Origin of the sequence: Photobacterium sp. SP02, assembly GCF_038519165.1 — a bacterium.
Taxonomy (GTDB): Bacteria; Pseudomonadota; Gammaproteobacteria; order Enterobacterales; family Vibrionaceae; genus Photobacterium; species Photobacterium halotolerans.
The window spans coordinates 57,672-114,524 of the sequence record NZ_JASJOJ010000003.1; the positions used below are offsets into that span (position 1 = coordinate 57,672).

Annotated in this window: 58 protein-coding genes (2 of these 58 running past the window's edge); 31 read left to right on the forward strand and 27 right to left on the reverse strand. The window is 47.9% G+C overall.

Going from position 1 to position 56,853, the window contains the following annotated elements; translation table 11 throughout:
• On the reverse strand, positions 1-195 hold the 5' portion of the coding sequence (locus tag P0Y67_RS02125; protein ID WP_342390545.1) for a YceH family protein. The gene continues 483 nt to the left of window position 1, outside the view; only the first 195 of its 678 coding nucleotides appear in the window; it begins with the start codon at positions 193-195; the stop codon falls past the left edge of the window.
• Between the two features lie 150 nt (positions 196-345).
• The gene (locus P0Y67_RS02130; RefSeq protein WP_342390546.1) at positions 346-1,293 is read right to left on the reverse strand and encodes a diguanylate cyclase domain-containing protein; all 948 of its coding nucleotides are present in this window, start codon (positions 1,291-1,293) and stop codon (positions 346-348) included.
• Positions 1,294-1,559: 266 nt separating this feature from the next.
• Here P0Y67_RS02130 and P0Y67_RS02135 point away from each other — a divergent pair, with 266 nt between their 5' ends.
• From P0Y67_RS02135 to P0Y67_RS02145, 3 genes are all read left to right on the forward strand, one after another.
• Entirely contained in the window at positions 1,560-2,012 is a 453-nt protein-coding gene (locus P0Y67_RS02135) for a DUF3069 domain-containing protein (protein WP_027251114.1), read from the forward strand.
• Between the two features lie 164 nt (positions 2,013-2,176).
• Positions 2,177-4,573, forward strand: coding sequence for a fatty acid cis/trans isomerase (locus P0Y67_RS02140; protein ID WP_342390547.1), 2,397 nt, complete (start codon positions 2,177-2,179; stop codon positions 4,571-4,573).
• A gap of 165 nt (positions 4,574-4,738) precedes the next feature.
• Positions 4,739-5,560: a DUF2797 domain-containing protein gene (locus P0Y67_RS02145; RefSeq protein ID WP_342390548.1), complete on the forward strand. Its 822-nt coding sequence runs from the start codon at positions 4,739-4,741 to the stop codon at positions 5,558-5,560.
• A 69-nt stretch (positions 5,561-5,629) separates the two neighbouring features.
• On the opposite strand, the gene P0Y67_RS02150 is transcribed toward P0Y67_RS02145, so the two are convergent.
• The 4 genes from P0Y67_RS02150 to P0Y67_RS02165 form a co-directional block, all read right to left on the reverse strand.
• Positions 5,630-6,268 carry a putative ATP-dependent zinc protease gene (locus P0Y67_RS02150; protein WP_342390549.1) on the reverse strand — a complete coding sequence of 213 codons (639 nt, stop codon included), beginning with the start codon at positions 6,266-6,268 and terminating at the stop codon, positions 5,630-5,632.
• 58 nt (positions 6,269-6,326) lie between these two features.
• Complete coding sequence (locus P0Y67_RS02155; RefSeq protein ID WP_342390550.1) at positions 6,327-7,232, reverse strand: phosphotransferase; 906 nt, start codon at positions 7,230-7,232, stop codon at positions 6,327-6,329.
• A 189-nt stretch (positions 7,233-7,421) separates the two neighbouring features.
• Positions 7,422-7,664 carry a DUF3389 domain-containing protein gene (locus P0Y67_RS02160; RefSeq protein WP_342390551.1) on the reverse strand — a complete coding sequence of 81 codons (243 nt, stop codon included), beginning with the start codon at positions 7,662-7,664 and terminating at the stop codon, positions 7,422-7,424.
• Positions 7,661-8,098 (reverse strand): hotdog fold thioesterase, encoded by a 438-nt coding sequence (locus P0Y67_RS02165; protein ID WP_342390552.1) that lies wholly within the window; start codon positions 8,096-8,098, stop codon positions 7,661-7,663. The genes P0Y67_RS02160 and P0Y67_RS02165 overlap by 4 nt, the downstream gene beginning before the upstream one ends.
• A gap of 105 nt (positions 8,099-8,203) precedes the next feature.
• Between P0Y67_RS02165 and P0Y67_RS02170 the strand changes: the two genes are divergently transcribed.
• Entirely contained in the window at positions 8,204-9,001 is a 798-nt protein-coding gene (locus P0Y67_RS02170; protein ID WP_342390553.1) for a M48 family metallopeptidase, read from the forward strand.
• Positions 9,002-9,088: 87 nt separating this feature from the next.
• Here the strand turns inward: P0Y67_RS02170 and P0Y67_RS02175 are convergent, their stop codons facing one another.
• Complete coding sequence (locus tag P0Y67_RS02175) at positions 9,089-10,075, reverse strand: OmpA family protein (protein ID WP_342390554.1); 987 nt, start codon at positions 10,073-10,075, stop codon at positions 9,089-9,091.
• Positions 10,076-10,500: 425 nt separating this feature from the next.
• Between P0Y67_RS02175 and P0Y67_RS02180 the strand changes: the two genes are divergently transcribed.
• Positions 10,501-11,988: an FAD-dependent oxidoreductase gene (locus tag P0Y67_RS02180; RefSeq protein WP_342390640.1), complete on the forward strand. Its 1,488-nt coding sequence runs from the start codon at positions 10,501-10,503 to the stop codon at positions 11,986-11,988.
• A 64-nt stretch (positions 11,989-12,052) separates the two neighbouring features.
• Here P0Y67_RS02180 and P0Y67_RS02185 read toward each other — a convergent pair whose 3' ends face one another.
• Positions 12,053-12,439, reverse strand: a complete 387-nt coding sequence (locus tag P0Y67_RS02185) for a cupin domain-containing protein (protein WP_342390555.1) — start codon at positions 12,437-12,439, stop codon at positions 12,053-12,055.
• Positions 12,440-12,444: 5 nt separating this feature from the next.
• Positions 12,445-13,116 (reverse strand): chromosome segregation ATPase, encoded by a 672-nt coding sequence (locus tag P0Y67_RS02190; RefSeq protein WP_342390556.1) that lies wholly within the window; start codon positions 13,114-13,116, stop codon positions 12,445-12,447.
• A 324-nt stretch (positions 13,117-13,440) separates the two neighbouring features.
• On the opposite strand from P0Y67_RS02190, the gene P0Y67_RS02195 reads away from it, so the two are divergent.
• On the forward strand, positions 13,441-14,307 hold the full coding sequence (locus P0Y67_RS02195) for a DNA ligase (RefSeq protein ID WP_342390557.1): 867 nt from the start codon (positions 13,441-13,443) through the stop codon (positions 14,305-14,307).
• 47 nt (positions 14,308-14,354) lie between these two features.
• Here the strand turns inward: P0Y67_RS02195 and P0Y67_RS02200 are convergent, their stop codons facing one another.
• A complete protein-coding gene (locus P0Y67_RS02200; protein WP_342390558.1) occupies positions 14,355-15,041 on the reverse strand; it encodes a VC0807 family protein in 687 nt (228 codons plus the stop codon).
• A 255-nt stretch (positions 15,042-15,296) separates the two neighbouring features.
• Between P0Y67_RS02200 and P0Y67_RS02205 the strand changes: the two genes are divergently transcribed.
• Complete coding sequence (locus P0Y67_RS02205) at positions 15,297-15,836, forward strand: hydrolase (protein ID WP_342390559.1); 540 nt, start codon at positions 15,297-15,299, stop codon at positions 15,834-15,836.
• A gap of 131 nt (positions 15,837-15,967) precedes the next feature.
• Positions 15,968-17,107 (forward strand): N-acetylglucosamine-6-phosphate deacetylase, encoded by a 1,140-nt coding sequence (gene nagA / locus P0Y67_RS02210; protein WP_342390560.1) that lies wholly within the window; start codon positions 15,968-15,970, stop codon positions 17,105-17,107.
• A gap of 66 nt (positions 17,108-17,173) precedes the next feature.
• Here the strand turns inward: nagA and P0Y67_RS02215 are convergent, their stop codons facing one another.
• Entirely contained in the window at positions 17,174-17,536 is a 363-nt protein-coding gene (locus P0Y67_RS02215; protein WP_342390561.1) for an NADH:ubiquinone oxidoreductase, read from the reverse strand.
• Positions 17,537-18,107: 571 nt separating this feature from the next.
• On the opposite strand from P0Y67_RS02215, the gene P0Y67_RS02220 reads away from it, so the two are divergent.
• Positions 18,108-19,058, forward strand: coding sequence for a chemotaxis protein CheV (locus P0Y67_RS02220; RefSeq protein ID WP_342390562.1), 951 nt, complete (start codon positions 18,108-18,110; stop codon positions 19,056-19,058).
• Between the two features lie 162 nt (positions 19,059-19,220).
• Here the strand turns inward: P0Y67_RS02220 and P0Y67_RS02225 are convergent, their stop codons facing one another.
• A complete protein-coding gene (locus P0Y67_RS02225) occupies positions 19,221-19,406 on the reverse strand; it encodes a hypothetical protein (protein ID WP_342390563.1) in 186 nt (61 codons plus the stop codon).
• 9 nt (positions 19,407-19,415) lie between these two features.
• Positions 19,416-20,174, reverse strand: coding sequence for a sortase-associated OmpA-like protein PdsO (gene pdsO, locus P0Y67_RS02230; RefSeq protein ID WP_342390564.1), 759 nt, complete (start codon positions 20,172-20,174; stop codon positions 19,416-19,418).
• 241 nt (positions 20,175-20,415) lie between these two features.
• On the opposite strand from pdsO, the gene pdsR reads away from it, so the two are divergent.
• Together pdsR and pdsS are read left to right on the forward strand one after the other, a co-directional pair.
• Positions 20,416-21,102, forward strand: a complete 687-nt coding sequence (gene pdsR / locus P0Y67_RS02235) for a proteobacterial dedicated sortase system response regulator (protein ID WP_342390565.1) — start codon at positions 20,416-20,418, stop codon at positions 21,100-21,102.
• Positions 21,090-23,282 carry a proteobacterial dedicated sortase system histidine kinase gene (gene pdsS, locus P0Y67_RS02240; RefSeq protein WP_342390566.1) on the forward strand — a complete coding sequence of 731 codons (2,193 nt, stop codon included), beginning with the start codon at positions 21,090-21,092 and terminating at the stop codon, positions 23,280-23,282. Before pdsR ends, pdsS begins: the two co-directional genes overlap by 13 nt.
• Positions 23,283-23,284: 2 nt before the next feature.
• On the opposite strand, the gene P0Y67_RS02245 is transcribed toward pdsS, so the two are convergent.
• Complete coding sequence (locus P0Y67_RS02245; RefSeq protein WP_342390567.1) at positions 23,285-23,581, reverse strand: hypothetical protein; 297 nt, start codon at positions 23,579-23,581, stop codon at positions 23,285-23,287.
• Between the two features lie 234 nt (positions 23,582-23,815).
• On the opposite strand from P0Y67_RS02245, the gene P0Y67_RS02250 reads away from it, so the two are divergent.
• From P0Y67_RS02250 to P0Y67_RS02265, 4 genes are all read left to right on the forward strand, one after another.
• On the forward strand, positions 23,816-24,727 hold the full coding sequence (locus P0Y67_RS02250; protein ID WP_342390568.1) for a DUF368 domain-containing protein: 912 nt from the start codon (positions 23,816-23,818) through the stop codon (positions 24,725-24,727).
• A gap of 155 nt (positions 24,728-24,882) precedes the next feature.
• A complete protein-coding gene (locus P0Y67_RS02255) occupies positions 24,883-25,311 on the forward strand; it encodes a hypothetical protein (protein WP_342390569.1) in 429 nt (142 codons plus the stop codon).
• Entirely contained in the window at positions 25,308-25,901 is a 594-nt protein-coding gene (locus tag P0Y67_RS02260; protein ID WP_342390570.1) for an SCO family protein, read from the forward strand. Before P0Y67_RS02255 ends, P0Y67_RS02260 begins: the two co-directional genes overlap by 4 nt.
• Positions 25,902-26,126: 225 nt before the next feature.
• Positions 26,127-26,390: an Lpp/OprI family alanine-zipper lipoprotein gene (locus P0Y67_RS02265; RefSeq protein ID WP_027251090.1), complete on the forward strand. Its 264-nt coding sequence runs from the start codon at positions 26,127-26,129 to the stop codon at positions 26,388-26,390.
• A 126-nt stretch (positions 26,391-26,516) separates the two neighbouring features.
• Here P0Y67_RS02265 and P0Y67_RS02270 read toward each other — a convergent pair whose 3' ends face one another.
• Both P0Y67_RS02270 and P0Y67_RS02275 read right to left on the reverse strand, forming a co-directional pair.
• Positions 26,517-27,458, reverse strand: a complete 942-nt coding sequence (locus P0Y67_RS02270) for a L,D-transpeptidase family protein (RefSeq protein WP_446728789.1) — start codon at positions 27,456-27,458, stop codon at positions 26,517-26,519.
• A 293-nt stretch (positions 27,459-27,751) separates the two neighbouring features.
• Positions 27,752-28,876, reverse strand: coding sequence for a fatty acid desaturase (locus P0Y67_RS02275; protein ID WP_342390571.1), 1,125 nt, complete (start codon positions 28,874-28,876; stop codon positions 27,752-27,754).
• Between the two features lie 251 nt (positions 28,877-29,127).
• Between P0Y67_RS02275 and P0Y67_RS02280 the strand changes: the two genes are divergently transcribed.
• From P0Y67_RS02280 to msrQ, 3 genes are all read left to right on the forward strand, one after another.
• The gene (locus P0Y67_RS02280; protein ID WP_342390572.1) at positions 29,128-29,811 is read left to right on the forward strand and encodes a cupin domain-containing protein; all 684 of its coding nucleotides are present in this window, start codon (positions 29,128-29,130) and stop codon (positions 29,809-29,811) included.
• Between the two features lie 133 nt (positions 29,812-29,944).
• A complete protein-coding gene (gene msrP, locus P0Y67_RS02285; protein WP_342390573.1) occupies positions 29,945-30,955 on the forward strand; it encodes a protein-methionine-sulfoxide reductase catalytic subunit MsrP in 1,011 nt (336 codons plus the stop codon).
• A complete protein-coding gene (msrQ, locus tag P0Y67_RS02290; protein ID WP_342390574.1) occupies positions 30,955-31,614 on the forward strand; it encodes a protein-methionine-sulfoxide reductase heme-binding subunit MsrQ in 660 nt (219 codons plus the stop codon). Before msrP ends, msrQ begins: the two co-directional genes overlap by 1 nt.
• An 18-nt stretch (positions 31,615-31,632) precedes the next feature.
• Here msrQ and P0Y67_RS02295 read toward each other — a convergent pair whose 3' ends face one another.
• Positions 31,633-31,866 carry a hypothetical protein gene (locus tag P0Y67_RS02295; protein WP_342390575.1) on the reverse strand — a complete coding sequence of 78 codons (234 nt, stop codon included), beginning with the start codon at positions 31,864-31,866 and terminating at the stop codon, positions 31,633-31,635.
• An 89-nt stretch (positions 31,867-31,955) separates the two neighbouring features.
• Here P0Y67_RS02295 and P0Y67_RS02300 point away from each other — a divergent pair, with 89 nt between their 5' ends.
• Positions 31,956-32,603, forward strand: coding sequence for a hypothetical protein (locus P0Y67_RS02300; protein ID WP_342390576.1), 648 nt, complete (start codon positions 31,956-31,958; stop codon positions 32,601-32,603).
• Positions 32,604-32,695: 92 nt separating this feature from the next.
• On the opposite strand, the gene P0Y67_RS02305 is transcribed toward P0Y67_RS02300, so the two are convergent.
• Positions 32,696-33,535 (reverse strand): isopenicillin N synthase family dioxygenase, encoded by an 840-nt coding sequence (locus P0Y67_RS02305; protein ID WP_342390577.1) that lies wholly within the window; start codon positions 33,533-33,535, stop codon positions 32,696-32,698.
• A 227-nt stretch (positions 33,536-33,762) separates the two neighbouring features.
• A complete protein-coding gene (locus P0Y67_RS02310; protein ID WP_027251082.1) occupies positions 33,763-34,065 on the reverse strand; it encodes a hypothetical protein in 303 nt (100 codons plus the stop codon).
• Positions 34,066-34,666: 601 nt separating this feature from the next.
• Between P0Y67_RS02310 and P0Y67_RS02315 the strand changes: the two genes are divergently transcribed.
• The 5 genes from P0Y67_RS02315 (at position 34,667) to ltaE (ending at position 40,235) form a co-directional block, all read left to right on the forward strand.
• The gene (locus P0Y67_RS02315) at positions 34,667-35,602 is read left to right on the forward strand and encodes an IS30 family transposase (RefSeq protein ID WP_342390578.1); all 936 of its coding nucleotides are present in this window, start codon (positions 34,667-34,669) and stop codon (positions 35,600-35,602) included.
• 222 nt (positions 35,603-35,824) lie between these two features.
• Entirely contained in the window at positions 35,825-36,574 is a 750-nt protein-coding gene (locus P0Y67_RS02320; RefSeq protein ID WP_342390579.1) for a glycosyltransferase family 2 protein, read from the forward strand.
• Complete coding sequence (locus tag P0Y67_RS02325) at positions 36,567-37,259, forward strand: TVP38/TMEM64 family protein (RefSeq protein WP_342390580.1); 693 nt, start codon at positions 36,567-36,569, stop codon at positions 37,257-37,259. Before P0Y67_RS02320 ends, P0Y67_RS02325 begins: the two co-directional genes overlap by 8 nt.
• Positions 37,222-38,943 carry an ArnT family glycosyltransferase gene (locus P0Y67_RS02330; RefSeq protein ID WP_342390581.1) on the forward strand — a complete coding sequence of 574 codons (1,722 nt, stop codon included), beginning with the start codon at positions 37,222-37,224 and terminating at the stop codon, positions 38,941-38,943. Before P0Y67_RS02325 ends, P0Y67_RS02330 begins: the two co-directional genes overlap by 38 nt.
• A 287-nt stretch (positions 38,944-39,230) precedes the next feature.
• Positions 39,231-40,235: a low-specificity L-threonine aldolase gene (gene ltaE, locus P0Y67_RS02335; RefSeq protein WP_342390642.1), complete on the forward strand. Its 1,005-nt coding sequence runs from the start codon at positions 39,231-39,233 to the stop codon at positions 40,233-40,235.
• Positions 40,236-40,279: 44 nt separating this feature from the next.
• Here ltaE and P0Y67_RS02340 read toward each other — a convergent pair whose 3' ends face one another.
• The gene (locus P0Y67_RS02340; RefSeq protein ID WP_342390582.1) at positions 40,280-40,807 is read right to left on the reverse strand and encodes a cytochrome b/b6 domain-containing protein; all 528 of its coding nucleotides are present in this window, start codon (positions 40,805-40,807) and stop codon (positions 40,280-40,282) included.
• A gap of 236 nt (positions 40,808-41,043) precedes the next feature.
• Between P0Y67_RS02340 and P0Y67_RS02345 the strand changes: the two genes are divergently transcribed.
• A complete protein-coding gene (locus tag P0Y67_RS02345) occupies positions 41,044-42,630 on the forward strand; it encodes a phosphoethanolamine transferase (RefSeq protein ID WP_342390583.1) in 1,587 nt (528 codons plus the stop codon).
• A gap of 43 nt (positions 42,631-42,673) precedes the next feature.
• Here the strand turns inward: P0Y67_RS02345 and nhaD are convergent, their stop codons facing one another.
• Complete coding sequence (gene nhaD / locus P0Y67_RS02350) at positions 42,674-44,116, reverse strand: sodium:proton antiporter NhaD (RefSeq protein WP_342390584.1); 1,443 nt, start codon at positions 44,114-44,116, stop codon at positions 42,674-42,676.
• A gap of 182 nt (positions 44,117-44,298) precedes the next feature.
• A complete protein-coding gene (locus P0Y67_RS02355; RefSeq protein ID WP_342390585.1) occupies positions 44,299-45,612 on the reverse strand; it encodes an endonuclease in 1,314 nt (437 codons plus the stop codon).
• Positions 45,613-46,037: 425 nt separating this feature from the next.
• Between P0Y67_RS02355 and P0Y67_RS02360 the strand changes: the two genes are divergently transcribed.
• A complete protein-coding gene (locus tag P0Y67_RS02360) occupies positions 46,038-47,270 on the forward strand; it encodes a D-alanyl-D-alanine carboxypeptidase family protein (RefSeq protein ID WP_342390586.1) in 1,233 nt (410 codons plus the stop codon).
• A gap of 18 nt (positions 47,271-47,288) precedes the next feature.
• On the opposite strand, the gene sgrR is transcribed toward P0Y67_RS02360, so the two are convergent.
• A complete protein-coding gene (gene sgrR / locus P0Y67_RS02365) occupies positions 47,289-48,986 on the reverse strand; it encodes an HTH-type transcriptional regulator SgrR (RefSeq protein WP_342390587.1) in 1,698 nt (565 codons plus the stop codon).
• A 275-nt stretch (positions 48,987-49,261) separates the two neighbouring features.
• A complete protein-coding gene (locus P0Y67_RS02370) occupies positions 49,262-49,936 on the reverse strand; it encodes a hypothetical protein (RefSeq protein WP_027251075.1) in 675 nt (224 codons plus the stop codon).
• A 309-nt stretch (positions 49,937-50,245) separates the two neighbouring features.
• Here P0Y67_RS02370 and P0Y67_RS02375 point away from each other — a divergent pair, with 309 nt between their 5' ends.
• The 3 genes from P0Y67_RS02375 (at position 50,246) to P0Y67_RS02385 (ending at position 52,981) form a co-directional block, all read left to right on the forward strand.
• Positions 50,246-51,100: a lipase family protein gene (locus tag P0Y67_RS02375; protein ID WP_027251074.1), complete on the forward strand. Its 855-nt coding sequence runs from the start codon at positions 50,246-50,248 to the stop codon at positions 51,098-51,100.
• Positions 51,101-51,201: 101 nt separating this feature from the next.
• Positions 51,202-51,717, forward strand: a complete 516-nt coding sequence (locus P0Y67_RS02380) for a hypothetical protein (RefSeq protein WP_342390588.1) — start codon at positions 51,202-51,204, stop codon at positions 51,715-51,717.
• Between the two features lie 265 nt (positions 51,718-51,982).
• Complete coding sequence (locus tag P0Y67_RS02385; protein WP_342390589.1) at positions 51,983-52,981, forward strand: sphingomyelin phosphodiesterase; 999 nt, start codon at positions 51,983-51,985, stop codon at positions 52,979-52,981.
• An 82-nt stretch (positions 52,982-53,063) separates the two neighbouring features.
• Here the strand turns inward: P0Y67_RS02385 and P0Y67_RS02390 are convergent, their stop codons facing one another.
• The gene (locus tag P0Y67_RS02390) at positions 53,064-54,245 is read right to left on the reverse strand and encodes an amino acid aminotransferase (RefSeq protein ID WP_027251071.1); all 1,182 of its coding nucleotides are present in this window, start codon (positions 54,243-54,245) and stop codon (positions 53,064-53,066) included.
• A 235-nt stretch (positions 54,246-54,480) separates the two neighbouring features.
• On the opposite strand from P0Y67_RS02390, the gene P0Y67_RS02395 reads away from it, so the two are divergent.
• Positions 54,481-54,792, forward strand: coding sequence for a DUF3081 family protein (locus tag P0Y67_RS02395; protein ID WP_027251070.1), 312 nt, complete (start codon positions 54,481-54,483; stop codon positions 54,790-54,792).
• A gap of 244 nt (positions 54,793-55,036) precedes the next feature.
• On the forward strand, positions 55,037-55,198 hold the full coding sequence (locus tag P0Y67_RS02400) for a hypothetical protein (protein ID WP_169449965.1): 162 nt from the start codon (positions 55,037-55,039) through the stop codon (positions 55,196-55,198).
• Between the two features lie 112 nt (positions 55,199-55,310).
• Here the strand turns inward: P0Y67_RS02400 and gcvT are convergent, their stop codons facing one another.
• A complete protein-coding gene (gene gcvT, locus P0Y67_RS02405; RefSeq protein ID WP_342390590.1) occupies positions 55,311-56,429 on the reverse strand; it encodes a glycine cleavage system aminomethyltransferase GcvT in 1,119 nt (372 codons plus the stop codon).
• A gap of 224 nt (positions 56,430-56,653) precedes the next feature.
• A protein-coding gene (locus tag P0Y67_RS02410; RefSeq protein WP_027251068.1) for a helix-turn-helix domain-containing protein crosses the window boundary here: on the reverse strand, positions 56,654-56,853 show its end. The gene runs 430 nt beyond the window's last position; 200 of the gene's 630 nt are visible here — the last part of the coding sequence; its start codon lies off the right edge, out of view — the gene reads right to left on this strand; it ends in the stop codon at positions 56,654-56,656.

Here is a 56,853-nt window from a genome sequence, read left to right on the forward strand (position 1 = left end):
CTTCGATTTCAGACTTTCAAGCGTGTCCATGACCGCTGCTTCATCAAGCGACATGACAGGGTCCCGGTTACTTTTTTGATTACAGGCAGTCGTCAGAGCATTCAGGGTTAATGGATACTGATCCGGAGTTGTGACTTCTTTTTCCAGCAGACAGCCAATCACTCGGGCTTCAATGTGGGTAAGGGACATATCCATACTTTTTATCCTTTCTTCTTATCAATATCTGGCAACTATGCCGACAGGCATGATGTGAAGAGAGATTAGCATGGTCAAATAATCCGACAAGCGGAAACGTCGCCATCAGGTCAGATGGTGACCAGCGTCAATGCGTTAGCCGTTGCGTGATCAGGTAAATTCAGCTGCTATGTAACAATTTCGGCCCTGCTCTTTTGCCTGATAAAGAACCTTATCAACAATTTGATAAACGTATTCAGGCGACTCCAACCCGGTTGGCGTCCAGGAAGCCATCCCCTGGCTGACAGTGATTATCTTTGCTGTCGGGGAGTACTGATGCGGGATTTCCAAACTTTCTATACATTTTTTCAGCCGTTCGCATTCTTTCACTGCTCGCCGCTGTTCACAATGGCTCAATAAAACGACAAACTCTTCACCGCCATAACGGGCAACCAGCTCGCCGGCCCGGCTAAAATTGTCTTTAAGCGCTTTCGCAACTAACTGCAGACAGCGGTCGCCTTCTAAATGCCCATAATGGTCGTTGTATGATTTGAAGTGATCAACATCAATCATAATCATGGTCAGAGCTTGATTATTGCGGCCATGCAGCGCAATAAATTCTGCCAGTTTCTGATCCAGGTAGCGGCGATTCGCAATCTTAGTCAGCCCGTCTTCATTTACCTGTTCAGACAGCTTCTCGTTTGCCAGCCTGAGTTGTTCAGAAGCTGATTTCAGCTGATGGCGCATATTCGCAATACGTTGCATCGCTTTGAGTTTCGATACCAGTACGGTTTTATCGACTGGCTTCACCAAGTAATCATCTCCCCCCATATCAATCGCTTTTGCAATCATTTCAGGTTCTTCATGACCACTCAAAAAGATAATCGGCACCCATTCAGTATGTTGAACACGAAGCTGCCTGACCACCTCGACACCGTCCATATCAGGCATGCTGATATCCATCAGTACCAGATCAGGTTCAAAAGCAGGATAGCGCGCAATCGCTTCTGCACCCGACCCAACGGCTTCGACGCTATGGCCAAGTCGCTGCAGCCGCATTGCCAATTGCAGGCGCTCGACCTGAACATCATCCACCAGCAATATCCGCATTGCATCCATCAGGTTATCCTATTGAATTTATTTAGCATTGGCTTGATCCATTTATAGCACACAGAGTTGGCTACGTGATTTATCATTACTCCACACCGGTCACAACCTCTCAATTTATTTCCGCATCTCTGCTTGCCGGTTTTGGTCTGAATATCACATTGTAAATACCTCAGTCAGTATCTCTGCATCCGACAGGAAAAAGTCATCTATATTGACTTTTGGTGCCATGTCATTAGGATTCGCTTCCTTTACTTTTTACATGCTTAGGAATTTGTATGTCTGAGATTGAAAAACAAGACCTGGATCAGGTTGAAAACACAGAATACACACTGGACGATTGTTCGCCGGAACTGCGCCAGGTTGTTGAATTCGAAAAAGTGCCTGACGAACTGCTCAACATGCTGATCAATGTGTACAAAGTCTCAGAGACGACATCACGTGAAGCGTGGGATGAGCTGCCTGGCAGCGCGCAAAATATTTTAGACAACTTTGAACAGTTTCATGCGCTTGTTGCATTAAGCCAAAGCTATGCCGGTGTTGATTTTCTGACCGAAATGCAAGAAACACAACTGCCGGATCACATGAGCGAAGAAGAGCAAAGTGAATACAAAGCAGTGCTTCTTGATAAAGTGCTGCGCAGCTGTGTTAAAGACCTGTGCAAGCAATTGAAACAGGCTCGCCGTCATCCGCCAATGAAGAAAGAGTTCCAAGCTATTTTCAATCAGTAACATCCAGGGGGCATTATGCTCCCTGTTTTTCTCTGTTCCCCCAGCAAGTGCAAACCTGACCACCATCTCGACAGCCTGCTCAATCGAACATTGTTTATATGAGTTCTTGAGATAACCGACTCTTTGCTTATACTTATTGCTTTTATGGCAGATATTTATCTCATATGACTGTTCATTTTTCCAAACTGACACGACGTCCGCTGTTACTCCTCCTGGTGTTGATCGTATCCGGTTGTGCTACTTATGCTGGGTTTAATCTCGACCAGATGTATGGCAAGCCGGCGCCACAGAAAAGAATTCTGCCCGCTGAAACAAGCCTGGCTCAACGGTATCTCAATGAAGTCAAACCCTTGGTGGAAAATCGCTGCGTGGTTTGCCATGCCTGTTACGATGCGCCCTGCCAGTTAAAAATGTCGTCTGCAGAAGGCATAGACAGAGGGGCAAACAAAGAAAAAGTCTATCAGGGCACCCGTCTGATTGCCGCTAACACAACCCGTATGTTCGTGGATGCCCACAGCACTGAAGAATGGCGCAGAAAAGGATTCACTGCGGTACTCAACGAAAGAGTACAAAGTGCAGAAGCCAATACACAGCTCAGTGTTATCTCCAGAATGTTAATGTTGAAACAAAACCATCCTCTGCCTGATGAGCAGGTTTTGTCTGGCAACTGGGATTTCTCTCTGGACAGAAATGAGCAATGTCCGACCATTGAGGAAATGTCGGCTTACGAGCAGAGTTATCCACTATGGGGCATGCCGTACGGGCTGCCTAAGCTAGCAGATAATGAAAACCAGATTCTGATGGACTGGGTTGCTGCCGGTGCGCCGATGGCATCGCAATATGAAATACCTCAGGAAGTAAAACCTCAAATAGCAGAGTGGGAAGCTTTTCTCAATGCAGATGATTTCAAACATCAGCTTACCGCCCGCTATCTGTATGAACACTGGTTTGTTTCGCATCTCTATTTTCCTGATGCACAGCAGTCATCTGAGCACACCCCATTTTTCAGGGTTGTACGTTCACGCACAGCACCAGGAAAACCGGTAGATATCATTGCCACCCGTCGCCCCTTTGATGATCCTGGCGTTAAGCGCCTTTATTATCGAATCCTGCCGGTTCGGGAAACCATTATAGACAAAACCCATATGCCATTTGCTCTGACCGGCGAACGCATGGCCCGCCTGAAAGCGCACTTCATTGACCCAAACTACACAGTGAGCGCCCTGCCCGGCTATACCCCGGAGCTGGCTGCCAACCCCTTACTCGCCTTTGAGCAGCTACCTGTTGGTGCCCGTTACCGGTACATGATCGACAATGCTCAGCACACTATCATGGGGTTCATCAAAGGTCCTGTCTGTCGGGGTCAATTGGCATTGAATGTCATCAATGACAGGTTCTGGGTTGTCTTCGTCGATCCGGATATCGCTGACTCACCGCAAGTGGCAGCCTTTTATGCCACCCAGGCCGATAATCTTCGCCTGCCGGCAGAAAAAAACAGCACCACCCTGCCTCTGCATAATTGGGTGACATACTCAAAACAACAAGGACGATTTCTGAGGGCTAAAAATGCCTATCTCAATGATGCTTTCAAAAATGGCCAGCATCTGACGACCGATTTAATCTGGGATGGAGATGGTACTAACGATAACGCTGCCCTTACTATTTTCCGCCATTTTGACAGCGCAACCGTAGTTAAAGGCTTAGTGGGTGAACAACCCAAAACCGCTTGGGTGCTTGACTATTCATTGATTGAGCGTATCCACTATCTTCTCGTTGCCGGCTTTGATGTGTACGGCAACTTTGGTCACCAGTTACTGACCAGGATGTATATGGATTTCCTGCGTATGGAAGGTGAGTCAAACTTCCTGTCGCTCCTCCCTCCTGCGACCCGTCGTACGGAACTTGCCCACTGGTATCAGGATTCGAACCAGAGCCTGTTGCATTACCTGGAAGGTGATATCAACGACTTCTCACAGCCGTCAGGCATTGAGTATACGACATCAAACCCCAAAGCCGAGCTGCTGGGAATACTGCAATCCAAGCTCAAAGAGGTCGATCAGAATAACACCCGTTACTCACTGGACAATGTGCAACTCAGTAAAGCCAGTCTCAATCAGTTACGTGCTTTAGCGCGGATACAAGGCCGCCAGGCCACACTGTTTCCTGAACTGACCTTTATCATGATTGAGCCCACAGCGCCAAATACACCACCACAGTTGCTGACCCTGGCGCGTAACAGCGCGCACAAGAACATTTCCAGCCTGTTCGACGAGGAGAAAAACCGATTACCGTCAAACGATAATCTGACACTGGTCAACGGCTTGCTGGGTAGTTATCCGAGCGCCTTCTGGCATATCAGAGAAGCCGATCTGCCGGATGTTGTTTCGCAGGCAAAGAGAATCTACAGTGAAGAGGATTACCGGGCACTGTTGGATAACGTCGCCGTTCGTCGTACCGATCCCGCCTTCTGGGCATTCAGCGATAAGTTAAATCAAATCAATCGCCAGAACAGGCCAGTTGAAAGTGGCTTGCTGGACTACAACCGCCTGGAAAACCGCTAGTTCCGTACAGTTTCTGAACCGGCCCGTGTGAAGCGCCCAATTGTTGATAAAAAATGCAACTGGCCCACTTCACCTGGGCCGGTTTTTCTTGTTGAAGACCGAAATGATACACTCACCCTACAGGGGCAAAGATCCCATCTTAAGCAATGTAAGCAGAGAATTATCATGCAAGGTACATTAAGTAAAATGCGTTCATCGCTTGGCGATGTCGTCAGTTATCAACTGCTGGTTGGAGAGCAAACTCTCGATCTGAACCCGCTGATTGGTCATCACCTGCAACTCACTTTCAGCGGCAATATTTTCTGTGATGCCTGCGGAAGAAAAACCAAAAAGAGCTATTCGCAAGGGCATTGCTTTCCATGTATGAAAAAACTGGCCCGTTGTGACATGTGTGTAATGAAGCCAGAAACCTGCCACTATGCGCAAGGCACATGCCGGGAGCCTGAATGGGGTGATTCACACTGCATGGTGCCTCACTATGTTTACCTGTCCAATACTTCCGGCCTTAAAGTTGGGATCACCCGTCATAGCCAAATTCCGACACGCTGGATTGACCAGGGTGCCACACAGGCTTTACCGATACTGAAAGTGAAAAACCGTCATCTTTCCGGGTTAGTTGAAGTTGCATTAGCCGAATTTATCGCCGATAAAACCAACTGGCGGGCAATGCTGAAAGGTGATGCAGAGTCGATCGATTTGACCGCGGAAGCAGAAAAACTGCTGCCAGCAATTGAAGAAAAGCTACAGGACTTATTGCTGCATTTTGGGGCAGATTCCATTGAACGTCTTAATCAGGACATAGTCGAGATTACTTACCCGGTAAGCTTGTACCCCAAGAAAATACAGTCGCACAATTTCGACAAAGAACCTGTTGTTGAAGGGATATTACTTGGCATCAAAGGGCAATATCTGATTTTCGACACTGGTGTGATTAATGTGCGTAAATTCACCAGCTATGAAGTCTCAGTACAGACCAGATCTGCGTAATCGCACCAAGCCAGGCAGTTTGCGGCTGCCTGGCTCTGTGACATCAAAATTGCGTCTTGCTTTGTATCTTCATTTCTTCTTTTTAGGCTGAACAAAGTCGCGGGTTGAATCGACAATCGCTACATCTTTGGTGAAATTCTCACCCAGCACAACATCTTTGCCTTGCACCAAAGCAAAATCGGTTAGTGCGTTAAGATCACCCAGAATGGTTCTTACCTGGACAATGGCTGACTTAGTGTCCTCTTTTCCCGACCACCGGGTCACAGGTAATTCAAAGTCCATACCGCGAGCAGTGAATTTGACCCATTCATTGCCATCACGCTCGAAAGGAACCAGTGATGTCACGCCAAGAGTCGATGCTTTTTGTTCCTGGTTAATCCGTACTTTGACGAACTGCTTTGCCGGACTCAGCCACACCCACTCGTGCTGACCCAGTATCAACTTCCCGTCACGGGTTTTCACTTTCTTTGGCTGCGCCTTACCGGCAGGGGGTTGAGTGTTAGCTGTTTGAGACGTGGTTTCAGCAGGCGTAACAGCAACCGGTGCGGACGGAACCACCTTGACTGATTCAGATTGCTCCTCCGGCACTGAGGTTATGGCTTTACCCGTTTGAGCCACATCCTCATTCTGCGTTGAGGGCGGAGTCGAAGGAGAAGACACACAACCCGACAAAAGGGTTATCACAAACAAAAAGAGCGCTTTTTTCATACGGCTGCCACTAAAGGTCGAAAATACGCGCATATTGTAAACAATTTAACGGCATCTCTCAAAGCATCCTGCCAGTCCTTTTAGATAAGCCATGGTATTTCTGCAGTTTATAAATGAAGCTTTGCTCATCATACCAACCAATATTCGAGGCATGTTTGGCATCATCCCAGAGACTTAAATACCAGCGTCGTTTTTCATAACCTTCGGCAAGGGGATATTTCGCCACATAACGAGCAATGAGATTCAACTCGGGACGAATATCATTTAAATGAAACACATCAAACTCCCGGTGCTTTATACCGGCATCGGCAGGATCAAGAATGGCCGCTACTTTAAACGTTTTTGCATCGAACAGGACATTCGCTAAATGACAATCATCATGCACAAAAGATGGCTGTTCATTCATGGGTGCCAATACATCCTGACGCTCATCCCAGAGTTTTTCGAAATGGTTTTTCAGCTCCGCTGAGAAAGGGGAATCTGTGTCTAATACGTACTGTAATACCGGATCCATCCATATTTCAAATGCAGGTGTTATCTGAGAATCATACTTATTCTCTGCTATTTCAAACCCTTGATCATGAGGTTGATTGTGCATATTAATAAGAAGCTCTGTAAAGTGATCCGAAAATACCTTCAGTGCATGTGGTTCAGTCGGTAATTCATGTGCCGGGACACCATTCACCCACTCCATAACGATGAATTCATGTCCTTCCTCACAGCCAAAAAATAAAATTTCAGGCACTTTACAATCAATCATTGATCTTAAACGGTTGACAGAATTAATTTCCTGACTCAGCCGGCCAGCCTGACGACAAAACTTAATAACCACTCGTCGTTTCTCTGTAGCAAGAAATGCAACCCAGCCATAAAAAGTAGATTGTAGATTACAAAAATCAGGGCAACTGTTAAACAGAGCACGAAAAGCGTTAACCGCAATTCTGTTAAGTTGAGGCTCTTGCATAGATATCCTTTCTTATAGCCACATCAATAAATAGCTAATCTGCAAGCTCTAAATACATCGAAAAATTAAATATAATGTTTCGATTTTGTAGAAAAATGATCAGATATAAAAGCCATTAAGCTTAACTTCGCGATATATCCCTCAAAAAAGATAAAAGTGCGGCTACTAGATATAAAAAGGAAATAATCTCTAATTATGATGAGAATCAATAGCAATACCCATACAGTCCGACAGAGCTTCGAGTTGTGCATCATCATCCAAATGTATTGACCATTGCACACCACTCCCTGTTGCTGTAATGATATTTGGTTGTCTTAGCAACCGGATATCATCGGCTCTTGCCTGCAAAGTCACTTTACCCGTCCCTTCAAGACGAATAACCAGCTCATGCTGATTAGCAACAATCCTGCCCTGGCTGAATGTCAGAATCATGCTTCGTCCTTCTTTTTATGTTTCAGTACCGCCATAGTTAACCGGCTTGTACACACAAGATTATCCCGTTCATCGGTGATAGTAATCTGCCAGACTTGGGTCGTGGCCCCTAAGTGCACAGGGCTGGCTGTTCCTTTCACAAAACCCGTACGAACAACACGGATATGATTGGCATTGATATCAAGACCAACACAGTACTTATCGTCACTGACACACATGTTGGCAGCAATCGACCCCAGCGTTTCCGCCAGAACCACAGATGCTCCGCCATGTAACATGCCAAAAGGCTGGTGAGTTCTTGAATCTACTGGCATTATTGCCGTCAGGCTATTGTCATCAAAGGTACTGTATTCGATGCCGAGGTGTTGAACCAGGGTGTTCACTGAGGTTTGATTTAAGTCGTTAAGATCAAATTTCTTTCGCCAAATCGACATTGCTATTCCTTATAACAAGCTAGATTGCGCCAGCATAACATCTATATAAATGGCTGATAAGCGATGTACAACATGGCATATACTAAAAAGCGAGGAGTGAGAACTATGATAGCATTTCGCCATTTACCCGTTACCAGTTTGCTGGCAAGTGCATTACTGCTGGCTGCTTGCAGTAATTCACCCACTGGCCGGCAACAGGTACTGCTGTTCTCTGAACAGGACATGTCGCAACTGGGCGCACAGTCCTTTGAAGAGATGAAAACAAAGGAAAAGATCAATACTGATCCTCAGGTTAACACCTATGTTCAGTGTGTCACTCGTGCTTTAACTGCATCACTTGGCCGCCAGCCAGAAGCACCAAGCTGGGAAGTGGTTGTATTCGACAGTGATCAGGTGAACGCCTTCGCGCTGCCCGGCGGAAAAATCGGCGTGTATACCGGCCTGCTGAAAGTTGCAACGAATCAGGATCAACTCGCGACTGTTATCGGCCATGAAATTGGCCATGTCCTTGCCAAACACAGCAACGAGCGCTTGTCCCGCTCTCAGTTAGCCAACCTTGGTTTGCAAATTTCCAGCGTCGCCCTCGGTGGCACTGAGTATCAGGAAATGGCCATGGCCGGGCTCGGGCTTGGTGTACAGTACGGCATTCTGATGCCTTATGGCCGTGCGCAGGAATCGGAGTCCGATATCATCGGGCTGCGCATGATGTCACAAGCTGGTTTCGATCCGAATCAAAGCGTGGCGCTTTGGCAAAACATGAGCAAAGCCAGCGGCGGCGGGCAACCCCCTGAAATTCTGTCGACCCACCCTTCCCATGCATCACGCATTGATGATTTACGGCGTGAAATCGGCCGCTTGCCCGTTTCAACGACAACACCTCCCAACTGTAAAGCGCCAGGCTGATAATCTGGATATTGGATTATTTTTGCTCTGAGCAGAAAAAGCCTCCCATCAAGGAGGCTTTGCAGAGTAAAGGTAAAAATGCTGAAACTACTGGCTATTATCCGTCATACCAGGCATATAAGCTTCTACCCGGCGGTTTTGCGCTCGCCCTTCTTCGGTGTTGTTCGTTGCAATAGGATCCCGTTCACCAAAGCCTTTAATCTCAATCCTGTCCATACCAATACTGAAGTAGCCCGCCAGATAGCCCGCGACGGCTGCTGCACGTTCTTCAGACAGTTTCTGATTATAAGCCGGTGTACCTGATGCATCTGTGTGGCCTATCACCTGAAGTTTACTGTCAGGATAATTCACCAGGCGATCCGCAATGGGTTGTAACTTAGCAACATAATCTTCTGTTAACTGGCTACTGTCGAAGTTAAACGGTAATGCCACCCGGACAGGCTGAATAGTCGCAGCAGGCAAAGGCGCGGGCTCTGGCAGCGGAGCTGCCTCTTCAACAACGGCCGCGGCTGCTGGTGCTCCCCAGTGATATACCAAGCTCAACCCGTAGAAATGAATATCTGTCTTACCAGGTTCACTGCGCCCAACCTGATTGTAATATTGATATTCTAACCGTGTTGAGACGTTGGGATTCATATAAAATTCAGCCCCAACCCCTGCAGTGCCCGATGTACCACTGTCATCTGCACCATTTACCGTGTTATCAACATTAAAGAAAAAGCCACCCGCTTTGGCATACAGATCAACAACATCCGTCACAGGCCATGTCAGCTTGGCAACTAAATCCAAACCGTAAGCTTCAAAGCCGCCACTGCCTAAATCATAATCGGCTTCACCAAGGTAAGTGTACCCGCCTTCTAAGCCAACCATAGGAGAGAACTGGTAACCCAGAAAAACACCCCCGCCCCAGTCATCTTGCCCGTAGTCACTTTTCTGGCCGTCAATCGCACCGTCAAAATTGTTAAAATGTGTGCCACCCACCCGGGCGCCGAAATACCACGGATTCTCTGTCGCGGCAACAACTGAACCAGACAAAAAAATCGCCAACGGAACAAATTTGATTATTCGAATCATAAAATTTTCCTTGTTATTAGTTCACCACTACCTCTAAGGGTTTAGACAGAGATATCAATTTTAGCAAGGTAATAAGCAGGTTATAGCGCGCCGATATCTTTATTAAGACATCCAGCTGGAGCGATTTTTAAGCACAATCTATGACAGTGTCCGAAAACAGCCCTTTCTGAGTCATACAAGTCAAAAAAATACCACTGCCAACAGGTAAACCAGCCAGGTTGCCGGATCAGGCTTTTATCAATCAAGCAGATCACAACCCACCCCCATATGCACACTCAGGTGCATAATGTTTACATTGTAAATTCACACTGACAGAAAAATGAACAATCAATGAGTTTGTTTATGTTCACTGTTTCAAACGAAGCGCCAGACAAGTAAAATGTCCGGCATGAGAACTGATTACAAAAATGTTGAATTTACCGCTGATGACGATTGAAACTGGCACAAACAGACCTTTTAGCCATCTGAAAATTGGGGTTATTGGCGGAGGAATGGCAGGTTCTACCATTGCACTTCGGCTTGCCGAGCAAGGTTTCTCTGTCAACCTTTTCGAAGAAGGGCCAAGCCTGGTTAATGGTCCTCCTATCTGCCACTTGCACGCAGGTGGCAATTTGTATCGTGACATTTCAGATGAGCAGTGTCTCCAACTGCTGACACAGTCTGTCGATACGTTAAGAGTCTATAAACACAGCGCTAATATTCGCCCCACCGTCATCGCTGTTCCGAAACAGGATCCCGGCCATCCCGACTTATTGCTCCCCCGGCTGACTTTGCTTGAGCAACACTATAAAACTTTGGTTCAGAAGGATGCGGCAAATGCCGTATTGGGCAAGCCGGATGATTATTTCCGTCTCTATTATCGCGAAGATCTGGAAAGACTGGCTCAACGCACTGTGCCAAACCGGGCAACAGCGCCTGATGATTGGATGGTTCCGGTCGCAAAACACCTTGACCTTGATAATTTTAAATTCCCCATCGTACTTGTTCAGGAGTACGGTGTAAGCGTCTTTCGGTTAGCCGCCACTGTCACTCTGGGACTGGATGCACTTCCCAACAGCCAGGTCAGAACACGCACCAAGGTAACGCATATAGAGCAGGATAATCAGACCCATAAATGGCAAATTACTTACCGTTGTCTGGGTGAAGGCAGTAGCAATTGCAACAGCCACAAAGAGGAAGTGGATTATCTGATCAATGCCTGTGGTTACCGCACCGGCACCTTAGATGATATGGCGCATTATAAGCGTAAACGTTTGGTCGAATTTAAAGCGGCCTATGTCACCCGATGGGAAGACAGCAAAGCAGAATGGCCTGAAATTATTTTCCATGGTCAGCGTGGCACCCCGCAGGGAATGGCTCAGCTGACTCCCTACCCGGACGGCTACTTCCAATTACACGGCATGACAGAAGACATCACACTCTTCAAAGACGGCCTGGTCAGCAGCAATGAACAAAGTGCTCAGCCCGTATTAAATCCTATATACAAAAATATGCTGAGAAACGGTTGGCAGCCCAGTGATATAGAGCAACGAACGCACAGGGCTATTGCGCATATTGCCAAACATCTGCCAGCGTATAAAACAGCCAGTGTAGGCGGTCCGCCACTGTTTGGGGCGCAGCAGATCCCGGGAGAAGACCCCTCTCTTCGCGCTGCCGATGTCTCGTTTGATGGATACCGCTATGCCCGCACCGAGATCGTCAAAGCGTCCTCTGCATTAACCGCCGCAGAGATCATCGTCAAAAAGCTGGTAGCAGACGGATTGATTAACGCTGAACAAAGTGGCCTGACATTACCTCTGGAAGCTCGCTTTACAGTCACTCAGCAGCTTGGCGCTGCCACTATCACCGAAAAAGCCGAGGCACTGGCGAGAGCTCGTCAGTTTCCAGTCGCTTTAGCTCTGCCGGTTGGCTAAACCTTATCTGGCAGCACGGTGAAAATCAGACAGCAACAGCACCGGTATCTTCTGGATGCCGGTTTTATTCAGGCAGAATTGACAGGTCATTGCAGTCTGGCGGAAAAAATACGGCCAGCCAGATGGTATTCGCGCCGGGCGCCGTCCAGCTGACCCGATGACGGCAGTGTGCAGGGAGATAAATACTTTGGCCTTCACCTAGCCGAACAGGCAAACGGCCATCGTCGAATGCCAGCTCGGCGGCCCCCTGAATGACCATCACCCACTCATCTTCATGTTGATCGTACCACTCATCAGGTGGTGTCTGGTGACCCCGCGAGATGATTCGCTCAATACGTACACCAGACGTATTAATCAGAGTCTGAAACAGCTCTTCCGGCAGCTTATCAGGTATGTCTGATAACACATCCTGAATGCTCAGGCTGCCAGGTTGACACTTGTTGATCGTCATGAACATCACTCATCTTTTGGCAAAGTAACATTGATTTTTTCATTCAGTTCATCAAGTTCGTTCTGAAGCGCCGTTCGTTCCACTTCCGCTTCCGCCACTTTGGATAATTTTGCTTCATAACGATCGCAATCAGCCTGAGAAACCCAGTTCCAACTTTTGCCGGATTTAAACTCGTCGCACGGCTTTTTGAACTCTTCAGCAACACGCCGCGCTTGTTTCACATCAGCCTCTACCTGGCTGAGCTGCTTTTGCAGCCCCAGTTGCTGCTGATATAACGCTTTAGAGTTGGACAGCACAGTCTGCTGTTTTTGGGTTGCTTCAGTCAGCGTCTCAACTTTGGTGTCTAATTGTTTTTTGGTGACAACCAGCTGCTTTTTCTGTTGCTTAAGGGCCGCCATTTGCTTTGCATGCTCTTCACGTACTGAAGATAACTCCAGTGTTTTCTGCTCAAGTTGCTGCTGTAACTCTTTAAATTCAATTGCTTTTCGAGTTTCCATTGACGCCATCGTTTCTAACCGCGAGCTCAGGCTTTGTATTTGCTCCGCCTGCTCAGTGTTTATCTCACGAAGGTTGTCCATTTCCGCAACCGTTGGCTGATGCTGAAGGTGCCCTATTGCCGATGCCAGTAGCATTCCTGCAACTAAACCGGCAACCAAAGTCACTTTCCAGTTCGACATCAACTCCATTCCTTTCTCCTAACAAACTACCCAGTTCAATACGTGATTAAGCATCGATAAACAGCCCAATATACCCAAATGACGTCAAGAGCCCTGGGTAGCTAAGTGGCAGAGACACAAACTACCACAACCGATGCGAACCGATGTCAGAGCTTTATCAAGCTTCATTGAGGCTTCATTCGCAAAGTCTATGATAGCGATAGAAAATTAGCTATTCCGAATCACATTCCTGCCGCACTCTTTCGCTTTTTCCCTCGGAATAAAATCTGGATATGACAGTGTCGGGTTACTTTTTGCCCTTGTAGCCCCCGGAGGAAAACTAACATGAAGCAATCTGAGCTGGCGATGATCATCACCTTAATGCTGAGCCCAATCAGTTATGCCAAAGAAACGGTAACAATGAGAGCCACTTCTGCTGCCTGGCAAGATGACTCATTTCTGCTCCCTATGGGTACAAGAATGACCGATTATTGGGTCAGCGAAAAATTAGATGGCATCCGCGCCCACTGGAATGGCCAGCAGCTGCAAACCCGTACAGGGCACGTTATTCATGCACCACAGTGGTTCACCGCTGGCTTGCCTGACCAAGTGTTAGAGGGCGAATTATGGGCCGGAAGAGACGCTTTTCATCTGGTATCACAAACAGTGCTGGATTCATCACCCAACCCTGAACAGTGGGAAAAGATCCGATTCATGGTATTCGATGCCCCCGCACATCCTGGTTCATTTGATGAGCGCCGGCGCCATGTCACCGCACTGGTCGATACATTAAATCATCCATACATCAACGTCATAGAGCAGCGAAAACTGACCTCAATAGCCATGGTAAAGAACTGGCTGTCGGAAATAGAAGCCGATGGCGGTGAAGGAATAATGTTACACCATGCTTCGCAACCCTATGTCGCAGGCCGGTCAGACAGCTTAGTAAAAATAAAACGCTTCGAAGATGCAGAAGCTGTCGTGGTTGGCTACGAGCCCGGGAAAGGGAAATATCAGGGATTGATGGGGGCGCTCTGGGTAAAGATGGATGCTCTGCCGCCCTTTAAAATCGGTACGGGTTTTTCAGATGCAGATCGTGCCGTTCCCCCTGAAATCGGAAGTATAGTCACCATCAGATATAACGGCTTTACACATAACCATATCCCTCGCTTTGCCCGATATTTGCGAACAAGACCGGCATCGACTCTGTGATACGCAGATGTAAAAAGGGCTTACTCAGTGGTAAGCCCTTGGCGGTATTACTGCATCTTGAAAATCTGGTTAGCTTCAAGATTGGTCATGCGCCGGATAGAACGCCAGACGTAATAAAAGATACCGAACATCATCAGCATGGACGGAATCGCGATCATCGGATAACTCAGCAGCGTCATTTCACCCAGCTCTTCGTTAAAAGCTTCTGACCCTGCCGGGCTGGTCACTATGGTGGTGGCCAGTACGTAATTCATTATTGAGGAAAACACGAAGGTACTGGCAAACAAATAATTAGACTGTGCCAGACACTTGTTGAATTCAGTTAGTTTGCCGTTTTGTGTCAATTTCTCTTTGATCAGCGAAAGATTCAGAACGGCATCGTTGAAAATCATTTTGGTTACAACAGGATACTTAGTGAATGTTGAGACAAACACCACAAGTCCAATCAAACCAGGAATCAAAGCTTCTTTAATTGCAAGCCATTGATTATCAAGTTCAAGTAAACCTATTCCACCGGTCAGTAATACACTGACAAAGCCCAATAACGAAATGAAGTTAAACTTCTTGTGTTTGATCAGTTCATAGCCACCCAGCACAATCGGGAAAGCCAGTGCCAGCATCAATGCATTAACAGGGCCCAGTTGTTCCTGGCCACTCAGCTTCATCAGTACCACAGACGGTACGATGACATTGAAGATAAGATCAGTAAGAGGATTCGATTTTTTTTCAGTCATGGTTTTTCAGGTACGTTTCAATATCGGGTCATTGTTCCGTCATTTACCCATAATGTAAAGATGAAACAAGTTACAAGGCTTTTCGCTTTGGTCGACTTCACCAAACTATTTTAGCTTATGGGGCAGACAAAATACCAAACCGACTTGACTTTATGGTCAGATAGAACCATGTTCTGCCTTACAACCAAGGAGCAATCACCGCTAAACTTTTCATGTAAAAGCACATAACGGTGAATTTAAGATAAGGACATTCCTATGCTGGATCGCAATAAAACCGCACTGGTGATCGTTGATGTTCAGGGTAAGCTGGCCAGCCTGATGTCAGACAGTGATACTCTCTATCAAAACCTGTCTGTCATGACGCAAGGGGCAAAAGCGCTTCAATTACCTGTCATCTGGTTAGAGCAGTTACCCGATAAGCTTGGGCCCACTATTGCGCAGATTGCTGAGCACCTCACTGATCAGGCGCCGATCGCCAAAAATTGTTTCAGCGGTTGCCAGTCGATCGACTTTATGGACGCTTTAGTTTCCACAGGCTGCAAGAACGTGCTGCTGGTCGGTATCGAAGCGCACATTTGTGTCTATCAAACCGCCATGGATTTACTTCGCAAAGGCTACCATGTCGAAGTCATTTCTGATGCTGTCTCTTCACGGAATGCGGCGAACAAAACAGTCGCCCTGAATCGCATGCAACAGGCAGGCGCCTCTGTCTCGTGCACAGAAATGGTACTTTTTGAGTTACAAGGCGTTGCTGAAGGGGAAAGCTTCAGGCAGATCTTAAACCTCATCAAATAATTAAGTCACAAAGTTGACATTAATTGCACTGATAAATTGATCCCGGATTCAATGCAGGCTATCTTATTTTCATAAAAAAAATAAGATAGCCATAGGTTAATCTCCTCCTCGGCATTTTCGGAGTCCGGCCCATGTACGCCATAACCCACATCAGCGTGTTTGATGGCAGCACGATTGCTGAAGATCAAGCCATTTTTATTGACAGAGATACCATCTCTGCCGTCATGCCCATGTCGCAAGCCAAGTCCCGGCAATTACTCCCGACCGACTGTCTGGACGGGACAGGGTTACTGGCCACCGCGGGCTTCATAGATATTCAGCTAAACGGTTGTGGCGGCGTCTTGCTAAACACAGACATTGCCAAATCCACCCTGGATACCATGAATGCCACCAATCTTCGCTACGGTACCACCCAATATCTTCCCACTTTTATCACCAGCGAAGCCGAACCGCTTAACGAAGTCATTCAGTTGATTGAAAGCATTGATACCCCTGAATCTGAAGGAGTGCTGGGACTGCATTTAGAAGGCCCTTTCATCAACCGCCAAAAGAAAGGGGCCCATCGGGAACAATGCATCAGGGATCTTGATGAAGAAACCGCGGAGTACCTCATCAGCCATGCCCATTGCATAAAAGTGATCACACTGGCGCCTGAGTCTTGTGAGCAATCGGTGATTAACCAGCTGACAGAGGCGAACATCATAGTGTCTATGGGTCACACCAATGGCCGGTACACCGACTACATCGCCAAACAGGGCATCAGTATGGCCACGCATCTGTTTAACGCGATGAGTCCGCTGGATTCCCGTGAGCCAGGTGCTGTCGGCTATATCTTTGATCGCAAACCCCATACCGGCATTATTGTTGATGGTATTCATGTGAATTACGCCTCAATCAGAATCGCCCACCAGCTTCTGGGAGAGAAACTTTTTATGGTTACCGATGCTGTGACACCAGCGGGTACTGACCTCAAAGAGTACGATATGGCAGGCACCAAGGCCTATGTCACCGACGGTAAATGCCATTATGCCGATGGCACGATTGCCGGCGCGGCCATTACCATGATTGAAGGGGTACATAATCTGATTAACCATGTGAGTGTCAGCAAAGAAGAGGCATTGCGGATGGCAAGCCTGTACCCGGCCAAAGCACTGGGGCTGGATGCACACTATGGAAGGGTTAGAACAGGATATAAAGCCAATCTGGCATTACTGACGGCGGATCTGCAAGTAAAAGGCACGGTGCAGATGGGGTTGCGGCATCACGTTTAAAGCGACGGTATGCAATGTTCGCGAAGTAAAAAGACAAAGGGCCACTCATCTGTGGCCCTTTGTGCATTATGCGTTGGCGAGTTTGAGCGTTTCAAGCCGGGTAAGTTGATATTCGCGCAGCTTGAAGTAGCCGTAAGTCGCGACAATAGAAAAGAAAAGGTATGACAGAGCAAATACCAGAGGTGAGTTAATCACCTGATTTTCCAGCCCCCACATTACCCCTGCGACAGTGACGCCCATTTTAGCCATTAACCCGGTTAGCAGCAGCATGAATGCCAATTGAGGATAACGCGTTGCCCGGAATGCCAGCCAGTAGGCCGTACCTACCGCCAGAGACGCTATGCCAAAACCGGCCATAAATGAATGAAGATGCTCACCTGAGAAAACACCGGCAACAACCGATACAGCGAGAATGATCAAGAACTTCATAAGAACCTCACTCAAAAACCCGACGTTAATGACAGTGGGCGCCAACTCTTTCACCGGATCGCCCTTTTGCGGCTATTGTTTCAGGTTTTACTGAGGTTTAACAGTGGTCACTCTTCCCAGCATTGTTACTAAAATGTTTCACTTTCAGTCATTTACATTCTGAAACATTATAAACACCTAACAGGAAACAACTTCCCGCGAAAAGTTACAAAACAGTTAACAACTTTGCCAGCAGCAGGATATCGCTGCAAAGGCCATATCTGAAAAATAAAATTCACAATTTGAGTGCTAGTAGCATGGAAGATCAATGCCATAACACAGTCCTTCGCATGAAAAGCAGGATCTAATACTGAATTTTCACTTCAGAGCCCAACAAAGTGAAAAGTGTGACAAACCTTTAGTACGAACCAATCGCAACGGTAAGAAACAAGAGTGATGCGCTTTTCTTTTGGCGCATTCACTATGAAACTGGGATGTTGCTCTTACCTTTGTAACCTTCGTTAGGAATATTGGCTTCCTCTCTCTATAATTTGCTGAAATTCAGAACAAAAACCACATTTACGGGCATTTTATGACGACCATTCTTGATGCAGTCGATCTTCGTACACAACTTGTTGGAGAGAACCGCCTTGAATTGCTGATTTTTCGGCTTCATTCTGCTCAATTATTTGCGATTAACGTGTTCAAAGTGCGTGAAATCGTCAAGCAACCGCACCTGCACTCGCTGCCCGGCAGTCATTCCAGTGTCTGTGGTGTTGCCAACATTCGCGGACAGTCGATTCCAATCATTGATTTACGAAAGGCTATTGGTGTAAGAGCCACGGAAGAGAGCACTGAAACCAACCTCATCATTACTGAGTACAATCGAAGCGTTCAGGGCTTTCTCGTCGGACAAGTGATGAACATTGCCAATATGACCTGGCAGGACATTCAGCCGCCACCCAGTCAGGTCGGTAAAAACAATTATCTGACCGCCATTACCAGAATCCAAAGAGAGGGTGTTGAGAGGCTGGTCAGCATAGTCGATGTCGAAAAGGTGCTGGCTCAGATTGTGTCATACAACACGGACATTTCTGACGATATTCTCGATCAGCATTTAGTCAGCCAGTTTCATGGACGCAAAATTCTGATTGTCGACGACTCTTCAACCGCGAGAGCACAAATCAGGGATACCCTGTCGCAGCTTGGCCTGGAAATCATAGAAGCCATTAATGGGCAAAAAGCACTGGATATTCTCAAAGGCTGGTGCGATGAAGGAAAAGAGGTCAATCACGAGATCCTGATGATGTTCACCGATGCCGAAATGCCGGAAATGGATGGTTATCGCCTGACCCACGAAATCCGCAGTGATGAGAGGATGAAAGATTTGTTCATTGCACTAAACACCTCGCTCAGCGGAAGCTTTAACCAGGCAATGGTCGATAAAGTAGGCTGTAACCGTTTCATTTCTAAATTCCAGCCGGATCTGTTGGTTGAAGTCGTCCAGGACAGACTGAGAGAAGCCTTAAAGCAGCCCGTGTAATTCGCCACGGGCTTACTCACGACGTTTGGCAGACAAAGGTTAAAAGGCGCGTAGTCTTATCAGCAATACACCAGACTCAAATGCAGTAATGTCAGCTTCAGCAGTGCTCCCGGCCAGGAGTCAGGGGCCAGTCCAACCCGGCTCCCCTGATACTGAACCAAACTACTGATTAGGTGAAAGACTGTCCATATCTTGCCAGATACCATCATTGAATCCCTTCGCTTCAATCTGATGACTGACTGACAATGTGCGATCATCGCTTTTCATTGCCAGCTGCATAGTAAACAACACCAAAACCGCTATCGGTATTAAGCAACTGCTGAGCGTAAACTGAGCTGTCGATTCCATACATCCCCCTTAATGCGACTGCGCTGTCTGAACCGGTCCCTGCTGACTACGCAAAGTGACACGACGGTCAAAAAAGTCATACTCCCAGCTTTCATCCATTTTGAGCGGCTCTTCTTCGCCATAAGCAATGGTGACAATCTGCAATGGATTCGCGCCCCGAGATTCCAGATAATCCCTGACGGCAGTCGCACGCTCTTCAGAAAGAACCTGGTTACGCTCCGACCCGCCACGGCGGTCTGCATAGCCTGATAATTCCCAGTTTATTTCTGGCGATTGCTTCATCAGTTCTGCAATTTCATCCAACTGAGCCTGAAAATGGGGCTCAATCACTGCCGAGCCGGTTCGAAAATGTACGTTCATTGCCAACGCCATATCATGCTTCTGTTGTGTCTCGCGCAGGCTGGCCATTTCATGCTGCATGTCCTGATAGCTGTTTAGCACAGGCTCCAGTTCAGCGTTACGCTCATTCAGAGCAACAATGGTTTTCTGCTGCTCACTCAAACGCGCTGTCTGGCTGGCGATATAACCTTCCTGGCCAACGGCCGTCCCCATAATCCCGCCGACCATTGCACCAATCACAGCACCGACCGGACCACCAACCAGACCGCCGACTGCGGCACCGGAACCCATACCAATCCATTGTTCTTGCTGTGCAACCGGTTCAGTGTTTGCTGTACTCTGCTGGCCCGCATGAACCTGAGTGCTGGCGCCCATCACCGCTGTGGCGACCAGAAGGGAAAGAGCCTGTTTTTTCATCATGTCGTTCATCTGATTTTCCTCATCATTTCTGTGTTATCCGAAAAAGCATCTGAGGCCGTTAATGCAGCTCTCGTTTGCCGATGAGAGAATTAAAACAAAGTGTTCAGGCAATAAGAGGGAGAGAAAAAGGCAATGTGCTGATCAAATGTGGCAACATTATGGCAATTGACTTTGAAGGCGGATTTGCACTTTTTTAGCCTGCCAGTTCAGGTATAGTCAGTTTTCTCCAAGGTGAATGATGAAGCAATCAATGAAACATATAGCCATTGTTGAAGACGAAGCGGCGATTCGGGAAAACTACATGGATGTGCTGAAAAAGCACGGTTACAAAGTGCAGGGCTACGCTGACCGCCAGCAAGCCCAGCAAGCGTTCGAACTCAAACTGCCCGATCTGGCCATCATAGATATCGGCCTGGGCCATGAGATAGATGGCGGATTCGCACTTTGTCAGTCGTTACGCGCACTCTCCCCCACTGTACCCATCATTTTTCTGACTGCACGCGACAGCGACTTCGATACGGTGTGCGGACTGCGGATGGGGGCAGATGACTATCTCACCAAAGACATCAGCCTGCCCCATTTAATGGCAAGAATTGCCGCGCTATTCCGGCGCAGTGAGCTGATGTCTGCCCCTGCGACCGAAGAGACACTGCTGCACAGGGGAGCTTTGACCATTGACCAGAACAAAATGCAGATCTTCTGGCAGGATCAGCACATTGATTTAACTGTGACTGAGTTCTGGATGGTGTACGCGCTGGCAAAACGCCCGGGCCATGTCAGAAGTCGTCAGGATTTGATGGAGGATGCCCACGTCGTGGTCGATGACAGTACCATCACCTCTCATATCAAGCGGATACGCAAAAAGTTTGCCCAGAATGATGCCGACTTTGATCATATTCATACTGTCTACGGAATGGGATACCGATGGGGAGCCTGACCGCACGACTCACCGCAGGACTTCGCGTTAAGATTGTTATCATCGCCAGCCTGTTGCTCACCCTGCCCTGGTTCGGGTACCGGTTTGTTCTTGAAATGGAAAAACTGCTCCGTCAGGGACAAGAGCAAACCCTGATTGGCACAGCCAGAGCCATTGCCACCGCGCTGAACGAACGGCCTGCGCTGTTCAGCCAGCAAGCCAGTTTTCTGCCTCGTGTTCAGCATGGCCGCGATTTATACGTCTACGACTTGCCCGGTTCAATCACCATTGACGGAAGCCTGGCAGACTGGCCTGAGGATCTTGATGCCAAGATGCATTATTACGGACGTCAGTATGTCCGATTCAGCCAGCGCCCTTACCAGCAGGGACAAACCGATTTTTATCTGATTACCGGGCGACACAGCCAGCAATTTTATGCCGCCATGAAAGTGAAGGACAGGCACACCGTTTTGCGCCGTGCCAACAGTCATCAGGTCGACAGGAACGACCATCTGATATTGGCACTGACAACCCCACAGGGTGAGTTCGAACGCTATCTGATTGCACTTGAACAAGATGGCCAGACTTCGGCCTGGATGATCACCGATGAGCTTGACGAGCCGAACCTGATCTCTGCCACGAACCTGATTACAGCGCAGTGGCAACCAAGGCAGGATGGCTACTCGCTGGAAATCAGCATGCCCTTGTCACAGCTCGGCCAACGGCTGTCGGTGTCTGTTTATGATGTTAACCACGATACCCACCGTGATGTTGAGACCATCATAGGCACAGCCAACAGCAAAACGGCGGCTGATTTGGGTACAGTGCTGCTGCCCTCACCGGAAATTGAGCGCATAGTCAAAGGCATGGGGCACAGCAGTTCACGTATCTGGGTGCTGGATCGTCATCAGCGCGTATTAGCGCAATCCGGCGACATTCAGCATTCCGACGGGGTGTGGGCAACATCTGTTCGTTATGATGAAGAGGAATATGGTTTAGGCTCCTGGCTGGATCAACACCTGTTGCGCCCGCTTTATTACACCTTTCTCTTATCAGAGCCCGTCCCGTTCGACGACAAGCCCGCCGATCCCGCACTGATCACAGGCGTCAATGTTGATCAAGCCTTGCAGGGACGCGGTTACGCCCACTGGCGGCCATCAAGTGACGGCAAAGCAATGATTCTGTCCGCCGCCTACCCCATCTGGCTGGATGACAAAGTGATGGGAGCCGTGGTCGCCGAAGAATCAACCCAGGGGGTTCAGACCCTGAAAAACCGGGCTCTGGAACAACTCTTTAACGTGTTACTGGCGATCATCATCATCGCTGCCATAATTCTTTTCCTGTTTGCCTCAAGCCTCTCAGGCCGTATCCGGCGGTTACGCGATCAGGCAGAACAATCAATAGATGCTCAGGGCCGGATTCGCGAAGCGATCACTGCGTCATCATCGAAAGATGAAGTCGGTGATTTATCCCGCAGTCTGGCTAGCATGGTAAACCGGCTCGGACAATACAATCATTACCTGGAAAACCTGTCTTCGCGGTTGTCACATGAGCTGCGCACGCCCGTTGCCGTCGTGCGCTCTTCACTGGATAACCTTTCTATGTCCAGCCTCAATCATGATGAACAGCGCTATATCGAACGGGCGCAGGAAGGTATCCGAAGACTGAGCACGATTTTATCGAGCATGACGGAAGCAACCCGTATCGAGCAGAGCCTGCAAGGTGCAGACATGGAAGAGTTTGCGCTCCATGAGTTGATCAGCGGCTGTATGCAAGGCTATCAGTTCGCCTTTGCAGAGCAAGACTTCCAGGTGCAGGTGCCGGAAAGCCCGGTCCGTATCACAGGCGCACCCGACTTTCTGGCTCAGCTACTGGACAAACTGATTGCTAACGCGGTTGAATTCAGCCACCCGAACAGCCAGATTGACGTCACACTGTCACAAACTGATAAGCACGCCACACTGACTGTCAGCAATCAGGGGCCGCTACTACCGGATGATATGGCCGACCAACTGTTACATTCAATGGTCTCGGTACGCAGTCAGGCGCATCAGGACAAACCGCATCTCGGTCTGGGTCTGTATATTGCGCGGCTGATCGTGGATTATCACGCAGGGCAAATCGCAATCAAAAACCGCCATGATTGTTTGGGTGTCACTGTCGCCATTACTCTGCCATTGAGTACGGCAACCAATACCTGAGTTTATTCCGGCTGCTCGGTATCGGTCTCAGGTACAGATGATTGTGGTTCTGGAGAATCTGAAGAGGGAGCAGTGCCCGGCACTTGTGTTTCAGCTTGCGCTGTCACCTCTTCATCTTTGGCATACATAGTCAGATACTGATTTTCGCAGACACTGATGGTTGTCCTGTCGGAGCCATACGTTTCGGTGCACCGCTCCATATATTCGTCATAGGACATCAGTAAACTCTCCGACTGAACATTCGCGACGAATACTCCAGAAACCACCAGCGCTGATAACATCACACTGTTCCATTTCATCTTGCTCACCTTTGTTCAAGTATGAACCGCACAGGCCCATACTTTAGAGTTAAGCAAATTAGCAGCAAATAATGATCGAATCTTGAGACAATTGACTAATTGCTGACAGTGACAGACTTCAGGCAGACTCATCTGCCGTTACATTTTCCACCTGAACTCAACAAAGTGCTCATACCGTTTTGACACTAAGTCGGTATAATGCCTTCACTTTCATAACAACTATGCCTGAATCAAATGAGTAACGTTTTTACATTTCTTAAGGGATTGGCGATGGGCGCGGCAGACGTCGTTCCCGGCGTTTCCGGCGGTACAATCGCTTTTATCACCGGTATTTACGATACACTGCTGGAAAGCATCAGACGCATCAACCCCAGCCTGATCCCGCTGTGGCGCAAACAGGGAATCCGCGCAGTGCTTACCCACATCAATGCGGGTTTTCTGATTGTGCTTCTCACCGGTATTCTCACCAGTATTCTCACCCTGGCTCGTGTGATCACCTGGATGCTGCATACGCATCCGATCCCGCTATGGTCTTTTTTCTTTGGCCTGATCCTGATTTCTGCTGTTCATATGTTTAAACAAGTTCAGCACTGGCGAATGACTCGGGTTCTGTGCATTATTGCTGGTGCAGCGTTTGCGTATGGCATCACTGTTTTACACCCTATTGATATGGCGCCGACCAGTATCAACATAGTGTTAGCAGGATCCATTGCGATTTGTGCGATGATTTTGCCCGGGATCTCCGGCAGCTTTATTTTGCTGCTGCTGGGCATGTATGGCCCTATCCTCACGGCGGCTAAATCGCTGCAACTGGGTATTCTGGGACTGTTTGCGACGGGTTGTGTGCTCGGCCTGCTGTGCTTTTCTCATATACTGTCGTGGCTGCTTCGTCATTACCGCGATCTCACGCTGACCTTCCTGACAGGCCTGATGCTCGGCACACTGAATAAAGTCTGGCCCTGGAAAGAAACCATCAGCTGGCGCACCAATTCCAGCGGAGAACAAGTGCCCCTGCTGGAGCACAACCTGTCACCCTTTAGTTTTGAACAGGTTACCGGCCAGCCAGCGCTTCTTAGCTATGCAGTCATTGCCATGCTACTCGGGATAGTGCTGGTGTGGGGACTGGAAAAATTTGCCGCGGACTAACCGCTGAATGAATGCTGAGGCTGCCATCTGGCAGCCTTTCTTTTATCGCAGCTGCGAGCGCCACAAAAAGCGTGATACCATAGCGCAGTTGATTGATAACAAGATACTTACGCGAGAAACCGATGTCCCACAAGCTTTTCTCAACGCATTGGTCAATGCCAGTAAAGCTCATTTTGGCATTCTGCTTGGGCTATGCCGCCATTGAGTGGCTGCCGGCATTCATCCGCTCTGAACCCATTTATGACAGCTCACAGGCCTGTGAGTTGAGTCAGGCAAGCTGCCTTCAGAACAATGCCAGCATCATGCTGAGCGACAATATTGTCCACCCGCTGCAACCCACCACTATGACCATTCGCTGGCCTGAGCTGCCGAAAGAGACAAACAGCCTCCTTCTTACTCTGGAAGGTCATGAAATGATGATGGGACAATATCAGCTACAATTAACCCGGCAACCGGATGACAGCTTTTCTGGTGAACTCATGCTGCCTTTCTGTACACAGGACGCTATGACCTGGCAAGGCAAGATCACCTCAGATTCCGGCTCACTTACACCTCTCTACGTTTCCCTAAGGATGACACAGTGAAATTTCAATGGATAATTTTGGCCGTAGCCTTGATTGCTGGCCTGGCCACCCGTTACCTCGTTGACAGCCATGACGACAGTGTCGCAGAAGCTCAGCAGTCGAGCGGCCAGCTCGAGAGCGGTAAAGAATCTGTCGACTTGTTCAATACCAGTGATAACCGCCTGCGCGTTGTCTACTTTGGTTTCACGCATTGCCCGGATGTCTGCCCTACATCACTGGCTATTCTGGGTGCCGCTTTGAAAGCCATCTCCCAGGATGAATTAAATAAAGTTTGGCCTGTATTTATTACTTTGGATCCAGAAAGGGATACACCTGAAAAAAGTGCTCAATACGCGCAATACTTCCATCAGAATATTACAGGTATGACGGGGACCATGGAACAAACCCAATTACTGGCGAAGAAGTATGGCGTCCTCTTTATGAAAACCAAGCAGGAAGATTCAGCATTAGAATATTCCGTCGACCACAGCTCGTACTTTTATCTGTTAAAACCCGACGGCACCTTGTTAGAAAAAGTGCCTCACACTTTAAATCCCAATATCCTGGTAGACGCTATTGACAGGAATGAACGTCTCCTGATTGAGAAATAATGAAGAAGATTTGACATATCATTCACATAGCGTGCATTGACTCAAACGGCGAAAGGCCGCATTCTTGCTGTCGTTCACGGGCTTTTTCTCGTCTTTGAGAGAATTTTTTTTGGGAAAAAAGCTTCTTGGATGAGCAATTTGAATAACATATGCCATACTAATTCTGCCGACTGATAAATTTTTACACTCGGTCTGTAGTGGCAAAACAAAGGAGAAGAAAGAAAAATGAACCGTTCATTATCTATCCTTACTGGTATCATTCTGAGTGCAACTTTGATTGGCTGTTCCAGCTCAGATGAAGTAGATCAGATGCAACAACTAACCAATAAAGTAGACATGCTTTCTGACCAAGTGGGTGCACTGCAAAGTCAGCAAGATCAGATGGCCGGCGCCGTTAACGACGCTCGTGCTTCTGCAGATGCTGCTTACCAGGAAGCAATGCGTGCTAACCAGCGTATTGACAACATGGCTAGTTCGTATCGTAAGTAACAAAAACGACAAAAAAGTGGAGCTTCACAGCTCCACTTTTTTTTGTCTGAAATTTGGCATTTGCCGGCTTGTACAAGGTTGCACGCACAAGCCAGCGGCAGTCAAAAGTTCAATGATACTGAATGTTCAATCAATCGCGACAGGCACACCGTCCTGAGATTGCAAAGCCTGAGACAAGCGTGAAATTGCCTGATTATCGCTTTCAACAGCATTAACAAGTGCATTACTTGGTTTCACGACTTTCGCCTGCCCTGCTTCAGACTCAGACTTTGACAAAGGCTGATGCACTTCAACATACAGACTGCCATCCGGTTCACGGGTTTCTTTCAACGGTTGATTAATCACCCGCACTTTGGTGCCTTTTGGGATCTGCGGGAATAACCACTCAATATCCCACGGGTTCATACGGATACACCCTGAGCTGACACGCATACCAATACCGAAGTCTTTGTTGGTACCGTGTATCAGGTATTCTCCGCGGCTGTGAGCAAGCCGCATGGCATACTCACCTAATGGGTTATCCGGGCCCGCCGGAATCACTGCCGGCAGTTCGATACCGCGTTCTTCGCGGTACTCTTTGCGAATATTCGCCGTTGGTGTCCAGGTCGGACCGACAATTTTCTGGCTGATTGACGTTGTCATCACAGGTGTTTCCCGGCCGATACGGCCGATACCAATAGGGAACACATAGACAGAATCTTTACCCGGCGGGAAATAGTACAAACGCAATTCAGCAAGGTTGATCACTATGCCTTCATGCGGTACATCAGGCAATATCAGCCTGGTCGGTATGGTCAGCATAGTGCCCGGCTCAGGCAGAAAAGGGTCAACCCCCTTGTTCGCTTCCATCACGGCTAAAAAACCCACGTCAAAGTGGTTAGCGATATCAGCGATACTCTCTTTTTCATTCTCGGGAACCTGGTAATACTCCACAGCACCGACGAGCTTGCTGCCGTCAGAAGGGAGTTGGTATTCAATAGCATTCGCACCCATTGAAGCCAGGCCAATCAGAGTACAAAGTAATGAGCGATACACGAAAGCCTCCAGATCGATGAAGTCTGTTGACATAAGCAACTGGGAGTCAGTTGATATTCCACCCAAAAAATTTGGCAACAGAACCTTAATTATTATGGCAAAGTTTGATCTTTACTCAGTAAGTGACTGTGATTTTCTTATATATGACACAAAATGTAGCTTTGATCACTTTCTGAGTTTGACTGTCAGTGTACCCAGCTCCTGCAAATACCAGGTCAGGTTTACGTCAATAAAGTGGCGGTGGGTTGTAAGCAATGGGACTTATGTAGAATTATGCGTACAAAAAAAGCGGGCATTGCCCGCTTTTTCGTTCACCCGATCCAGACTCAGGCATATTGTGCTGTCAGCAGTTTCCAGTCACGACGCTGTTGTTCCAGCCGGGCCTTTATTTCCTGATATTGCTTCACAATATCCAGATTGTCGTACTGTTCGCGAAGCGCCTGCCTTTTCACTTCAAGCAATTGTTTTCGGGTTGCATAGTACTCTGAAATTTTCTGTATCAGCACGTCATACTCTGCTTCCACTTTTTGCAGCACAACCCTGCTATCCGGCCCGGTGCTCAGGCGGGACTGAATGCGTTTAAGCATCATAGTTGCCTTCGCCTTTTCAATTTTATCTTCCGGGCAAGTACGCAGGTTGCTGGCAAGACCTAACCAGGACAGACTTCTTATAAGCCACTTAGTCGGGTCAAACTGCCACCAGCGAATCCCGTTCCTGTAGTCATTTTCAAAGATGTGATGGTAGTTATGATACCCCTCACCAAAGGTCAGAAAAGCCAGAAAACCATTGTCCCGCGCCGTATTTTTATCCGTATAAGGTTGCGAACCCCAGATATGAGCCAGAGAGTTGATAAAGAAAGTGGTGTGATGATTGAGCACCAGACGAACAACCCCAACCAGCAGTAACGCTCCCCAGATATCGCCGTGTAAAAGACCAAACAGCAGCGGTATGCCTACATTCGTCGCCACAGCCAGCGGTACGTAATACTTGTGCTGCCACATGACGATCTTATCTTTTTGTAAATCACGGCAGTTTGAGTAATCCGTGTAGCGATGTGCCTGATATTCACGCAGCATCCAGCCGATGTGGCTGTAGAAAAAACCACGCTTGGCGGAATACGGATCAACATCGTTATTATCCACATGGCGATGGTGGATCCGGTGATCAGACGACCAGTGCAGAATGCTGTTTTGCAGCGCGAATGCGCCACCAATCGCATAGATAAAACGCACAGCGGCATTTGCTTCATACGCCTTATGCGACCAGAGGCGGTGATAACCCGCCGTAATCGACAGCCCGCAGTAGCTGAACGCTGCCAGCAGCATCAGCCCTTGCTGCCAGTCAAACCCGATAAAGTAAGCATAAAGGGGTGCACCAATCGCAGCGATGGAAAAGGTAACGGTAAAGATAATCAAATTTAGCCAGATGATTGGCGGCTTTGGATGTGACATGTCATTCTCTGTCTTTCGGCGTACAAGTGTTCGCTAGAATAGCAAGCATCCCGCTCAGGTCAATCGTAAAAGTCTGAGATTTACTGTTTTACATCACAGCTTGACATTTTAAATGCAGAAATATGCGTCCAAAAAAGCTGCCAGTCGCCTTAAACCTTCACGATACAAGATCCGCTCAGCAGACTTTCCGGCTGCAGTGAATTAACTACACTTTAGGAAGCAGCTTAACGCCTACGCATGGAGACGAAACCATGATGCCCAGCTCCGAGGCTCCCTTTGAGCCGATTAACATGAACCGTGATAAACGTGTGGTGATCAATACCCAGGCACAGCACTGGATGGCATCCCCGGCAACTGGCGTGTGGCGTATTCCACTGGAACGGGAGGCGAAAGAGTCAGGTGAAGTCACCAGCCTGGTCCGTTATGAACCCAACACGCACTTTTCAAGCCATTACCATCCAAACGGCGAAGAGATCTTTGTCGTCAGCGGTATCTTTCAGGACGAGTTTGGCCACTACCCGGCAGGCACTTATATCCGTAACCCGGCGAAAACCCGGCATGCGCCTGCCAGCGACAGCGGCTGTACCTTGTATGTCAAACTGAACATGTTTCCGGAAGGCGATAGGGAACCGCTCAGGATTGATACCCATAACGCCAGATGGCAGCCCGGCCATTACCCCGGTCAGTCCGTGCTTCCGCTGCATGGCTATGGCTCAGATCGCACTGTCATCATGCAATGGCCCGCGGGGTCAACGCTACCGCCGCAAAGTTACGACGGCGGCCTGGAAGTTTATATCCTTGCTGGCAGCTTTTATGATGAATGGGGAGAATATGACGAAGGCTTCTGGCTGCGAACTCCGCCGGGCAGCTCTCATCAGCCCGCAACAAAAGATGGCTGTCTGCTGTTAGTGAAAACAGGCCATATCACTCAATAACAGTCCGGCGGTTATCACAAACTGCGGCAACCTGGCTTTCAGCCTTTTAATACCCGTGCAGATGAAATTTTTCTGATTGATTCAGGTCTCTTGTAACACATCAGTAAATTTATACCGCACATAAGGGATGCACATGCGTATTAAATCAACCCCGCCCTGGCAACTGAAGGAAAGTGATGTCACACCGGAGTCGGTTTATCACCAACGCCGCGACATTCTCAAAAAGCTGGGGATCACCCTGGCAACCCTGCCCTTAGCCACGCAAGCACAGGCCAGTGTTTTTGATATTTTTGGTGAGGACGAAAAAATACCGGATCGCCGACGTGCGCTCAACGCCCCCGACTCCACACGTTTTCACCCGGACCTGTCTTTAACACCTGAAGACAAAATTCTGAAATATAATAATTTTTATGAATTCGGTACCGACAAGTCTGATCCTGCACGCCGGGCAGCGAATTTTGTGACCGATCCATGGAAAGTGGATGTCAGCGGCATGGTTGCCCGCCCTTTCACACTCGATTATGACGACATATTTAAACGCTTCCCGATTGAAGAACGCATCTATCGCCTGCGTTGTGTCGAAGCCTGGTCGATGAACGTGCCTTGGATCGGCTTCCCGCTGGCGTCACTGCTGAGATATGCGCAGCCAACCAGTCACGCAAAATATGTCGCTTTCGAGACACTGTACGACCCGAAACAGATGCCGGGACAGGCATCTCGCCGGTTGGGTGGCGGGATAGATTACCCGTATGTTGAAGGCCTGCGAATGGACGAGGCGATGCACCCATTGACCCTGATTGCTGTCGGCTTATACGGAAAAACGCTGGCACCGCAGAACGGTGCACCGCTGCGCTTGGTGGTGCCATGGAAATACGGCTTCAAAAGCATCAAGTCTATCGTCAAAATTACCCTGACGGATAAGCAACCGCCAACTACTTGGAACCTGCTCGCTTCTAATGAGTACGGTTTCTACGCCAACGTGAATCCACAAGTGGATCACCCAAGATGGAGCCAGGCAAGTGAACGCTTTATTGGCGAGGGCAACCTGTTCAGCAGCCGTCGGCAACCGACGCTGCCATTCAACGGTTATGCCTCTGAAGTTGCGGGGCTTTATAAAGGAATGGATTTGAGGAAATTCTTTTAATGCAGAAACTGGCGCGCACCTTGCAAAGTATCCGGCTTAAGCCCGCTCACATTACTGCGTTAAAAACGCTGATTCATCTGGTGTCGATGGGCTTTCTGGCGATGCTGACTTTTCAGCTTCTGAACGGCCGGCTCGGAGCAGACCCTGTTCAGGGCCTGAGTCACTTTACGGGTAAAGCGGCGCTCAATACACTCTTTATCACTCTGCTGGTCTCCCCGGTTGCAAAGCTGCTCAAGCAAGGCGCGTTAGTGAAAGTGCGTCGGGTGCTCGGCCTTTACAGCTTTTTCTGGGCAGCCCTGCATCTTTTAGTCTATGTACTGCTGGATCTGAATCTCAACTGGTCCTTGCTGGCCAGTGAAATAGTCGAGCGGCCCTATCTGACTATAGGTGCAGTATGCTGGTTAATTCTCTTTGCCCTTGCCATTACTTCCACCCAGGGGATGCAGAGAAAATTAGGCAAGCGCTGGCAACAGCTGCACTACTGGGTATATCTGGTCGCTGTGCTGGCACCGGTTCATTACTACTGGTCAGTGAAATCCGGTATTGTGGAACCGGCACTCTATATTGCCGGGGCTTTGATGCTATTGAGTTTCCGGCGAAAAACCTTCAAGCGATGGTTACCTAAATTTCCTCAGCACACCCCTTCTGAAGAAAGATAACGCAACGCTTCTCTGGATTCATGACATATTTTCCTCACAACTCAGATCTGGCTGCTGGCTGGCAGCCAGCTCTGTGGTCTTGCTTAAGTATTTAGTCACTGCACGCTTGTCTGTTTCGGCGTAGTGAGCACCACAGAACATTTGGCTCGCTTCCATCACTCTTCCTGCTTCAGGCCGTTCGATGCCGAAAAACGGATATAATTTCAAACTAAACGCATAAGTTTGATACAGGTTCAGATTATTCAGGCACATAACCCTTTTCTGCTATGCGCTCTGGCAATATCATAGAGCGGTATACCCATTATCAATGTCGAGTCCGAACACGTGAGGTTAAGCTGTTTTTGATCAGTGAGTTAGTTGCCGTCAGTATCGAACAGTTTCAGGCTGACTGTTTACAGCTGTGTACCCAACATTACCCCACGGTGCATAACCGAGGCATGCGCGATCGTCATTTAGGCAGGCTGATGTGTCGGCGTATTCTGGCGACACTGGAAAAGGAGGGCATGACAGCCACGCTTGAACAAGTGGAATGCGATGATGTGATTATGCCTCCTGTCTTTCGGATACGGACCCGCGAAACAACCCTGTGGGTTATCGCGCACCGCCTTCAAAGCGCTAATCTGGCGCGGCGTTCAACGCTTTTCCAGGCTATCGGCCTGACGCTGGAGCAACTGACGCCAACCGGTGATCATCACTTACTGTTACTGTCTGACCATTGGTTTGACCGAAGCAAAGCCAGTAAACAACTTCCGTCCTGGTGGCTTGGTCAGATGCCGGATAATATTCAGGGCTACCTGCAGGACGGCATCAAGTTGCTACCCAGTGAATTGTCTTTAACAGGACAACTGCAGAGTCAGTTCGAACTCACCCAGGGTATTACTCAACTCCACCACCCGCTCAAACGACTGCACACGAATACCACCTTGCATCGCTACGCAGTGATGACAGCCTACTACCCCAATATCCATGCCCCAACATGCAGGCAGTGAAAGCTGGCTGATCAAAGATTCGATTCAGCCTTGATGTGCCAGACAAAAACGCCAGCTCACTGAGCTGGCGTTTTTTGATTAGGGTGACCGAATTAAATCAGGCCCAGCTCTTTCAGACGCTCCATCAGGTAGCTGTCGGCGGTATGGCGCTCTGACAAGACAACGTCAGGTTTCGGGTGCAAGAAAAGTGGCAGCGAAATACGCGATTTGGTTTTATCTGCGCCTTCAGGATTGATCACACGGTGAGTCGTAGACGGGAAATAACCGCCAGACGCTTCCTGAAGCATGTCACCAATGTTAATGATCAGGTTACCGAATTCACACGGCACATCCAGCCACTCGCCTGTTTTCGCTTTGACCTGCAGACCAGGCTCGTTGGCAGCAGGCAGCACAGTCAGCAAATTAATGTCTTCATGGGCACCGGCACGGATAGCACCCAGCTCTTCCTCACCTTTCAGAGGCGGGTAATGCAGAACGCGGAGCAAGGTTTTGTCGCTGTTCTCAATCATGCTGGATAGCGACTGCGAATACAGTGCAGATACCTCTGCAGGTGAGTGCTTTTCCACCCAGGACAGCAAGGTCGCCGCCAGCGCATTGGCCTGGGCATAATAGTTCTGTAATTCGTCTTTCAGTGTGTCAGGGCACTGGCCCCAGGGGTAATAGTGAAAGAATTCTTTGATATCTTTCTGATCATGGCCTTTCGCGGTTTCAGAGATCTCTGGCGGAAAGAAACCATCTTGCGTGTCAGCATTGAAACGAAAAGCGTATTTATCTTCAGAGTCGAAAAACGCTTGCCAGTTATGATAGATGGCGCTGACCAGCTCTTGCTGTAAGGGGTGATTTTTCAGGACACCAAAACCTGTTTCGCGCAGTGATTCAACGAAACGCTCTTGTGCATCGTCAGCGGTAAAGTCAATGGCTTCTAATTTCATTCTGTTCTTCTTTTACGGTAGGGCGTAGATTTATGCGTTAATCGCATCTTGTGACAAGGATTTTAGACCTTCAATACCGCCTGAACAACCCACAAGCCAGGGCCTGACAGAAACAGAGTGTTGATTGAAAGAAACGATTGCCCAACCGATTGCGTGTTACGAACGCCAGATACGAAAAACCCTGCCGAAGCAGGGCTTGTTTCGCAGAATTCGATGCTGATAATTCGTCATAGATCACGCATTAGCAACTCAAACTCATCCTCAGCAAGTTCGATCAGTTTAGCGAGCTCCCGGGCATCATCACTCGCCATATCCACTTGCCAGCGTACACATTCACCACCGACATGATCTCGACAAACTAACTCAGTTTTTTTGCCATTTGACAGAAACGAAAGTTCTTCAAACTCAGCCAAAAACTTATCGTGTTCTTCCATAATTTCAACTTCAAGAAAACCAGTAGGTATAACCTTCACATCCAAATGGTATCCTTTACCGCCTGGTAACAGGTACTGCCGGTGTTCAGCTAACATCCTCCTTTCCTCCACTCAGTTGACTCGCAATTAAAAGTGTAGTCAAAGATTCAGTTACGCGAGTAAATTCTTCCCAAATCAGAGCTACCCTAAGCTTAGGAAAAATAATACTTTTTTCTTATGCAGCCAGAAAAGGATCGATCGGTATCAATCACGATAATTGGCTGAATCTGCCACTCGTTTTAAGTCATCATCTGCTCACTCAATACTTTGTTATCAGGCATCAATTACTTATTCAAAATCATTATCAGCGGTACATCCGCCATCATGTTGCTGTACACGTTTCGATGATCGACGGTCATCGTTTCTTCATATGAGTGAAGCCGTTACATTTTCAGATGCGTGATACATTTTTGAGACTGTCGCCCTATATAAAAAATATGGTTATAAAATTTGATATCCAAATGAAAACTTGATCCTTACAAAAACGAACCATTCTTATTTCCGGGTTTATCAATTATTCCATATTCCAACTCAATACAAACCACAGATATGCCCCGATTTCAGATAATAAGTGCGACATTCATGGGAAGGTGTAGAAGAGGAAGCCAACTGCTGAAAGTGGTACGCTCTTCTCGCCAAAGAAACAAGCAGTACTACCATGAATTATCAGCAGTTGACCGAGGGCAGAAGATACCAGATTTCTGCTCTTTTGGAACGGGGAATTTCGGTTTCTGAAATAGCTAAAACAGTTCAGTTCCATCGCTCTACGGTATACCGGGAGCTTAAACGCGGCCGCAAAGGCAGTCATTATTGCCCAAACGAAGCCCAGGCGTTATCAATCAAAAAACGCACATCAGCGCGTAAATACCGAATACCTCAGGAGCGTGTTGATTTTATCCGCCTCCTTTTAGAAGCGGATTGGAGTCCAGAGCAGATTTCCAGTGTATTAACGAAAATCGGTGCCGCTGTCAGCCATGAGTGGATCTACCGATTTGTTGCGCAGGATAAGCGCTTGGGTGGCAAGTTATATCGCCACTTGAGGCAAGGACACAAGCGGTATCGTCGCGGTAAAAAAGAGAAAGCGCCAGCGATCAAGAATGCTGTTTCGATCGATGATAGGCCAAGCATCGTTGACAGTAAGGAGCGATTTGGTGATTGGGAAATCGACACCGTATTAGGCAAGCACGGCACTGGAGCTATGGTGACTATTTTAGAGCGTAAAACACGATTTTACGTGGTAAAGAAAGTGCCCTCTAAGTCAGCAGATGATGTTACCAAAGCCACAATAGAACTACTGATGCCTTATAAGAAACATGTCCATACCATCACGGCAGATAACGGGAGAGAATTTGCCGGTCATGAAACCATCGCAAAGGAGTTGGAGGCTGATGTGTACTTTGCTCACCCTTACAGCTCTTGGGAACGTGGAGCTAATGGTCTTTTAAGGCAATATGTGAAGAAAGGAACCGACCTAACAGCGGTAACAGACAGCGATATTGAATTCGCTTTATCGCGGATAAATTATCGTCCAAGAAAGTGTTTAGGCTTCAAGCAGCCAGCCATTGTATTTGAAGAAATGGCTTTGGCTGCTTGATATTGGAGAGTGTCGCACTTCGAAGTTGAATTCGGGGCTTTTTACCCATCCAACTGATTTTTATGCTATATCTGTAATAACTGAATGTGCAAAAAGGATAATAAAACAGTCAAATCAGCCTGATATGTTATGAGGGACTTTCTGCAATAACTACTCCCATACTGGCTCGCAGAATTTGTAGACGGAAAGATGCATAAATTGAATTTCATGGAGTGATGTGTTGTGACCTACCCTTTTGTTTCTGCTGTAATTCCTGCCAAAGATGAATCAATGAACCTTCCAACGCTGCTGGGTGAAATCAAATCTGCACTGACCGCTCACTGCCAGTACGAGATTATCGTTGTTGATGACGGCAGCAGTGACAATACCTATGCCGTATGTGAAGAATGGGGACAGAAGCACCCTGATGCGGCATTAACCGTTGTTCGTCACCAGCATTCTGTTGGACAAAGTACCGCTCTGTTGACGGCGGTAAATCAGGCAAAGGGAAAGTGGATAGTCACGCTGGATGGCGACGGGCAAAATGACCCGGCAGATATTCCGGCGTTGCTGGAAGCAGCGTCCAAGCAGGATAATCCGCATTTTTGTATTGCAGGCTATCGCAAAAAACGTCAGGACACAGAATGGAAGCGCTTTCAGTCCAGATTTGCCAATGCCATTCGTCAGGCTGTACTCAAAGATGGCGTCAAAGATACAGGCTGCGGCCTGAAACTGATTCCTCGTAATAGTTATCTTGCGCTTCCATATTTCGACCACATGCATCGTTTTTTACCAGCACTGATCCGCCGTGTTGAGGGACACATTGATGTGGTGCCAGTCAACCACAGAGGTCGCTGGGGAGGCACATCAAAATACACTGCCCTCAACCGTGCCTGGGTCGGCTTAATTGATATGTGTGGCGTGGTATGGCTCAGCCATCGCGCGAAAAGTCCACGCGTAGAAAAAATCAGCCAACAGGCACCCCATGAATAAGCTGTATGTCAAAGTGGCAGTGACCTTGGTTTGCCTTCTGGCTCTTTACATGGTCATTCGCAATGACTGGATACCGTCATTCACTGATCATCATCTTATTGCTCACTGGCTAGACCATGCCGGACCACTGAAATGGCTGTCCCTTTACGTATCCGCAACTGTTTTTATTGCAATAGGCGGGCCGCGTCAGGCCATCGCATTTTTGTTTGGCTTTTTGTTTAGTGGGACACTTGGCATAGTGATCGCTTTGCTGGTGACTCTGACAGGTTCGATGGGCTGCTTCCTTGTGGCAAGGCATATCATCGGCCCGTTACTTGAACAACGCTTTTCCAAGTATCTGCGTTTGTTCGAGAAATCCTTGCTTCGTGACCCGGTCAAGAAAATTCTCATTATTCGTTTGCTCCCTATCGGCAGCAACCTTTTTACCAACTTGTTTTCTGGTGCTTGTAAGCTTAAAACTGGCGCTTTCGTAACAGGCTCTCTTTTAGGCTTTTTACCGCAAACCGCTGTATTTGCTATGGCTGGCTCAGGCGTAAGGCTGTCAGACCATAACCAGATGACCATCAGTATTGTGCTCTTTGTTCTATCCAGTGCATTAGGGATCTATCTGTACTTCAACCGGGAAAAATCGACCAGGGACGCTACGCATGCCATCAAATCAGGTTCAAAGCCATACGATCAATGAATCGAGACATCTGTGGGATAACCTTAGCATCCTGCTGTTTGCAATAGCGATTATCCTGCTCTTCTGGGGAATTGGCTGGCGGGCTCCCTGGCCTGCTGACGAGCCACGTTTTGCCGAAGTTGCCAGAGAAATGGTCGCGACCGGACACTGGTTTTTTCCAATGCGAGGGGGTGAGTTATACCCGGACAAACCGCCTGTCTTCATGTGGAGCATCGCTTTTTTTTACTGGATAACAGGCAATTTAAAAGTCTCTTTCCTGCTGCCGAACGCATTATGTGGCTTGTTAACGTTAGTGCTGGTCTGGGATGTAGCCCGCAGATTATGGAATGTTAAAACGGCAAGAACAGCCCTTTTCCTGCTGTTACTGGCGCCTCAGTTTTTGATTCAGGCAAAAAATGCCCAAATCGATGCCATGGTTGCCTGCTGGATTACCCTATCCTGCTATTGTCTTATACGTCACTTTTTCATATCGCCAAACTGGCGATTATATTTTCTGGCCTGGGCGGTGATGGGGCTCGGCGTAATCACAAAAGGGGTGGGATTTTTACCCATGTTCATGCTCATCCCAATTGCTGTCTATGCCTTTCCGCAACGTCATGCACTATCTGGAGCGTTTGCTAAAAAAGCCTGGTTTGGACCACTGGTGATGTTAGCCATTATTGCAGCCTGGTTGATCCCTCTTCTTATCCTGACCGGCACCAGTGATGACCCGCAATTTCAGGCATATCGGGATAACATTTTGTTCAGGCAGACAGCCGAACGCTATGCAAATTCGCTGGGACATCTGCAACCCTGGCATTACTATATTTCGTCTGTGATCCCGGCATTCTGGTTTCCATTGCCTTTTATGATCATTGCTTTCTGGAAACCCTTACGCGAGTCCTGGAAACAGTACCCCATTGTTTGGGTGCTGCTGAGTTGGGTTGTTCTGGTGGTTATTTTCTTCAGCATTAGCCCCGGGAAACGCGGTGTCTATGTTCTTCCCGCTTTACCTATGCTGGCACTGGCGCTTAGCCCGGCCGTTAACCTTCTGGACAACAAGCGGTGGCTCCATTGGCTGATTATGGGTGTGTTGACCCTGATTGGCGTCGTATTGTTTATCGGCGGTATCGCGGGTATCGCTGGGCTAGAAAAAGCCGTTCGCGAGCTTGAAGAACAGACTTTACAAGCCGGTGTCATGCTTTGCATCACAGGTGGGATATGGCTGGCGACACTCTGGTACAGACGCGATCGTAACGCCTATCTGACCATGGGATCATTACTCGCAGTCACCTGGCTTATTTTTGCCAGTTGGGGATATCATTTACTGGATCCAAACCGTACCCCAAAGGCTATGATGGCAGAGATTGCTCACAGTGTCGGTCATGATTCTGAACTCGGTTTAGTCAATTTCAAAGAGCAGCACATACTCTTTTCGCCACAAACCGTCACCCATTTCAGCTACCTTGCCCCGATTGCCGAACAGGAACAACGCGCCTGGAAATGGCTGCACGAAGCGCCGGATCGCTTTATTCTGATCCCGGATTCTGCGGAGGTCAGTTGCTTTATCATGAGCAAAGGAAGGGATATGGGCCTGGCCCATCGACGTCATTGGATTCTGTTTGATCCGTCATCTGCAGAACCAGACTGTGAACCACCCAAATCAATGAGGAAGTTCGTCACTCAGCGGCCGTATCCCTGGTAATAACTTCCCTGCAACGGACGAAAATATACACTAGCTAATGACAATAGCACCGTAGCCAACAAGGTGATGAATAAAAATGTAAGAAACAGATTCATTTGCTCCTGATTAACTTCTGACTATTTATGCTCAACTTAGGTTCTGCATAGATGGCATGAGACTCACTGACCAAACCACTTTTCATGCTATATTGAACCATTTGGTAACGGCAACGACAGCCACCTTCATCCAATACATGGAATTTCCCTATGACAGAAAGCCACTCCGCTCAAATATCTGCTTCACGATACATCGATTTCCGCTCTGACACTGTCACACGACCTTCTCTGTCCATGCGTCAGGCAATGGCCAATGCTGCCGTTGGTGATGATGTTTACGGGGATGATCCGACAGTCAATGAGCTGGAACTCTGGGCTGCAGAGCGACATGGTTTTGAAGCCGCCCTTTTTTGCAGCTCCGGCACGCAGGCCAACTTACTGGGACTGATCGCTCACTGCGAACGCGGGGATGAATACCTGTGCGGGCAGCAGGCGCACAACTACAAGTTTGAAGGCGGCGGCGCGGCGGTGCTGGGCTCAATTCAGCCGCAACCGATCGAGAACCTGCCAGACGGAACACTGCCTTTTGATAAGCTGGCTGCTGCGATCAAGCCGGACGACAGCCACTTCGCACGTACCAGACTGCTCAGTCTGGAAAATACGATTAACGGCAAGGTGCTTCCGCTGTCCTATCTGGCTGAAGCCAGAGCTTTTGTGGATCAACACGGCCTCTCGCTGCACCTGGATGGTGCCCGGGTTTACAACGCTGTGGCAGCGCTGGATGTTGATATCACCGAAATAGTCAAATACTTCGATTCGTTTACGATTTGCCTGTCGAAAGGGCTGGGCGCACCTGTGGGTTCGCTGTTACTTGGCAATAAAGAATTCATCAAAAAAGCCAGACGCTGGCGCAAAGTGCTGGGTGGCGGCATGCGCCAGGCAGGTATTCTGGCCGCAGCGGGTAAAATCGCACTTCAGGAAAATGCGGCCCGCCTGAAAGAAGACCATGACAATGCCCGTTATTTAGCAGAGCAGTTAAACACTGTGCCGGGATTCAGCACTAAACCAGAATTGGTAGCAACCAATATTCTGTTCGCTAAAGTGGACGATGGCATTAATCAGACGCAATTGCTTTCAACACTGAAAGAAAAAGGGATCCTCCTGAGTCAGGGAAATCCAATGCGTTTGGTGACCCACCTGGATGTAAACCGTGAAGATATTGACTCTCTGATCTCTGAGTTGAAGACACTACTGTAACGTCCCCTGTCCTGCCGCAATCCATACGTTGCGGCAGGTCATAGCTACTTGCTCCGTTTACCGGTCAACATGCCCCGCAGATAATTATTTCCGGTCAGTTTAGTCATGACGAGTACCGCAGCAACATGCAGAATAACCGCGGCCAATGTCATGTTAACTAAGAATTCATGGATCTCTTCAAACAATTTTTTGGCATCAAATAGTTTTTCGTGTGCAGCCCAACCTGATAAGGCACACAATAATAATGCCCCCCAAAGGAACCACACCATCATGGCCCCTAACGGGTTATGCCCATGGTGATCATCTTTTTTTGTTTGCACCAACTCATTAATATGCAGCCGCGCTTTCTCAACAGACGGTTTGAAACTGCTCAGTCTTGCCGCACCATCGACTCTGCTTCCCCAAAGCAATCGCGCAACTATGAGCATTACCATGGCATAGCCCACCCATTCATGGATATCTCCGCCTTCTTTGGTAAAAAAGAAATTAGTAAAAAAAAGAGCCGCTACGGACCAATGTATAAACCTGACGAATCGATCCCATAAAATGCCAGTCTGATCTTGAGTAGCCATTTCGGGTTCCTTCAGAATTCAAAAGTTAAACACATTGATAGAGTATTCACGGGTTATCTTAAGAAAAGCTTAAGAAAACACGATTATCCAGATATCCAAGCCAAGTCAGAATCAATCACACATCTTAAGCTTCTCTTAAGTTTCATCCTCCATATTTCAAGCATCAAAGAACAATACAGTTAATTAATATGCTATTTTCAATAAAAAACTTGCTCCAGAACCGTATCACATTGAGCATGAATCTCTTTATTTTATTGCTTGCATTTTACTATGCATTTGTTTTCAATATTCCTTTAACAACAAAGATATACCAACTCAGCCAGTACCAGATGACGCCCTTTGTCATTAGCGTGCCATTTCTTTTGTTTTTTTGTTTTATCATTATTTTTTCTTTTGTATGTCAACCATTTATTTACAAACCCGCTTCGATACTCTTGTTAACCACCTCTTCTATTGCGCTTTATGCGTCTATGAAATATCGAGTGATGTTTGACTACAGCATGATAGAAAATATTTTTGAGACTAACTCAAGTGAAGCTAACTCCTACGTAAACACACACTCTTCATTTTACTTCTTGTTTTTCGGGCTGGCGCCATCTCTGATGATATTTTTAACTGACATTACCTATTCAGAGTCTATATTAAAGGAAGCTCTTAAACGATTGATACTGATTTTGTGCGCGTTAATTGGTATTTTTATGATCGCCGTATTTTTTTACAAAGACTTTGCTTCAGTCGGAAGAAATAACTCTTATTTAAATAAGATGATTAATCCCGCTCATGTTTATAACACATTTAAATACATCAATCGCACATATTTAACGTTTCCTGAAACGTACCTGAACATAGGTAAAGATGCAAAACTGGAACCCTCAGATAACAAAAAAGACACTCTCTTCGTTGTTGTGTTAGGTGAAACAGCACGCTCAATGAATTTTCACTACAACGGATATCAACGAAACACTAATCCTTACACAGCCGATATGGGGTTGATTTCATTCCAACAAGTCTCCTCTTGTGGCACAGCAACTGCAGTTTCGGTACCCTGTATGTTTTCTAATATGAATCGTTCCGATTACACGAAGAGCAAAGCCACTAATCAAGACAACGTCATGGATGTTATTGGGCATGCGGGTGTGAACTTACTATGGAAAGACAATGATGGTGGTGACAAAGGTGTTGCCAGGAATTTTGCAAAAATTAGTACCAACCCGATACAAGATAGCCCTCTCTGTGACGGTGATACTTGCCATGATGAGATTCTTTTGACTGACTTAGATAAAGAAATTGCTGATCGTCCAGGCAGCAAACTTATCACTTTACATACAATCGGCAGTCACGGACCAACCTATTATCAACGCTACCCAAAATCGATGACTTTATTTACACCTGCTTGTGAAAGAAAAGACATTGAAAAGTGTTCAGATGCAGAGATTCGTAATACGTATGATAACACTATTGCCTATACAGATTATTTTTTATCAAAGCTGATCACTAAGCTGAAAACCTATCAGAATAAATATAATGTTGCCATGATGTATATTTCAGACCACGGTGAATCACTGGGTGAAAATGGCTTATACTTACACGGCACGCCATATACTATTGCACCCAGTGAGCAAACAACCGTGCCTTGGTTAATGTGGCTCCCAGACCAATACGCTGATGCAAAAGGTATCGATAAAAACTGTCTTACAAACCTGGCTAAAAATAGTCATTTGTCTCAGGATAATTTCTTCCATACCCTAATTGGCTTGTATGGTGTCACTACATCGGCAAAAAATCCGGAGCTGGATATCACTGTAACCTGTAAACGTTCGTGACAAGATCAAAAGGGGTTAGCTTTAACAGTAACCCCTTTTGATACTAACCAAATTCAGCAGAATTCATCATTAAGTGAACTACAATACTCAATACATACCCCAGTGCGATAACCGGTGTCCACTTGAGATGACCAAAGAAGGTATACTTACCGTGAGCAGCACCCATCAGAGCAACACCGGCGGCAGAACCAATCGACAACAAACTGCCGCCAACGCCCGCCGTTAAAGTGACTAACAACCAGTTGCCAATCGACATATCCGGGTTCATGGTCAGCACAGCAAACATAACCGGAATATTATCAATCACAGCGGAAAGAACACCGACGAAAATATTGGCCCACATAGGATCCCATTGTGTATACATCAGGTGCGAAGCCACACTCAGATACCCCAACAGGCTCAGGCCTCCGACACACATCACCACACCATAGAAAAACAGCAGGGTATCCCACTCCGCCATCGATATTCGTCTGAATACATCAAAGGGCACCACAGAGCCGAGACGTTCCAGCGCCGCACTGTCATTATTGGCCATGGCTATTGCTCGTTTTTTCTCCAGTGAACGCGGCAAGGTTTTTTGCAGAAAGAAACCAAACAAAGAGAGATAAGCCAGCCCCATCATCATCCCCATGACCGGTGGAAAGTGCAGATAAGCATGGAAACCAACCGCCGTCAGTATCGTCAGCAAGAACAGAATCACGATACGCCGTGCCCCTCGTTTTAGTTCCACGTACTCGCTGATGGTGTCAGGTTTGGTGCGCGGCACAAAGAAAGACATGATTAACGCTGGCACCACATAATTCACCAGCGCAGGAACAAATAACTCAAAAAACTGGGTGAACCGAACCAGACCGGCCTGCCAGACCATCAGCGTGGTGATATCACCAAACGGGCTGAATGCACCGCCCGCATTGGCAGCCACGACGATATTGATGCAGGCAAGATTGATAAAACGGGTGTTCTCCCCGCCTACTTTCATGACCACGGCACACATCAGTAACGCCGTGGTCAGGTTGTCGGCAACCGGAGAGATAAAAAATGCCAGAAACCCTGTCAGCCAGAACAGCGTTCTAAAGTTAAACCCTTTACTGACCATCCAGCCTTGTAGGGCATCAAACAGTCGTCGCTCTTCCATGGCGCTGATGTACGTCATTGCCACCAGCAAGAACAACATCAGCTCGGCGTATTCGAGTAAATTATTCTCAAGCGCAATATGTGCCGTCTCAATCGCGCCCTGCTCTTTATAAGCAAAACCAATCATGATCCAGATGATACCTGCCGCCAGCAGCATAGGTTTTGACTTGCGAAGCTGCAGATATTCTTCCGCCATCACCAACCCATATGCCACCACAAATATCAGAATGGCGATATAGCCGATAGTCGTCCGGGTCAGATCCAAGCCCGTACCGTCGGTACTGGCACTGGCTAAAAAGGGGCATCCGAGCAAGATCAGAAAAAGGACAAAGTAAGACACATTTTTACGCATTCTCTACTCCATGAGACAACACACTCAACAAACAGTACACTGTTGCATTTTTTATATTGTGGTTCAGAACAGCAATAATGCGATGAAATTACTCAAAAATTTGTGGTGCTTCACTCTTCGCAGAGACAACCGTTTAATGAAAAAAAGAAAGGGACCCAAACGGGTCCCTGACTGAGAGGTGTTTACTGCCCCCATATTTCTGTCACAAATTCCGGATAATCGACAAACGGGTTGCGGTTGCCCTGGAAACTGTAAGCGTCTTCGTTGCGATCCTGCTCTTTCTGGCTAACCGGGTCCTCCTGGTGCCATTGCAGTAACATCGTCAGGAACCACTCTTCAAACACCTGATCACTGGTTCCGTTCAACACTGCGTCGCCGTATGTGTTATTCGATTCCCAGCCGGAAATCACGTTTTGATAGCGGGTGGCCATATAAAAATAAGCCCGGGCAATGTCACCTTTAAAAGCATCTACAGGCTCAAACACAGTCCCCGAATAACTCAGGCCGGATGCAGACGAACCCAGCTTTGAACCATTATCAGAAGTGTAAGTCGCACTGCCAACTTCGCCGTAAGGATAACTGCTTCGTCTGCCATTCACATAACCATCGGTCGGGAACACATGATGCACATCGGTATTCATCGGTGCTACGGCCCCGCCGAACCAGCTTCGAGGGAAAGAATGCTCGCGGTTGTAACAGTCGCCTTCACCACTATAGGAGCCACATTGATCGTTACCTGGCGTAAAGGTATAGCTATCGGTTCCCGACGGATTCTCCGAATAGATGTCCAGAATAGAGCCGTCATTTTCATAGCTGTCATCCCGTTCATATGTGCTGTAAAACGTCCACAGATCGCTATAGCTCTGAGCACTGTGATCCTTGATGATATTGTACAGTGCTGTTTTCAGTGTATATCCGGTCAATCCTTCAGCCGTCTGATAGTAACTCGACAGATCACTCAGCCCGCCACCTGAGCCTGTTCCTCCTGAACTGCCGCCATCGCTGCCGGTGGGTTCAAACCGATCCACATAAACAATTTCTGAGCCATCAAAACCCGGCTGGTCATAGAAACGTAACCCTACCTCAATACTGGTGGTACTCGCGGCTGTATAGCTATAACTAAGCTGCTGCCACTGGCCGGTAGTTTCAGGTGTGGAATATTCCAGATAACCATCAACATACAAACGTGCGGCCACCCCGCCTTCAGTGTGATAAACCCAGACACTGAATTCGTAAGTTTCCCCATCAGTCACACTGACTGTCTGACGAAAATCCGTTGAACTTTGCGTTCCAGTATTGACGGTTATTGCCGCAGCACTGCTCCCTGAATAAACCTGACTGCTGGTTACATCTACACTGATCCCTGAATCTATAGTGGTCCAATGATCCGGACTCCCATTACTCCAGCTTTCAAAGTCGCCGTTACTGACCTGAGCGACTGCCGCGCCCTGCACTCCGAATGTTAAAAGTCCCAGCAGTGTTATTGCTCGTTTCATGTATATCCCTGTGATTTTTTGTTAACAAAATGTTAAGGCGTTAAAGTTGCACACAAATCTCGATTTATGAACAAAATTATGAATGGGCTATTACCTTTTTGATAACTACATCAAATTAACAACAGAATATGAAACAAACATGAAGAGGTTCGTTGACAGCGTCATTGGCTAAACGATACGGGCAGGCGGTAAAAAATATCCTCAAGAACAGAGTTTTTACTAAGCTGGAAGTAGTACCAATCAGAATCTATGTATGGTCAGATTTTTCATGAAATGTAACAGCCAGTGATAAAGCGAAAATTAACCTAACTCGTGACAATAAATACAAAAAATCCATCTCAATCACGGGTTGTCGGACCGGAAAATATGCAGACCTGTATTTTGGTTGGTATCACTCGGCGTCATCTGAATAGGGGCACTGGACTATGATAAAAACACTGTTTAGACCCGCGTTGGTATGCTTTACAACCGGCCTGTACCTTTCTTTGATTCCCCCCGTATTAGCAGAAGAGCCGCTGATACCCAGCCCTCCTGAGATAGCCGCTGACGCTTGGGTGCTGATGAGCTACCAGTCGGGGCAAGTGATCGCCGGCAGTAATGAGCACAAAGCGCATGCCCCCGCCAGCCTGGTCAAAATTATGACAAGTTATGTGGTCGGAACTGAGCTGAAAGCGGGTCATATTCACGATGACGACAAAGTGGTGATCAGCGAAAATGCCTGGAGTCAAAAATTTCCGGGTTCTTCCGTCATGTTTATCAAAGTAGGCGATGAAGTCTCCGTTGACGATCTTAATCATGGTGTGATCGTGTCTTCCGGCAACGATGCCACTGTGGCGCTTGCTGAGCATGTTGCCGGACATACTTCAGCATTTATCGAAATGATGAACCGCCAGGCTGAAAAAATAGGTATGAATAATACCTATTTTACCAATCCACATGGTCTGGATAATGATCAGCAAGCGACAACCGCTTATGACATGGCGCTGCTGACGCGGGCTTTTATTCATGATCTGCCTGAAATGTATGAAATGTTTAAAATCAAATCATTCACTTTCAACAACATCAAACAAGGCAACCGTAACCCGCTTCTCTGGGACACCAGCCTCAATGCCGATGGCGTGAAAACCGGATACACCAAAGAATCAGGTTACAGCCTGGTCTCTTCAGCAGCACAAAATGATTTCAGGCTGATAGCCGTGGTATTAGGGACAGAAAACGTCAATGCCCGCCGCAATGAGAGCAAAAAATTACTGACCTGGGGCTTTCGTTTCTATCAGGATCTCAAACCCGATTTTGACAATAATACACTGAAAAAAGCCAAAGTCTGGTATGGCTCTCCGTCAAACGTTCAGGTCGAAGTGGGTGATGGCGGCGTTCTTACTGTACCGCGCCGCCAGCGAAAAAGCCTGGAGCACAAGGTCTTCTATAACGCTAACCTGGAAGCCCCTGTCACCAAAGGCCAGCAGGTTGGCAAAGTCGAGTGGTATCTCGACAAGCAGCTACTGACAGTTCAGCCGATTCTTGCCGCGGAAACCTCAGAAAAAGCGCCATGGTACAAATCCATGATAGATACCGTTTGGCGCCCGATTGGACGCTGGTTCAGTGATCAGGACTGGGATCCGAGAACCGAAAAAGCCATCACTGAAACCACGCAATAAACAACATAGCGGCCGGGTCTATTCCAGACCCGGTTTGAGCCAGACGGATTTGAAATCAAACCATCCCATGGAATTGGGCTCCATACCTTGTACCGGACCGGCACTGTACACCCCTAACCAGGCATGAAATAAAGGGATCACCTGCCCTGATTTAACCAGACTCGCGCCTATGTCATGGCTGGGACACACTCTGCCATGCTCTGAACGCCATGCTTTAACGCGCTGATTTAGCAAATCAAATTCATTGTCAGGCATTGCCCGTGAGATATGGTCGAAGCTGTAAAGCCAGGCCAGAAAAGCATCATCCCTGTGATTACTCAGGCTCATGCCATTTAGCCAGATGTCGATTTTATCCGCGTGCTTACCCATCAGCACATCTGTGTTGCTCAGCTCCATCACTTTGAGTCTCAGTCCGTCTTCGGCCAGAACGCTATCGATCGCCCGGGCCAGTTCATGGTAAACCGGATGATGCTGAGGAAACGCTAACGTCACCATGCGTTTAGCTGGAACAGCGGCTTTTATCGGTAGCGGGTTAAGATCGGTCCAGCCGGGTAACAACCCAAAAGCATTGATCAGACGGATATCGCCTGTCTCTGCCGGGTTCATCCTCGACAGCAATTGCATTGGCCCAAACCGGCTCTGAAAATACGCCTGCCACTCAGGATCGCTGGCAAGGCCATTGACTCTGTTTAACAACAGATAGCTGCAACCTTCATCCAGGGTCAGCTGATCGTTCACGTCTTTAATCTGTTCTACAACCCTATCGGTTCCGGGTTGCAGATAGCAGGCGGTGACACCGGTTAATATCCAGATCTCGACCACATCTATCAGGGCCCGGAATCCAAAATAGTGATCGAATGCTTCCAGTGTCAAACGCTGCCTGTCATTTTGCGTGACTTTGTAAGGCCCGGTGCCCACAGGAAACAAATCCGCTTCCTTTTCACTGTCCAGCTCGGCTGGCTGAATCACCGCCATGATGTTGGCCAGCAAATCAGGCAAACGATAATCATCGTGGCTAAGACGAATATCAATGGTATTAGGGAAGGGAGATGAAATATGGCTGAGATGACAAAATAACTGATGTTCTTTCAGGCGTTCGAGGCTCTTTACGACATCCTGGCTGTCCAGCAGACTGCCATCGTGGAAGCGAACAGCAGGACGAAGATAGAACCGCCAGTGGCGGGCAGAAAAGGCCTCCCAGTGATGAGCCAGATCGCCTTCGGTTTCCTCTTTTTCCTCATTAATCCGTGTCAGTCCGTTAAAAATCTGCCGTACAAGATGCTGCTCGGAACGCCGGAGCGGACGAAGCGGATTGAGATTGGTAAACGCGCGGTAATACGGAACGCGAACGATCTGACGCCCTTTTTGTGTGCTCAGTCCAAGCTGTTCCTGTATGAGCTGAGCCAGCTTATTAGCATCGTGCCCCAGCGCTTCCAGAGCGGGTTCCAGTTTGCCATCGGCAACCAGCTTGCGGGCGTGATTATACTGCAGCTCAGTATCCGTGCTATGAAAGACTAACCGTGACTGTTTGCCGCGACCGATAGCCGGTTCCCAGTCGATCCATCCCTTCTCGACCATCTTGTTGATGACCATACGTACATTGCGGCGCGTGCAAAACAGCACATCAGAAATGTCTTGTAAGTTTGTATCGCTGTCCTGACCCGAAAAATGGCTATAAAGTCGCTGGAATTGCGTTTTCAGACGCTGACCACTCATAGAAAAGGGGAACCTTTTAAATTGGGATTTTCAATTTTTTGTTTCCCTATTTTAGTCTACATTGCTGTTACATGAAACCGCCGCATTCAGCTTCTGCCCGTTATTCTTATACAGAATGAAGCACTTAGCTGGCTGGTTTCATTCTATGGCAACCGGATAAAGAAGACCTCCCCCAGTCTTCGGTGCCTGAGTGTTTATCCGGTTGCCTTTTCCCTGCCCGATCAAAAAAGCGCCTTTCGGCGCTTGATGTACACGGCATTCGGTTGACCCGTTTTTCAGGACACGTCTGATGATTTGGTTTGTGATGCTTTAGTTTGTGACATCTGCTGGGATTGCAATTCTTTCAGTTGCTTTTTCAGCGCATCATTCTCATTTTGCAGCGTTTTCTGTCCGGCCAGCAATTCTGTTTGCTCTTTTTTAGCCAGCTTATTGGCTTCAGCCAGTTCCGCTTTGACCGCCCGGAGTTCTTCATTCAGTGATGCCACTTTCGCCGTGCTGGCATCAAGATCGGTTTTCACTTTACGCTGATTGCGCTGTGCCGTTTGCTTGGCTTTCTGTGCTTTTTCACACTCAGACGTCATAAGCGCTAACGCTTGTTCCAACTCTTCCAGTTGCTGAGAATTGTCTGCAGCGGCGCTTTCCTGACCCGTCATCGCCAGCCAACCCGACAGCATATTCTCACTGGCTAACTGCATCATATCGAACGGAAACACCAGTCCTTGCTCTTTGGTTTGCTGCACTTTCTCATTCAATACCTTGTCTGCCTGTTCAATCTGCTTGAGGGTGTTGTCATAGCCGTCGTGTGTTGCCCGGGTAAACTGCTTCGCCGCAATGGCTTCCCATGCACGGTGAACCTGCATCCAGGTTTCAACGTGAGAAAAGTACAGGCTAGGGTCAAACACCGGTGAAGACCATTGTTGTTGCAAAGCCTTTTGTAAACCATTTTCCATCAGTCATTCTCCTAAAGTTGGCTTCAATTTAGCAATTGTCCTTGTGATTCCCTTTCGGGATATGCCCTAAACAACATGGCACACTGTGCGCACAATGCCAGATGCGCATAGTTTACCCACCCAAAATGACAGCATAAAGAACAAAAAACAAGCAGCGCTATGCTTTGATCATTGAATTAGTGAATGTTAAGAGAAACTTGAGAGAAACGTTACACCAAAATGTAACTGTCATATTGTCATGAATTTGCGATGTTAACCCGTTAGCCTCAGGGGAGACATCACACACAGAAGCACCAATTTGCCGACTGTATGAAGAAACTTAAACGCTATCAGTACGAACGCTACGCCATTTTATGCCGACAGGCTTATCCGGCTGACTTTGACCATACCCAGTATGGCTTTGACCCGGCAGGCCGGCGAGATATTACCGACAGATGGGGGCGAACCATTATCCGGGTACTCTGGGGAGAGCAGAATGAAGCCATAGTCGTGTTCAAAGGATCGCAAAACCTGTGGGACTGGCTACTCAACTTTGCGTGTTTTCCGCAAAAGCTGCCAGGAAGACATAAGCCTTATCATGTCCACTGGGGCTATCACTTTCTTCTGGAACAGAAAAGTAAAATAGACTCAAATCGGTACGCAGAGGCGTTCCCCTCCATGTCGGCTTCACAAGAAATTGATTATCTGCAAGCTGCTGATGCAAAGCATTTTCAGGATGAATCGCTCTACCAGCAAATTCGCTCAACCCTGTTACCCTTGATCAGCAACGGAAAAAGGGTGTCTTTCACTGGCCATTCCTCCGGTGGTGCCATGGCGGTGCTGACAGTGGAAAGGCTGGGCAAAGAGTTTCCTGACGCCATCAAACGGGTTGTGACTTTCGGGCAACCGGCGGCCGGCTTCTGGAGCTTCAGGCAAGCCTACAGTTACCATCACTGCACCTACCGAATATGCTGCGATCTGGACATAGTCACCTTTCTGCCGGCTATTCCTTTGATGCACTGGCATGTAGGTAAAATGCTCTGGCTGCACAACGAAAAAATCTACGACAACATCTCGACACCGGTCAGACTGTACAAGTCACTGGTGAGCTGGATATTGCGCCCTATCACTTACCACTATATGCACAAATACATCAGGAATAAGGATTACTTTGATAAACACTGATTCCTGACTCACGCTGAAACAGCGAAATTGTAAAAATTTAACATACCTTCTTTTGCCTGTTTCATGTATCTTTGAGGCTGAATCCAGCAGAAATCGAAGATATGCATTCTCAAATCACACAGTTGCTCGCACAAAAAAATGCCTGGATGGCCAGTCATATTACGGACGCTGAGTTTCCCACAGCGCTCAGCAAGCAGGGGCTCGCCCTCTATCACATCGCGCAGAACGAACTGACAGTCAACTCAGTTCAAGCTGCTGATTTCGCTTCGCCTTCAGATTTGTTGAGTGTCTATCCTGTCGATTGCCACCCTCTCACTATCCGGTTTTCTCTGGTTCATGCCAGCCAATGGCAAAATGAAGAGTCTGACGCTGTCATAGAGTTTCTGACGCAAATCATGCTGGAGACCGACTGTCCGGCCCAACTGTTCGTGGGGTTCTATCAGGGGAAGCCTGCAGCCTGCGGTATGCTGTTTACCGACCCGGACAGTCCGACAGACACCTTAATCAGCGACATCTGTGCGCTTCCGCTGCCAAATCATGATGAACTTGTCGCTGCTATGACAAGCTGGCTTATTCAGCAAGCGTCTGAGAAATCTGAAACGTTGTGGTTATGCTAAGCCCGCCAGTCTGTACTTTGCTTGCCGGTACAGACTGATCCATCGCGCCATTGCTGTTTCCCCCTGACACCTGCTCCCACCCAGATCTCATCCCTGTAATTACTGTTAGCTAAATTTCACTTTTTCGAGTTATTTCTCAATTATCCTTATTTTTCTGTTGGTTAGCGTTAACTTTCATCTTAAAGAAACAACTTCTTAACATAAGCACACCTATCATTTCATCGGGAGAATGATTCTCTTTAATTAATCAACAAGGACACTGGCGATGAAAAAAATGTTATGGACAACTTTGTTATTGTTGTCATCCTTCACTCAGGCAGAAACGTTAAACGTCATGGCGTATAACACGCTGTTACTCTCTTTCGGTGATTGGGATCAGGCCAATCGCGCCCAGCGGATACCCGCTGCGATTTCTGCCCTGAAAAACTTACCCGATGTGCTGATCATCAATGAAGCCTTCAATCCAGATTCCGAAGTCATGCTTAATGAACTGGCGTCTCTGTATCCATATCAAACACCGGTTGTGGGCTTAGATTGCAGCGGCCGGGGATGGGATGCATTAACCGGAGATTGTTCCAACTCTGTTGTGGTTGTGCGTGGCGGTGTCTCAATATTGTCCCGCTACCCCATTGTGAGCCAGAAAGCGCATGTTTATCACGCCAGCGACAACAGCACCTGGGATTATTATGCCAACAAAGGCTTTGCCTACGTCGAAATTGACAAAAATGGTCAGCGCTTTCATCTGCTTGGTACACACCTGCAATCCAGCACTGACAACCCGGATAAAGAACACCCGGTGCGCATGGCACAGCTGGCTGAAATGCAGAGTTTCATTTCAGCACAAGCTATTCCGACCTCAGAGCCCGTTATTATTGCAGGCGATCTGAATGTGGAGTGGAGCCGCCAGGATCAGATTGCAGACATGCTGACAACGACACAAAGCCAGCTGTTTTTTCCCGATCCGAGCACCGGCAGCTTCTCTGCCAAATACAATTGGATCACCAAATCTGGTGCGTACAGGGACGGTTACTCACTCAACTACAACGATACCCTGGATTATGTCCTTTGGCATCAAGACTACCTGCAACCCTCAGTACCAGCAGCAATGAAAGTGGTGAAACTGCAAGCCGATGAACAATGGTACTGGCATTACCTGAAAGGCAAATGGCCATTACCTGAAGGTGAGTTCTGGCATAATGGCTACTACAGCGATCTGTCTGATCATTACCCAGTGCAGGCTGAGTTTGTGTTCCCGGATCAATAAAAAAGCGATTAAAACGCCAAGAAAAAGGAGCACCTGAGTGCTCCTTCTGCCTGTTTGCCTGAGTTAAGTTTTGACGAACCGATCAGCGACTGACACTCAACAAGGCTTTTGCCAGGTAATCCAGTTTCTGCTCCTGCAAACCCGCAATGTTAATCCGGCCGTCACCCACCGCATAAATGCCGAATTCATTACGTAACTGAATAATTTGATCCTGACTTAAACCTGTGACGGAAAACATCCCTTTGTGCTTTTCAATGAAATCAAACGCATCGGAGCCATTATCCCGCACCGCTTGAGTCAAACCCGCACGCAGACGCCGCAGACGCTGATTCATTTCCGTCAGCTCGCTTTTCCAGGTGGCGGTCAGAGAGTCATCATTGAGGACAGTCGCCACCAGAGCCGCACCGTGATCAGGTGGCATAGTATAAGAAGCACGCGCCAGCTGCAGAATTCTGCCCTTGGCTTTCTGAGCTTCTTTCAGAGAATCACTGATGATAATCGCCGCCCCCGTACGCTCGCGGTACAAACCAAAATTCTTGGAGCAGGAAGTAGCAACAATCATTTCTTCCACATTGTCAGCCAGATGGCGTAAACCGGCCGCATCCTGCTCCAGCCCGTCACCAAATCCCTGATAAGCGATATCAACAAAGGGCAGGAAACCATTTTTATTCGCCAGCTCAGTGATTGCCTTCCAGTCATCAAATGAAATGTCCGCGCCGGTCGGGTTATGGCAGCAACCATGCAGCAATACCACATCTTTAGGGCCGGCTTTCGCCAGCTCTGCCAGCATCGCTTCGCTGTTAACTTGTTTGGTTGCGGTATCGAAGTACGGATAGAACTTCACTTTCAGGCCAGCCGCTTCCATTACCGGCTTGTGGTTGACATAACTGGGGTTTGAAATCCACACGGTTGTGTCTGGTTGAGCCAGATGCATCAGATCGGCCAGCATACGCAGTGCGCCACTGGCGCCCGGGGTCTGTACCGCAGCAGCACGCTGATAAGCAGAGGTATCTTTGATGAGTAAATCCATCATTGCCTGATTGAAAACTTCATCGCCTGCTAACCCCACATAGGCTTTGGTTTTCTGTGTTTCCAACAGACGCTGCTCAGCCTGAAATACCGCCTGCATGATTGGCGTTTCACCTTGGCTGTTGCGGTATACACCGATACCCAAATCCATCTTCTCAGAACGGGCATCCTCGCGGAACATTTGTGTCAGGGATAAAATTGGATCGAGTTGTGCTTCAGTAAGCTGCTTGAACATCTGTGAAATTCCGTTTTGTTATTGCGACTTTCCTCAAATTATCATGCACCTTACCCAAGGTCACTACCCCAGCTCAGAAATAGTCCCGCCAGTGTTTATCCAGATTAACAGCACCATGTAATGAAATTGTTACATCCTGAATTGATCTGGATTAATCAAAAGCCAATAAAGCTTGCAAGGGTTGACTCAGCACCTAAATTTAAAGCATGAGGGGTAGATCCAACCGGAGGCCATCATGAAAAACAGCGTTGATGTTCGCGCCTTACTAACCGCCTATGAAAAAATAAAAACACTGGGAACACCCGTCGAAAACGGCAAACAGCTCGATGATATTACCTGTACAGAGAGCTACGACGGATACAGCGTCAGCCTGTCAGACGGTAATGTCAGTGTTGATGTTAACTTTCATAACACTTACCACTTCCATACTCTGAATGAAGATCCAGACACAGTCATTAACCAGACAACGACCGATTTTCATCACAACAATGAAACCCAGATTCAGGCTTTTTTGAATAAGTTGCACGATTTAAATACACGTTATTAATGTCTTACCTAAAGTCGCTCTGCCGGCTTTAGGTTTTACCTTTTCCTGACATTATCCCGCCACAGCTTGATTAAGCTGGAAACATAGACACAGTTGAAAGGTCTAGTTAACCGGAAAAGCTGTAACGAACTTTGTGCCCCATCCAGTAACAAAGTGCATCAACAGCGTTTTCTGTCAATGACTCAGTCGCCACATGCGGCGAACGAGCCATCACTCAGAACAAAAAAAAGAAAGAGAGAAAAGAATGAACGCTGAAATATTGAATAAGCAAGAGCAGGAGCGAGTTATCGCTGCTTTGAATGAATGTTACCGTCGGTTGGAAGCTGCTGAACTGACCCCGCAGGAAATTTCACAAGAAGGCTTCAGCCTGATGTTTACCTCGGCCTACAAAATGATTGATTGCTGAGATTGAGCGCTAAACGTCCTCAGTTCCCCCTGCTGATGTTTACGAAATAAAAAAGGAGCGCATTGCGCTCCTTTCCATTTTTACCAACAGGTTTCTCTGCTGACAACAGCCATTAACCACGGTAATAACGCTGTGGTACAAACGGCATTTTCTCTACTGTCATTGGCAGTTTCTTACCGCGAACTTCCGCGAAAATCTCAGTGCCAATCGTGGCGAGCTCAGTTTTTACATACGCCATGGCAACCGGGGCTTCTTTCGTCGGCCCAAACGTACCGCTGGTCACAATGCCGATTTCATTATCGTCCGCATCAAACAGCTTGCTGCCTTCACGCACTGGCGCTTTCGACTGACCAATCAAACCAACACGTTTGCGGGCTACATCTTTGGTCTCAATCTGATTCAGAATCAGCTCTGCGCCAGGGAAACCACCCGCACGTTCACCGTCAACGCGGCGAGGCTTACTGATACCCCATAACAGGCTGGCTTCTACCGGCGTGGTCGTGGTATCAATGTCATGACCATACAGGCACAGGCCACACTCAAGGCGCAGTGAATCCCGTGCGCCCAGACCAATCCACTCGACTTCGCCGTAGGCCAGTAAGGTACGCGCCAGCTCTTCCGCTTTATCTGACGGTACGGAAATTTCGTAACCGTCTTCACCTGTGTATCCAGAACGGCTGATATAGCATTCTGCGCCCAGCAGGTCCAGTTTAGTGGCATCCATAAACAGCATATCGCTGACGGCTGGGTTCAGCCGCGCCAGCACCTCAGCGGCTTTCGGGCCTTGCAGGGCAAGCAGCGCACGATCGTCAATGATTTCCAGCGTCACATCAGCAGGAAGGTGCGCCTGGATGTGCGCAATGTCTTGCTCTTTACACGCCGCATTGACCACAACAAACAAGTGGTCACCAAAGTTGGTCACCATCAGGTCATCTAAAATGCCGCCGTTTTCATTGGTAAAGAAAGCATAACGCTGCTTGCCTTCCGGCAGATCAATGATGTCGACAGGGACCAGTGTTTCCAGGGCTTTCGCCGCATTTTCACCATGTAAACGCAGCTGACCCATGTGGGAAACATCAAACAAACCGGCTGATTCACGGCAATGAATGTGCTCTTTACGCACACCCAGTGCGTATTGCACTGGCATGTCGTAGCCTGCAAACGGAACCATTTTGGCACCCATCTCAATGTGAAGGGCATGCAAAGGTGTAACAAGAAGATCCTGAGACATTGATATTTACTCCATTCACCGCACAGCGGCTGTTGCATCAATTTCTGTGGCAGATTGACTTAACCTGTCACTGTGTAGATGTTGCTAGCAGGTAGATAAACTGTATCTCTTGTTTCCAATAGTAGATAAAGTTTCTTATCTCTCAACCTAGCCGTTCTCAAAGTGCGACAGAGACGGTGTTTCCTCCCTCTGCCATTGTGTCTGTTTCCGCGATAACACGACGGTTATGACGCTGTCACCCAAAGAATAAGGGCGTCTTCATCGCTGACTGACACCAGCATGTGCCCCATGGTGGCATCGTAATACACTGAATCACCTTCACTCAGGCGTACCGGTTCATAGAACTCCGAAAAAAAGGTAATTTTCCCCGACAGCACAAGTAAAAACTCTTCGCCGTCATGCCGGATCCAGTCTGAATAATCAT

Excerpts from the sequence above, each read along its gene's own strand:
- P0Y67_RS02130 (WP_342390546.1), bottom strand. The coding sequence starts at position 1,293 with ATGGATGCAATGCGGATATTGCTGGTGGATGATGTTCAGGTCGAGCGC.
- P0Y67_RS02135 (WP_027251114.1), top strand. The coding sequence starts at position 1,560 with ATGTCTGAGATTGAAAAACAAGACCTGGATCAGGTTGAAAACACAGAA.
- P0Y67_RS02140 (WP_342390547.1), top strand. The coding sequence starts at position 2,177 with ATGACTGTTCATTTTTCCAAACTGACACGACGTCCGCTGTTACTCCTC.
- P0Y67_RS02145 (WP_342390548.1), top strand. The coding sequence starts at position 4,739 with ATGCAAGGTACATTAAGTAAAATGCGTTCATCGCTTGGCGATGTCGTC.
- P0Y67_RS02150 (WP_342390549.1), bottom strand. The coding sequence starts at position 6,268 with ATGAAAAAAGCGCTCTTTTTGTTTGTGATAACCCTTTTGTCGGGTTGT.
- P0Y67_RS02155 (WP_342390550.1), bottom strand. The coding sequence starts at position 7,232 with ATGCAAGAGCCTCAACTTAACAGAATTGCGGTTAACGCTTTTCGTGCT.
- P0Y67_RS02160 (WP_342390551.1), bottom strand. The coding sequence starts at position 7,664 with ATGATTCTGACATTCAGCCAGGGCAGGATTGTTGCTAATCAGCATGAG.
- P0Y67_RS02165 (WP_342390552.1), bottom strand. The coding sequence starts at position 8,098 with ATGTCGATTTGGCGAAAGAAATTTGATCTTAACGACTTAAATCAAACC.
- P0Y67_RS02170 (WP_342390553.1), top strand. The coding sequence starts at position 8,204 with ATGATAGCATTTCGCCATTTACCCGTTACCAGTTTGCTGGCAAGTGCA.
- P0Y67_RS02175 (WP_342390554.1), bottom strand. The coding sequence starts at position 10,075 with ATGATTCGAATAATCAAATTTGTTCCGTTGGCGATTTTTTTGTCTGGT.
- P0Y67_RS02180 (WP_342390640.1), top strand. The coding sequence starts at position 10,501 with ATGACGATTGAAACTGGCACAAACAGACCTTTTAGCCATCTGAAAATT.
- P0Y67_RS02185 (WP_342390555.1), bottom strand. The coding sequence starts at position 12,439 with ATGACGATCAACAAGTGTCAACCTGGCAGCCTGAGCATTCAGGATGTG.
- P0Y67_RS02190 (WP_342390556.1), bottom strand. The coding sequence starts at position 13,116 with ATGTCGAACTGGAAAGTGACTTTGGTTGCCGGTTTAGTTGCAGGAATG.
- P0Y67_RS02195 (WP_342390557.1), top strand. The coding sequence starts at position 13,441 with ATGAAGCAATCTGAGCTGGCGATGATCATCACCTTAATGCTGAGCCCA.
- P0Y67_RS02200 (WP_342390558.1), bottom strand. The coding sequence starts at position 15,041 with ATGACTGAAAAAAAATCGAATCCTCTTACTGATCTTATCTTCAATGTC.
- P0Y67_RS02205 (WP_342390559.1), top strand. The coding sequence starts at position 15,297 with ATGCTGGATCGCAATAAAACCGCACTGGTGATCGTTGATGTTCAGGGT.
- nagA (WP_342390560.1), top strand. The coding sequence starts at position 15,968 with ATGTACGCCATAACCCACATCAGCGTGTTTGATGGCAGCACGATTGCT.
- P0Y67_RS02215 (WP_342390561.1), bottom strand. The coding sequence starts at position 17,536 with ATGAAGTTCTTGATCATTCTCGCTGTATCGGTTGTTGCCGGTGTTTTC.
- P0Y67_RS02220 (WP_342390562.1), top strand. The coding sequence starts at position 18,108 with ATGACGACCATTCTTGATGCAGTCGATCTTCGTACACAACTTGTTGGA.
- P0Y67_RS02225 (WP_342390563.1), bottom strand. The coding sequence starts at position 19,406 with ATGGAATCGACAGCTCAGTTTACGCTCAGCAGTTGCTTAATACCGATA.
- pdsO (WP_342390564.1), bottom strand. The coding sequence starts at position 20,174 with ATGAACGACATGATGAAAAAACAGGCTCTTTCCCTTCTGGTCGCCACA.
- pdsR (WP_342390565.1), top strand. The coding sequence starts at position 20,416 with ATGAAACATATAGCCATTGTTGAAGACGAAGCGGCGATTCGGGAAAAC.
- pdsS (WP_342390566.1), top strand. The coding sequence starts at position 21,090 with ATGGGGAGCCTGACCGCACGACTCACCGCAGGACTTCGCGTTAAGATT.
- P0Y67_RS02245 (WP_342390567.1), bottom strand. The coding sequence starts at position 23,581 with ATGAAATGGAACAGTGTGATGTTATCAGCGCTGGTGGTTTCTGGAGTA.
- P0Y67_RS02250 (WP_342390568.1), top strand. The coding sequence starts at position 23,816 with ATGAGTAACGTTTTTACATTTCTTAAGGGATTGGCGATGGGCGCGGCA.
- P0Y67_RS02255 (WP_342390569.1), top strand. The coding sequence starts at position 24,883 with ATGCCAGTAAAGCTCATTTTGGCATTCTGCTTGGGCTATGCCGCCATT.
- P0Y67_RS02265 (WP_027251090.1), top strand. The coding sequence starts at position 26,127 with ATGAACCGTTCATTATCTATCCTTACTGGTATCATTCTGAGTGCAACT.
- P0Y67_RS02270 (WP_446728789.1), bottom strand. The coding sequence starts at position 27,458 with ATGTCAACAGACTTCATCGATCTGGAGGCTTTCGTGTATCGCTCATTA.
- P0Y67_RS02275 (WP_342390571.1), bottom strand. The coding sequence starts at position 28,876 with ATGTCACATCCAAAGCCGCCAATCATCTGGCTAAATTTGATTATCTTT.
- P0Y67_RS02280 (WP_342390572.1), top strand. The coding sequence starts at position 29,128 with ATGATGCCCAGCTCCGAGGCTCCCTTTGAGCCGATTAACATGAACCGT.
- msrP (WP_342390573.1), top strand. The coding sequence starts at position 29,945 with ATGCGTATTAAATCAACCCCGCCCTGGCAACTGAAGGAAAGTGATGTC.
- msrQ (WP_342390574.1), top strand. The coding sequence starts at position 30,955 with ATGCAGAAACTGGCGCGCACCTTGCAAAGTATCCGGCTTAAGCCCGCT.
- P0Y67_RS02295 (WP_342390575.1), bottom strand. The coding sequence starts at position 31,866 with ATGTGCCTGAATAATCTGAACCTGTATCAAACTTATGCGTTTAGTTTG.
- P0Y67_RS02305 (WP_342390577.1), bottom strand. The coding sequence starts at position 33,535 with ATGAAATTAGAAGCCATTGACTTTACCGCTGACGATGCACAAGAGCGT.
- P0Y67_RS02310 (WP_027251082.1), bottom strand. The coding sequence starts at position 34,065 with ATGTTAGCTGAACACCGGCAGTACCTGTTACCAGGCGGTAAAGGATAC.
- P0Y67_RS02315 (WP_342390578.1), top strand. The coding sequence starts at position 34,667 with ATGAATTATCAGCAGTTGACCGAGGGCAGAAGATACCAGATTTCTGCT.
- P0Y67_RS02325 (WP_342390580.1), top strand. The coding sequence starts at position 36,567 with ATGAATAAGCTGTATGTCAAAGTGGCAGTGACCTTGGTTTGCCTTCTG.
- P0Y67_RS02330 (WP_342390581.1), top strand. The coding sequence starts at position 37,222 with ATGCCATCAAATCAGGTTCAAAGCCATACGATCAATGAATCGAGACAT.
- P0Y67_RS02340 (WP_342390582.1), bottom strand. The coding sequence starts at position 40,807 with ATGGCTACTCAAGATCAGACTGGCATTTTATGGGATCGATTCGTCAGG.
- P0Y67_RS02345 (WP_342390583.1), top strand. The coding sequence starts at position 41,044 with ATGAATCTCTTTATTTTATTGCTTGCATTTTACTATGCATTTGTTTTC.
- nhaD (WP_342390584.1), bottom strand. The coding sequence starts at position 44,116 with ATGCGTAAAAATGTGTCTTACTTTGTCCTTTTTCTGATCTTGCTCGGA.
- P0Y67_RS02355 (WP_342390585.1), bottom strand. The coding sequence starts at position 45,612 with ATGAAACGAGCAATAACACTGCTGGGACTTTTAACATTCGGAGTGCAG.
- P0Y67_RS02360 (WP_342390586.1), top strand. The coding sequence starts at position 46,038 with ATGATAAAAACACTGTTTAGACCCGCGTTGGTATGCTTTACAACCGGC.
- sgrR (WP_342390587.1), bottom strand. The coding sequence starts at position 48,986 with ATGAGTGGTCAGCGTCTGAAAACGCAATTCCAGCGACTTTATAGCCAT.
- P0Y67_RS02370 (WP_027251075.1), bottom strand. The coding sequence starts at position 49,936 with ATGGAAAATGGTTTACAAAAGGCTTTGCAACAACAATGGTCTTCACCG.
- P0Y67_RS02375 (WP_027251074.1), top strand. The coding sequence starts at position 50,246 with ATGAAGAAACTTAAACGCTATCAGTACGAACGCTACGCCATTTTATGC.
- P0Y67_RS02380 (WP_342390588.1), top strand. The coding sequence starts at position 51,202 with ATGCATTCTCAAATCACACAGTTGCTCGCACAAAAAAATGCCTGGATG.
- P0Y67_RS02385 (WP_342390589.1), top strand. The coding sequence starts at position 51,983 with ATGAAAAAAATGTTATGGACAACTTTGTTATTGTTGTCATCCTTCACT.
- P0Y67_RS02390 (WP_027251071.1), bottom strand. The coding sequence starts at position 54,245 with ATGTTCAAGCAGCTTACTGAAGCACAACTCGATCCAATTTTATCCCTG.
- P0Y67_RS02395 (WP_027251070.1), top strand. The coding sequence starts at position 54,481 with ATGAAAAACAGCGTTGATGTTCGCGCCTTACTAACCGCCTATGAAAAA.
- P0Y67_RS02400 (WP_169449965.1), top strand. The coding sequence starts at position 55,037 with ATGAACGCTGAAATATTGAATAAGCAAGAGCAGGAGCGAGTTATCGCT.
- gcvT (WP_342390590.1), bottom strand. The coding sequence starts at position 56,429 with ATGTCTCAGGATCTTCTTGTTACACCTTTGCATGCCCTTCACATTGAG.